Annotated in this window: 54 protein-coding genes and 1 pseudogene (2 of these 55 cut by a window edge); 48 read left to right on the top strand and 7 right to left on the bottom strand. The window is 30.4% G+C overall.

All coding sequences use genetic code 11. The annotated features are described in order from the left end of the window. The 26 genes and pseudogenes from FIA58_RS16485 to merA form a co-directional block, all read left to right on the top strand. On the top strand, window positions 1-1,603 hold the 3' portion of the coding sequence (locus FIA58_RS16485) for a heavy metal translocating P-type ATPase (protein WP_140963794.1). Its footprint begins 389 nt before the window's first position; the window shows 1,603 of its 1,992 coding nt (coding positions 390-1,992); its start codon lies off the left edge, out of view; the stop codon is at window positions 1,601-1,603. Between the two features lie 72 nt (window positions 1,604-1,675). Continuing rightward, on the top strand, window positions 1,676-2,029 hold the full coding sequence (locus FIA58_RS16480; RefSeq protein WP_140963793.1) for a hypothetical protein: 354 nt from the start codon (window positions 1,676-1,678) through the stop codon (window positions 2,027-2,029). A gap of 187 nt (window positions 2,030-2,216) precedes the next feature. Beyond that, window positions 2,217-2,552: pseudogene (locus FIA58_RS16475) on the top strand (heavy-metal-associated domain-containing protein); the annotation flags it as partial. A gap of 133 nt (window positions 2,553-2,685) precedes the next feature. Further along, on the top strand, window positions 2,686-6,510 hold the full coding sequence (locus FIA58_RS16470; RefSeq protein WP_140963791.1) for an efflux RND transporter permease subunit: 3,825 nt from the start codon (window positions 2,686-2,688) through the stop codon (window positions 6,508-6,510). Next, window positions 6,503-7,723 carry a TolC family protein gene (locus FIA58_RS16465; RefSeq protein ID WP_140963790.1) on the top strand — a complete coding sequence of 407 codons (1,221 nt, stop codon included), beginning with the start codon at window positions 6,503-6,505 and terminating at the stop codon, window positions 7,721-7,723. Before FIA58_RS16470 ends, FIA58_RS16465 begins: the two co-directional genes overlap by 8 nt. 2 nt (window positions 7,724-7,725) lie before the next feature. Continuing rightward, window positions 7,726-9,498: an efflux RND transporter periplasmic adaptor subunit gene (locus FIA58_RS16460; protein WP_140963789.1), complete on the top strand. Its 1,773-nt coding sequence runs from the start codon at window positions 7,726-7,728 to the stop codon at window positions 9,496-9,498. Between the two features lie 19 nt (window positions 9,499-9,517). Further along, window positions 9,518-9,778 carry a heavy metal-binding domain-containing protein gene (locus FIA58_RS16455; protein WP_140963788.1) on the top strand — a complete coding sequence of 87 codons (261 nt, stop codon included), beginning with the start codon at window positions 9,518-9,520 and terminating at the stop codon, window positions 9,776-9,778. A gap of 4 nt (window positions 9,779-9,782) precedes the next feature. Beyond that, window positions 9,783-10,346: a helix-turn-helix domain-containing protein gene (locus tag FIA58_RS16450; RefSeq protein WP_140963787.1), complete on the top strand. Its 564-nt coding sequence runs from the start codon at window positions 9,783-9,785 to the stop codon at window positions 10,344-10,346. Window positions 10,347-10,522: 176 nt separating this feature from the next. Further along, the gene (locus FIA58_RS16445; protein ID WP_140963786.1) at window positions 10,523-13,045 is read left to right on the top strand and encodes a heavy metal translocating P-type ATPase; all 2,523 of its coding nucleotides are present in this window, start codon (window positions 10,523-10,525) and stop codon (window positions 13,043-13,045) included. Window positions 13,046-13,146: 101 nt separating this feature from the next. Continuing rightward, complete coding sequence (locus FIA58_RS16440) at window positions 13,147-13,992, top strand: RteC domain-containing protein (protein ID WP_140963785.1); 846 nt, start codon at window positions 13,147-13,149, stop codon at window positions 13,990-13,992. A 416-nt stretch (window positions 13,993-14,408) separates the two neighbouring features. Then, window positions 14,409-14,696 carry a helix-turn-helix domain-containing protein gene (locus FIA58_RS16435; protein WP_140963784.1) on the top strand — a complete coding sequence of 96 codons (288 nt, stop codon included), beginning with the start codon at window positions 14,409-14,411 and terminating at the stop codon, window positions 14,694-14,696. Between the two features lie 79 nt (window positions 14,697-14,775). Continuing rightward, window positions 14,776-15,636, top strand: coding sequence for a transcriptional regulator (locus FIA58_RS16430; protein ID WP_140963783.1), 861 nt, complete (start codon window positions 14,776-14,778; stop codon window positions 15,634-15,636). A gap of 170 nt (window positions 15,637-15,806) precedes the next feature. Then, the gene (locus FIA58_RS16425; RefSeq protein WP_140963782.1) at window positions 15,807-16,430 is read left to right on the top strand and encodes a P-loop NTPase family protein; all 624 of its coding nucleotides are present in this window, start codon (window positions 15,807-15,809) and stop codon (window positions 16,428-16,430) included. A 60-nt stretch (window positions 16,431-16,490) separates the two neighbouring features. After that, on the top strand, window positions 16,491-17,111 hold the full coding sequence (locus tag FIA58_RS16420; RefSeq protein ID WP_140963781.1) for a hypothetical protein: 621 nt from the start codon (window positions 16,491-16,493) through the stop codon (window positions 17,109-17,111). Between the two features lie 323 nt (window positions 17,112-17,434). Beyond that, window positions 17,435-18,175 (top strand): hypothetical protein, encoded by a 741-nt coding sequence (locus FIA58_RS16415; protein WP_140963780.1) that lies wholly within the window; start codon window positions 17,435-17,437, stop codon window positions 18,173-18,175. 28 nt (window positions 18,176-18,203) lie between these two features. Then, window positions 18,204-20,231, top strand: a complete 2,028-nt coding sequence (locus tag FIA58_RS16410) for a DUF4365 domain-containing protein (RefSeq protein WP_140963779.1) — start codon at window positions 18,204-18,206, stop codon at window positions 20,229-20,231. A 27-nt stretch (window positions 20,232-20,258) separates the two neighbouring features. Beyond that, entirely contained in the window at window positions 20,259-21,110 is an 852-nt protein-coding gene (locus FIA58_RS16405; RefSeq protein WP_140963778.1) for a hypothetical protein, read from the top strand. Next, complete coding sequence (locus FIA58_RS16400; RefSeq protein ID WP_140963777.1) at window positions 21,107-22,489, top strand: hypothetical protein; 1,383 nt, start codon at window positions 21,107-21,109, stop codon at window positions 22,487-22,489. The genes FIA58_RS16405 and FIA58_RS16400 overlap by 4 nt, the downstream gene beginning before the upstream one ends. Window positions 22,490-22,625: 136 nt before the next feature. Then, window positions 22,626-23,147 (top strand): hypothetical protein, encoded by a 522-nt coding sequence (locus tag FIA58_RS16395; protein ID WP_140963776.1) that lies wholly within the window; start codon window positions 22,626-22,628, stop codon window positions 23,145-23,147. 12 nt (window positions 23,148-23,159) lie between these two features. Beyond that, on the top strand, window positions 23,160-23,552 hold the full coding sequence (locus tag FIA58_RS16390) for a helix-turn-helix domain-containing protein (RefSeq protein ID WP_140963775.1): 393 nt from the start codon (window positions 23,160-23,162) through the stop codon (window positions 23,550-23,552). Continuing rightward, on the top strand, window positions 23,542-23,985 hold the full coding sequence (locus FIA58_RS16385; protein ID WP_140963774.1) for a hypothetical protein: 444 nt from the start codon (window positions 23,542-23,544) through the stop codon (window positions 23,983-23,985). The genes FIA58_RS16390 and FIA58_RS16385 overlap by 11 nt, the downstream gene beginning before the upstream one ends. An 80-nt stretch (window positions 23,986-24,065) precedes the next feature. Continuing rightward, window positions 24,066-24,218, top strand: a complete 153-nt coding sequence (locus tag FIA58_RS16380; RefSeq protein WP_140963773.1) for a winged helix-turn-helix domain-containing protein — start codon at window positions 24,066-24,068, stop codon at window positions 24,216-24,218. 1,632 nt (window positions 24,219-25,850) lie between these two features. Then, window positions 25,851-26,273 carry a DUF6943 family protein gene (locus FIA58_RS16375; protein ID WP_140963772.1) on the top strand — a complete coding sequence of 141 codons (423 nt, stop codon included), beginning with the start codon at window positions 25,851-25,853 and terminating at the stop codon, window positions 26,271-26,273. Window positions 26,274-26,389: 116 nt separating this feature from the next. Then, on the top strand, window positions 26,390-26,761 hold the full coding sequence (locus FIA58_RS16370; protein ID WP_140963771.1) for an ArsR/SmtB family transcription factor: 372 nt from the start codon (window positions 26,390-26,392) through the stop codon (window positions 26,759-26,761). An 11-nt stretch (window positions 26,762-26,772) separates the two neighbouring features. Beyond that, complete coding sequence (gene merTP, locus FIA58_RS16365; RefSeq protein ID WP_140963770.1) at window positions 26,773-27,384, top strand: mercuric transport protein MerTP; 612 nt, start codon at window positions 26,773-26,775, stop codon at window positions 27,382-27,384. Continuing rightward, window positions 27,377-29,056 carry a mercury(II) reductase gene (gene merA / locus FIA58_RS16360; RefSeq protein WP_140963769.1) on the top strand — a complete coding sequence of 560 codons (1,680 nt, stop codon included), beginning with the start codon at window positions 27,377-27,379 and terminating at the stop codon, window positions 29,054-29,056. The genes merTP and merA overlap by 8 nt, the downstream gene beginning before the upstream one ends. Before the next feature lie 190 nt (window positions 29,057-29,246). Here the strand turns inward: merA and FIA58_RS16355 are convergent, their stop codons facing one another. The 6 genes from FIA58_RS16355 to FIA58_RS16330 all read right to left on the bottom strand — a co-directional run bounded on the left by FIA58_RS16355 (window position 29,247) and on the right by FIA58_RS16330 (window position 33,697). After that, window positions 29,247-29,426: a hypothetical protein gene (locus FIA58_RS16355; protein ID WP_140963768.1), complete on the bottom strand. Its 180-nt coding sequence runs from the start codon at window positions 29,424-29,426 to the stop codon at window positions 29,247-29,249. Continuing rightward, window positions 29,413-29,628, bottom strand: coding sequence for a hypothetical protein (locus FIA58_RS16350; protein WP_140963767.1), 216 nt, complete (start codon window positions 29,626-29,628; stop codon window positions 29,413-29,415). Before FIA58_RS16350 ends, FIA58_RS16355 begins: the two co-directional genes overlap by 14 nt. A gap of 35 nt (window positions 29,629-29,663) precedes the next feature. Next, complete coding sequence (locus tag FIA58_RS16345) at window positions 29,664-30,056, bottom strand: DUF5675 family protein (RefSeq protein ID WP_140963766.1); 393 nt, start codon at window positions 30,054-30,056, stop codon at window positions 29,664-29,666. Then, window positions 30,056-30,814, bottom strand: coding sequence for a hypothetical protein (locus tag FIA58_RS16340; RefSeq protein WP_140963765.1), 759 nt, complete (start codon window positions 30,812-30,814; stop codon window positions 30,056-30,058). Before FIA58_RS16340 ends, FIA58_RS16345 begins: the two co-directional genes overlap by 1 nt. 1,177 nt (window positions 30,815-31,991) lie before the next feature. Further along, window positions 31,992-32,684 carry a LytR/AlgR family response regulator transcription factor gene (locus FIA58_RS16335; RefSeq protein WP_140963763.1) on the bottom strand — a complete coding sequence of 231 codons (693 nt, stop codon included), beginning with the start codon at window positions 32,682-32,684 and terminating at the stop codon, window positions 31,992-31,994. Further along, window positions 32,681-33,697: a sensor histidine kinase gene (locus FIA58_RS16330; protein ID WP_140963762.1), complete on the bottom strand. Its 1,017-nt coding sequence runs from the start codon at window positions 33,695-33,697 to the stop codon at window positions 32,681-32,683. Before FIA58_RS16330 ends, FIA58_RS16335 begins: the two co-directional genes overlap by 4 nt. 142 nt (window positions 33,698-33,839) lie before the next feature. On the opposite strand from FIA58_RS16330, the gene FIA58_RS16325 reads away from it, so the two are divergent. The 7 genes from FIA58_RS16325 to FIA58_RS16295 all read left to right on the top strand — a co-directional run bounded on the left by FIA58_RS16325 (window position 33,840) and on the right by FIA58_RS16295 (window position 40,860). Further along, complete coding sequence (locus FIA58_RS16325; RefSeq protein WP_140963761.1) at window positions 33,840-34,745, top strand: DUF6268 family outer membrane beta-barrel protein; 906 nt, start codon at window positions 33,840-33,842, stop codon at window positions 34,743-34,745. Between the two features lie 418 nt (window positions 34,746-35,163). Then, the gene (locus tag FIA58_RS16320; RefSeq protein WP_140963760.1) at window positions 35,164-35,928 is read left to right on the top strand and encodes an SDR family oxidoreductase; all 765 of its coding nucleotides are present in this window, start codon (window positions 35,164-35,166) and stop codon (window positions 35,926-35,928) included. Between the two features lie 26 nt (window positions 35,929-35,954). Then, window positions 35,955-36,869 (top strand): helix-turn-helix domain-containing protein, encoded by a 915-nt coding sequence (locus FIA58_RS16315; RefSeq protein ID WP_140963759.1) that lies wholly within the window; start codon window positions 35,955-35,957, stop codon window positions 36,867-36,869. 122 nt (window positions 36,870-36,991) lie between these two features. Then, entirely contained in the window at window positions 36,992-37,714 is a 723-nt protein-coding gene (locus FIA58_RS16310) for a helix-turn-helix domain-containing protein (RefSeq protein ID WP_140963758.1), read from the top strand. 174 nt (window positions 37,715-37,888) lie between these two features. Beyond that, window positions 37,889-38,656, top strand: coding sequence for an SDR family NAD(P)-dependent oxidoreductase (locus FIA58_RS16305; protein ID WP_140963757.1), 768 nt, complete (start codon window positions 37,889-37,891; stop codon window positions 38,654-38,656). Between the two features lie 259 nt (window positions 38,657-38,915). Beyond that, window positions 38,916-39,974, top strand: a complete 1,059-nt coding sequence (locus FIA58_RS16300) for an NAD(P)-dependent alcohol dehydrogenase (RefSeq protein WP_140963756.1) — start codon at window positions 38,916-38,918, stop codon at window positions 39,972-39,974. 220 nt (window positions 39,975-40,194) lie between these two features. Beyond that, window positions 40,195-40,860, top strand: coding sequence for a hypothetical protein (locus tag FIA58_RS16295; protein ID WP_140963755.1), 666 nt, complete (start codon window positions 40,195-40,197; stop codon window positions 40,858-40,860). A gap of 279 nt (window positions 40,861-41,139) precedes the next feature. On the opposite strand, the gene mgrA is transcribed toward FIA58_RS16295, so the two are convergent. Next, complete coding sequence (gene mgrA, locus FIA58_RS16290) at window positions 41,140-42,132, bottom strand: L-glyceraldehyde 3-phosphate reductase (RefSeq protein ID WP_140963754.1); 993 nt, start codon at window positions 42,130-42,132, stop codon at window positions 41,140-41,142. 252 nt (window positions 42,133-42,384) lie between these two features. Between mgrA and FIA58_RS16285 the strand changes: the two genes are divergently transcribed. The 15 genes from FIA58_RS16285 to FIA58_RS16215 form a co-directional block, all read left to right on the top strand. After that, complete coding sequence (locus FIA58_RS16285; RefSeq protein WP_140963753.1) at window positions 42,385-42,951, top strand: hypothetical protein; 567 nt, start codon at window positions 42,385-42,387, stop codon at window positions 42,949-42,951. 121 nt (window positions 42,952-43,072) lie between these two features. Then, window positions 43,073-43,576 (top strand): rhodanese-like domain-containing protein, encoded by a 504-nt coding sequence (locus tag FIA58_RS16280; RefSeq protein ID WP_140963752.1) that lies wholly within the window; start codon window positions 43,073-43,075, stop codon window positions 43,574-43,576. A gap of 3 nt (window positions 43,577-43,579) precedes the next feature. Continuing rightward, window positions 43,580-43,915, top strand: a complete 336-nt coding sequence (locus FIA58_RS16275; protein WP_140963751.1) for an arsenosugar biosynthesis-associated peroxidase-like protein — start codon at window positions 43,580-43,582, stop codon at window positions 43,913-43,915. A gap of 92 nt (window positions 43,916-44,007) precedes the next feature. Beyond that, window positions 44,008-45,060 carry an arsenosugar biosynthesis radical SAM (seleno)protein ArsS gene (arsS, locus tag FIA58_RS16270; RefSeq protein WP_140963750.1) on the top strand — a complete coding sequence of 351 codons (1,053 nt, stop codon included), beginning with the start codon at window positions 44,008-44,010 and terminating at the stop codon, window positions 45,058-45,060. An 8-nt stretch (window positions 45,061-45,068) separates the two neighbouring features. Beyond that, complete coding sequence (locus FIA58_RS16265; protein WP_140963749.1) at window positions 45,069-45,743, top strand: TIGR04282 family arsenosugar biosynthesis glycosyltransferase; 675 nt, start codon at window positions 45,069-45,071, stop codon at window positions 45,741-45,743. Between the two features lie 60 nt (window positions 45,744-45,803). Then, window positions 45,804-48,995, top strand: a complete 3,192-nt coding sequence (locus FIA58_RS16260; protein WP_140963748.1) for a SusC/RagA family TonB-linked outer membrane protein — start codon at window positions 45,804-45,806, stop codon at window positions 48,993-48,995. 12 nt (window positions 48,996-49,007) lie between these two features. Continuing rightward, window positions 49,008-50,450: a SusD/RagB family nutrient-binding outer membrane lipoprotein gene (locus FIA58_RS16255; RefSeq protein ID WP_140963747.1), complete on the top strand. Its 1,443-nt coding sequence runs from the start codon at window positions 49,008-49,010 to the stop codon at window positions 50,448-50,450. Between the two features lie 7 nt (window positions 50,451-50,457). Next, a complete protein-coding gene (locus FIA58_RS16250) occupies window positions 50,458-51,792 on the top strand; it encodes an SLC5/6 family protein (protein WP_140963745.1) in 1,335 nt (444 codons plus the stop codon). Next, complete coding sequence (locus FIA58_RS16245) at window positions 51,777-52,604, top strand: metallophosphoesterase family protein (RefSeq protein ID WP_140963743.1); 828 nt, start codon at window positions 51,777-51,779, stop codon at window positions 52,602-52,604. The genes FIA58_RS16250 and FIA58_RS16245 overlap by 16 nt, the downstream gene beginning before the upstream one ends. A gap of 1 nt (window position 52,605) precedes the next feature. Continuing rightward, entirely contained in the window at window positions 52,606-53,211 is a 606-nt protein-coding gene (locus tag FIA58_RS16240) for a TIGR04282 family arsenosugar biosynthesis glycosyltransferase (RefSeq protein ID WP_140963742.1), read from the top strand. Continuing rightward, on the top strand, window positions 53,208-54,023 hold the full coding sequence (locus tag FIA58_RS16235; protein WP_140963740.1) for a purine-nucleoside phosphorylase: 816 nt from the start codon (window positions 53,208-53,210) through the stop codon (window positions 54,021-54,023). Before FIA58_RS16240 ends, FIA58_RS16235 begins: the two co-directional genes overlap by 4 nt. Window positions 54,024-54,052: 29 nt before the next feature. Beyond that, a complete protein-coding gene (gene arsM, locus FIA58_RS16230; protein WP_140963738.1) occupies window positions 54,053-55,021 on the top strand; it encodes an arsenosugar biosynthesis arsenite methyltransferase ArsM in 969 nt (322 codons plus the stop codon). Between the two features lie 94 nt (window positions 55,022-55,115). After that, window positions 55,116-55,934, top strand: a complete 819-nt coding sequence (locus FIA58_RS16225; protein WP_140963737.1) for a hypothetical protein — start codon at window positions 55,116-55,118, stop codon at window positions 55,932-55,934. A gap of 6 nt (window positions 55,935-55,940) precedes the next feature. After that, window positions 55,941-56,813, top strand: a complete 873-nt coding sequence (locus FIA58_RS16220; RefSeq protein ID WP_140963735.1) for a sterol desaturase family protein — start codon at window positions 55,941-55,943, stop codon at window positions 56,811-56,813. Window positions 56,814-56,817: 4 nt separating this feature from the next. Further along, a protein-coding gene (locus FIA58_RS16215) for a DUF547 domain-containing protein (RefSeq protein ID WP_243754694.1) crosses the window boundary here: on the top strand, window positions 56,818-57,671 show its 5' portion. The gene runs 115 nt beyond the window's last position; only the first 854 of its 969 coding nucleotides appear in the window; it begins with the start codon at window positions 56,818-56,820; the stop codon falls past the right edge of the window.

The following is a 57,671-nucleotide window of genomic DNA, read 5'->3' as shown; positions in this document are numbered from 1 at the left end:
AGGTGTAGCGGTAATGTTATTTTATGCTATTGGAGAAATCTTTCAATCATTAGCAGTACAACGAGCCAAAAGAAACATAAAATCCTTACTCGACCAACGACCAGATGAAGTTACTATTCTCGAAAATAATGTAGCTAAAACAATCAAAGCTTCAACGGCTAAAATTGGAGATATTATCCAACTTAAAGCTGGAGACAAATTAGGTTTAGATGGAGAATTACTATCAGATAAAGCTTCCTTCAATACAGCAGCTCTTACTGGAGAAAGTAAACCAGATTCAAAACTAAAAGGAGAAACAGTTTTAGCAGGAATGATAAACTTAAATGCTGTTTCGCAAGTTAAAGTAACAACAGCTTATACAGATAGTAAATTATCTAAAATTCTTGAAATGGTGCAAGAAGCAACATCTAAAAAAGCACCAACAGAATTGTTCATTAGAAAATTTGCTAAAATCTACACACCTATAGTAGTGTTTTTAGCAATCGGAATATGTATAGTACCAATGCTTTTTGTGGAAAATTATGTTTTTAACGATTGGTTGTATAGAGCGTTAATCTTCTTGGTAATTTCATGTCCTTGTGCATTAGTGATAAGTATTCCATTAGGGTATTTTGGTGGAATTGGTGCAGCTTCTAAAAACGGAATCCTTTTCAAAGGAAGTAATTTTTTAGATGTAATGGCTTCTATTCAAAACGTTGTGATGGACAAAACAGGAACGATGACTGAAGGTGTTTTTAAAGTACAAGAAGTCGTTTTTAAAGCTGATTTCGCCCAAAATAAAATACTTCAATTAGTAAACGCTTTAGAAAGTCAAAGTACGCATCCAGTAGCAACAGCAATACATGATTTTGTTGGAGAAATAGATAGTAAAATCAGTCTTAACGAAGTTGAAGAAATAGCAGGACACGGTTTAAAAGCTAGTGTAAATGGAAAAGAACTTTTAGTTGGAAACTTTAAATTAATGGATAAATTTTCTATTAAATATGATATTGATCCATCAAGTATTGTTTATACTTTAATTGCAGTAGCGTATGACAATAATTTTGTGGGTTATTTAACCATTGCAGATAGTATAAAAGAAGATGCACAACTAACAATTGATAAATTAAAAGCATTAGGAATCAAAACTACTATGTTAAGTGGAGATAAAAACAATGTAGTACAATTTGTGGCTCAAAAATTAGGAATTACAAATGCGTTTGGCGATTTATTACCAGAAGATAAAGTAAATAAAGTCAAAGAAATTATAGCCAAAAACGAAACGGTTGCTTTTGTGGGCGATGGTGTTAATGATGCTCCAGTAGTAGCTTTAAGTAATGTGGGTGTTGCAATGGGAGGTTTAGGAAGTGATGCAACAATAGAAACTGCTGATGTAGTAATTCAAGACGATAAACCTTCAAAAATTCCAATGGCAATAAATATCGGAAAACAAACCAAGAAAATTGTTTGGCAAAATATCACTTTAGCTTTTACAGTTAAGGCAGTTGTTTTAGTTTTAGGAGCTGGTGGTTTAGCAACTATGTGGGAAGCCGTTTTTGCCGATGTTGGAGTCGCTTTATTAGCAATATTAAACGCAGTAAGAATCCAAAGGATGAAGTTTTGAGCTTGATTTTTAACATTTTTTTTAAAATATTTAATTTGTTTTGATTAACTTTGGTATGTTTTAGAACAATAAATGAAAAAATCATACATCATAATAATTTTGTTTTTAGGAATATTTTTTATTCCTAATAATACTTTTGCTTGTGGTAGTGAAAAGCAATCTTGTAAAAAAGAACTTTCCACTACTAAAACAAAAGAAAAAAGCTGTTGTGATAATAACAATGATAATAAAGGATGTAATGGAAGTTGTGGTCACTCAAACTGTACTACTGTTTCTTCTGTTGGTTTTAGTTTATTTATTTATAATGAAATAGAATTTACAAATAATAATTTTGATTTTTCTACAAGTAAATCAAAATTTTACCATTCTGAAAACTTACTTTCAGATGGTTTTCCTTCTATATGGCTTATACCTAAAATAAGCTAAATTTAAAATTTGACAGCCATACTTATGTCAAATCTATAGCATTTGCTATTTTTTTTATAACAGTCTTTTGAATCTTAAATTCTCATGTTAAACATGCTTATTTAATTCATTATAGCTGCTATTCAATCTAAATTTATTTCAAAACTTTATTCAAAAAAAAACTTTTTGAATACTAAAATCATATAAAATGAAAAAATCATTATTAAAAATAATGATAGCAATCACTGTATTGTTATCAACCACAATGAACGCACAAACAAAAAACACAAAAACAGAGGAAGTGAAAGTCTCAGGTAATTGTGGAATGTGTAAAAAAACGATAGAAAAAGCAGGAAACATCAAAGATATTGCTACAGTAGTATGGAACAAAGAAACTAAAATAGCAACAGTAACTTATGATGAATCTAAAACAAATAAAGAAGAAATAGCAAAGCGTATAGCTTTAGCTGGATATGATTCAGAGCTTGTTAAAGCAAAAGATGAAGATTACGACAACCTTCCGGGATGTTGTCAATATGACCGCGAGTAATTGTACTTTAATAAGTTGTAATTAACCTATTCCTCTAAAGTAGAAAAAACTTTAGGGGAATATTGAAAAATTGTTTGACAAAATATTTGCTAAATAGTATTTCCATGGTTATAAATTTTATATTCAGATGTTAAATAAAATAATAAAATATTTCCTAGAAAATAGATTAGTAACTGTACTTATTCTGATGGTGCTGATTTTATGGGGTATTTCTACAGCTCCATTTAACTGGAAAATACCTTTCCTGCCTTCTGATTCAGTTGCTGTTGATGCTATTCCTGATATTGGTGAAAATCAACAAATTGTTTTTACACAATGGCCAGGTAGATCACCCCAAGATATTGAAGACCAAATTTCTTATCCATTAACTACTTATTTATTAGGTATTCCAGGTGTAAAATCGATTAGAAGTAATTCCATTTTTGGTTTTTCAAGTATTTACATAATCTTCGATGATGATATCGAATTTTACTGGTCTAGATCCAGAATACTTGAAAAATTAAATTCATTACCTAATAGTTTATTACCCGAAAATGTAAAACCATCACTTGGTCCAGATGCAACAGCATTAGGGCAAGTATATTGGTACACAGTTGAAGGAAGAGATAAAGATGGAAACCCTACAGGTGGTTGGGATTTACAAGAAATAAGAACAGCACAAGACTTCTATATTAAGTACGGTTTAAATGCTGTGCAAGGAGTTTCAGAAGTAGCATCGATTGGTGGATTTGTCAAAGAATATCAAATTGATGTCAATCCAGATGCATTGAAAGCTTACAATATTAGTTTGATGCAGGTAATGACTGCGGTACAAAAATCAAACAAAGATGTTGGTGCAAAAACCATAGAAATCAACCAGGCCGAATATTTAGTTAGAGGTCTTGGTTATGTGAAAAAAGTGGAAGATATTGAATTAGCAGTTGTTGCTGTTAAAGATAATGTACCTATTCGTGTAAAAGATATTGGTGTAGTCGCTTTAGGTCCAGAAACTAGAAGGGGTATTTTAGATAAAGGTGGTGCTGAAGCTGTTGGTGGTGTTGTCATTGCCCGCTATGGTTCTAATCCATTAGAAGTAATTAACGGAGTAAAGGCTAAAATTAGTGAAATTGCATCTGGTTTACCTAAAAAAACATTGGCTAATGGTGTAGAAAGTCAATTAACCATTATTCCTTTTTATGACCGTACAGAATTAATACAAGAGACTATTGGAACTTTAGAAACAGCTCTTTCTCATGAAGTATTAATTAGTATTATTGTTGTTTTACTTTTGGTTTTAAATTTAAGAGCCTCTTTAATTATTTCCAGTTTACTTCCTGTTGGGGTATTAATGACTTTTATTGTCATGCGATATGCTGGAGTAGATGCTAACGTTGTGGCTTTATCAGGAATTGCTATTGCTATTGGAGTAATGGTGGATGTAGGTGTCGTTTTTGTCGAAAATATTATTCGACATCTCGAAATGCCAGAAAACCATGGAGCAAAAGGTGCAAAATTAATGCAAGTAATTTACGAGGCAACCACAGAAGTAGTTTCTGCAATTACAACTGCTTTAGCAACTACAGTTGTTAGTTTCATTCCAGTTTTTGCTATGGAATCAGCTGAGGGAAAACTATTCAGACCTTTAGCATTTACTAAAACATTCGCTTTATTAGGTGCTTTTATTTTAGGGTTAGTTATCCTACCATCTTTAGCTCACTATATTTTCGGTATTGATTATGATAAAAAAAGAGTAAAACGTTTTTGGGGATATGTGTTTATTTCGGGAGGTATTTTACTAAGTGTTTATTTCAAAATTTGGCTTCCGTTGGGATTAACCTTAATGGGTTTATATGACCTGTTTAATCATAAAATTCCTTTGAAATTTCAGTCCTATACAAAGCATTTCAATTTAATATTGGTATTATTTATTATTTCTTTTTTCTTAACTGAAGAATGGATGCCATTAGGCCCACAAATTAGCGTTATTGGTAATTATCTATTTGTAATTGTGCTTTTAGGAATTATATTATCTGCTCTATTAAGTATAGTAAAATACTATGAAAAAGTATTGCGTTGGTGTCTAGCTAACAAAGGTAAATTTATGTTATTACCAATAATTACTTTGTTTTTTGGACTCTTAGTTTGGTTAGGATTTGATAGTACTTTTGGCTTTGTAGCTAATGGATTGGATAAAGTAGGCTGGAATATTAGAGCTTCAAAAGTTTGGTCAGTTCCAGCACATACTTTTCCAGGCATTGGTTCCGAATTTATGCCAACGCTTAATGAAGGTAGTTATTTATTAATGCCAACATCTATGCCGCATGCAGGTGTACAACAAAACAGAAAAGTGGTGGGTCAATTGGATATGATTCTAAATCACATTCCAGAAGTCGATATGGCTGTGGGTAAATTGGGGCGTGTAGAAAGTGCTTTAGACCCTGCTCCTATTTCTATGTATGAAAACATTATCAATTATAAACCAGAATTTATTTTGGATGCTAAAGGGCATCGAATGCGATTTAAGACCGACAATAAAGGTCGTTTTATAACTAAATCTGGCGATAGCCTTTCACATGATGATGCTTTAAAACAGGCCATTTCTATTAAGAATCTTATTCCAGATGATGATGGTTCTTTCTATAGAAATTGGCGTGATATAATTCAATCTCCTAATGATATTTGGAATGAAATTGTAAAAGCATCAAAAATACCAGGTGTTACTTCTGCTCCAAAATTACAGCCTATAGAAACACGTTTGGTAATGCTTCAAACAGGAATGAGAGCTCCTATGGGTATAAAAGTTTTTGGACCCGACTTAAAAACGATTGAAGAATTTGGTTTAGAACTAGAAGGAATAATTAAAGAAGTACCTTCTGTAAAACGTGAAGCAGTTTTTGCCGATAGAATTGTAGGAAAACCTTATTTACATTTAAACATTGACAGAGAAAAAATTGCTCGATATGGCTTAAATGTAGAGGATATCCAACAAACAATAGAAACAGCAATTGGTGGTATGAAAATTTCTTCAACGGTTGAAGGAAGAGAACGCTATCCTATTCGAGTTCGTTATCCAAGAGAATTGAGAGACAGTCCTGAAGCATTGGGTAAAATATTAGTTGCAACTCCTACAGGAGCACAAATTCCATTAGGTCAATTAGTTCAATTTGAATATAAAAAAGGCCCTCAAGCTATTAAAAGTGAAGATACTTTTTTGGTTGGTTTTGTTTTATTCGATAAAAATGATGGTTATGCAGAAGTCGATGTAGTAAATGATGCACAGAAAGCAATTCAAAGTAAAATTGATTCTGGGGAATTAAAAGTTCCTCAAGGAGTTAATTATAAGTTTTCAGGAAGTTATGAGAATCAAATTAGAGCTATGAAAAGGCTTTCTATTGTAATTCCAATCTGTTTGATAGTTATTTTCTTATTACTATACTTTCAATTTAAAACTGTTATTGCATCATCAATCCATTTTTCTGGAGTTTTTGTTGCTTTTGCAGGTGGTTTTATAATGCTATGGTTATACGGACAAGATTGGTTCATGAATTTTGCTGTTGCCGATGTTAATATGCGCGATTTATTTCAAATGCATCCTATTAATTTAAGCGTTGCCGTTTGGGTAGGTTTTATTGCATTATTTGGTATCGCTACCGATGATGGAGTAATCATGGGCTCTTATATTCATCAAGTTTTTGAAGAGAAAAATCCTCAAACCATTACTGAAGTTCGTGATGCAGTAGTTGAAGCCGGTAAAATGAGAGTTAGACCTGCTGTTATGACAGCAGCAACAACAATTATTGCTTTACTTCCTGTTTTAACCTCAACAGGGAAAGGTTCAGATATTATGATCCCAATGGCTATTCCAACTTTTGGAGGTATGACCATTCAAATTATGACCATGTTTGTAGTGCCAGTATTACAAGCATATTGGAGAGAAACTGTAATTAAAAATAAAGAAAAGAGAAATGCGTAAACTAATAATTATATCACTTTTATTTTTTGCTTATAATGTTGAAGGACAATCTATAAACGATTACTATACTATTGCAGCAGAAAATAATCCTGAATTAAAAGCAAAGTATAAAGAGTTTGAAGCAGCCATGCAAAAAATACCACAAGTGAGTTCTTTACCAGATCCTAATCTTTCTATGGGGTATTTTATTTCACCCGTAGAAACAAGACTTGGCCCTCAAAACATGAGGTTTTCACTAACTCAAATGTTTCCTTGGTTTGGTACTTTAAAAGCTCAAAAAAATGCAGCAACTTTAATGGCAGAAAGTAAATACCAAGCCTTTTTAAATGCTAAAAATCAATTGTATTCTCAAGTTGCTACTGCTTATTATCCTTTGTATGAGCTATTAAAACTAAAAGATATTGAACAAGAAAACATCAAAATTCTAGAATCATACAAAAACATTGCCAATGCGAAATTTGAAAATGGTAAAGGAAGTTTAGTAGATGTCTTGCGTGTGGATATTATGATAAAAGATGCACAAACTAATTTAGATATTTTAACTAAAAAAGAACCTGCATTAACATCTTGGTTGAATAGTATATTAAATAGAAAGTACAATGAAAAAATTGTAATTTCTAAAGATTTGCAAATTATGGAATTACCAATGGAATACCGCAAAGATTCTATAACCACTAACCCAATACTACAAGAGCTTGAATTAAAAAAACAAGCTTCAGAAGTAGCTATTGAAGTAGCCAGAAAGCAAGGTTTACCTAAATTAGGTCTTGGTTTAGATTATGTTTTGGTAGGGAAAGGAATGAATAACTTTCCAGATTCAGGAAAAGATATTATCATGCCAATGGTTTCGGTTAGTTTGCCAATCTTTAGAAAAAAATACAATGCAGCAACGAAAGAAGCAAAACTAATGCAAGAAAGTTTTTCTTTTCAAAAAGAAGCGTATGAAAACAAACTAAACGGTACATATTATAAACTTGTTTTTGAATTAGAAAAGGAAAGAGATTTATTAAAATTATATGAAGGTCAAGTACTAACACTCTCCAAAAGTTTGAATCTATTATTTGCTTATTACAGTAATGCGAATAAAGATTTTGAAGAAGTATTACGCATGCAACAAGAGCTTTTAAAGTATCAAAAAATGCAATTGTCAAGCACCAGTACTTTTTATATAAAACTAGCTGAATTGGATTATTTAACAGCAAAACAATTTTAATTATGAACTTAGATAAAAAAACAAAAATACTATTAGCAATAACTTTATTAGTTGGGCTATTATTAGGTGCTCTATTCTTTGGTGGAAGCACTAAAGAAGAAGATAATAAAACTGAAGTCAAATCAAAAGCAGAAGTTTGGACGTGTTCCATGCACCCACAAATTAGACAACCAGAACCAGGAGATTGTCCTATTTGTGGAATGGATTTAATCCCGTTAGAAGCTGGTAATGAAGATATTGACCCAGACGCAATTAGTATGTCGGAATCAGCCATGATTATTGCAGGAATTTCTACTTATAAAGTAGGAAATACGGATGGTATCAAAGAAATAGCACTGAATGGAAAAATTGAAGTAAATGAGAAAACAGTTTACAGCCAATCCTCACACATACCAGGTCGTATTGAAAAAATTCAAGTTTCTTTTGTAGGCGAATATGTAAAAAAAGGTCAAGTAGTAGCTTATGTGTATTCTCCAGAGCTAGCTAGTGCACAACAAGAACTTATTGAAGCTTATAGTGTAAAAGAAATTCAGCCACAATTATTTGAATCGGTAAAAATGAAATTGAAAAACTGGAAAGTTTCAGACGCTACCATAAACAGTATTATTTCTTCAGGAAAAACACAAGATAGATTTCCTATTTATGCTGATGTTTCAGGATATATTATTAAGAAAAATGTAGAGCTTGGCGATTATCTTCAAAAAGGGCAAACCTTATATGATGTTGCTGATTTGTCAACCGTTTGGGTACTTTTTGAAATTTACGAATCGGATATGAGTTGGGTTAAAAAAGGAAATAAAATTAACTATACAGTAGCATCTTTTCCAGGAGAAACATTTTCAGGAACAATTGCATTTATTGACCCATTTATAAACCCAATGACACGAATCGCGAAGGCAAGAGTTGAGGTAGCTAATTCTGGATTAAAATTCAAACCGGAAATGTTTGCAACGGGTACTTTAAAAACTAAAGTAGTTGGCAATGAAGCGACATTAAGTGTTCCTAAATCAGCTGTAATGTGGACAGGAAAACGCTCTATTGTTTATATTAAAAATGAAACCGATAAGGGAATAACATTCAAACTACGTGAAGTGACATTAGGACCTCTTTTAGGGAATGATTATATAATTGAACAAGGTTTAGAAGTTGGTGAAGAAATTGTAGCTAATGGTACTTTTAATGTAGATGCAGCTGCACAATTAGCCGGTAAACCTAGCATGATGAATCTTGAGGGCGGAAAAGTAAATACAGGTCACAATCATGGGGATTCTTCTATGCCAATGAATGAAGATAAAAAAGCAGCATTAAAAGCAGACAAAACAACGATTAGTGCTGAAGCTAAAAAGAGTTTACAACCATTATATAAAGATTATTTTGAATTTAAAGATGCCTTAACAAAAGACGATTTTAATTCAGCTAAAAAAGCTTTGTTAGCATTTGAAAAATCTTTTAATAAAATAAACATGAGCGTATTTAAAGGAGAATCTCATAAAGTATGGATGAATTATCAAACAGAGCTGAAAAAACAGACACTTCATGCTACACATATTAAAAACATTAAAGAATTAAGAATGACTTTTGAACCTATATCAAATGTTATGATAGCAATGACAAAAACTTTTAAACCTTTAAACGAGAGTGCATACGTTCAGTTTTGTCCTATGGCTAATAGTGATAAAGGTGCCAATTGGTTAAGTAAAGAGAATAAAGTAGTTAACCCATATTTTGGAGTTTCAATGATAAAATGTGGAGAAGTAAAAGAAACAATTAAATAAATTAATAAATTTTAAAATCATGAAAAAAGTAATCGGAATTTTAGCAGTAGCTTTAGTAAGCGTAACAATCTCTTGTAAAGACAATAAAGAACAAGAAGAAGGAACAATGCATAACAAAGAAATGCAAACAGAATCACATGAAGGGCACGATCATTCTAAAATGGAAGAAACAGCTACAATGTATTATTGCCCTATGAAATGTGAAGGAGAGAAAACCTACGACAAAGCGGGTGAATGTCCAAAATGTGGAATGGATTTAGTAGTTGTAGAAAAGGAATAAGTTTATGATAAAGTTGTACATCAAAAACATGGTTTGTAATAGATGTATTATAGTGGTTAAGTCTGAGTTAGAAAAACTTGGGCTTAACTATCTATCTGTTGAGTTAGGTGAAGTTTCCTTTAAAAACGAAATATCTCAAGAAGATAAAATAGAAATTTCCAAACAGCTTGAAATTTTAGGATTTGAAATTTTAAACGATACCAATAGTAAAACAATTGAAAAAATTAAAAGTACTCTCATTGATTTAATTCAAAATAAAAACAACAACATAAAAGATAATTTTTCCGATTATCTAAAAGAAAAACTACAGCAAGATTATAGTAAATTAAGCAATTTATTTTCTCAAATTGAAGGAATTAGTATTGAAAAATATTTTATCAATTTAAAAATCGAAAAAGTAAAAGAATTAATTTTTTATGATGAATTATCATTATCAGAAATAGCCTACTCTTTAAATTATAGTAGTGTTTCGCATTTAAGCCATCAGTTTAAAAAAGTTACAGGCTTTAGTCCTACCTATTTCAAAAAATTAAAAGGAAATAAACGAAAAGAAATAGACCTTTTATAAAATTGTACAAATCATATCCATAATTATACAAACAGAAGTGGCTTTAGTTTTCGAAATTTGTACTAATAAAATAACAAAATTATGAAATCGCTATTATAAGACAGTTTATGTAAACAAACACCATTGATTAAAAAAGCGACTCCATATGTACTAGTTAAAAAATAAAATTTAAACAGATGAAACACACATATACAATTACAGGAATGACCTGTTCAGGTTGTGAAGCTAAAGTTAAAAAAGATTTGTTGAATGTTGAGCATATCACAGAAGTTGCAGTTTCTAAAGAAGACAAAGTAGCAACCATTATCATGTCTAAACATGTTGAAATAGAAGTTTTACAAAATGCTTTAGGAGGAAAAGATAGTAAATATCAAATTACTTTATCAGATAATTCTAGTAAAGAAGTAGTTCAAAAAAGTTGTTGTTCTACTGGAAAAAAAGAGCACAAACATGAAGAAATAAAGCACACCCATCAAGCAGGTAAATATTATTGTCCCATGCATTGTGAAGGTGACAAAGTGTATGATAAGGCGGGTGACTGTCCTGTTTGTGGAATGGATTTAGTACAACAACCAACGGTAATTCAAAACACACAATATACTTGTCCCATGCATCCTGAAATCATTCAAGACAAACCAGGAAGTTGTCCTATTTGTGGAATGGATTTAGTGCTAATGGAACCAACCGAATCTGAAGAAGATAAAACCTATCAAAAGTTAGCGCATAAAATGAAAATTGCTACAATTTTCACCTTGCCTATTTTTATTATTACCATGTCTGATATGATTCCAAATAACCCATTATACAAAATTATGGAGTTACAATATTGGAATTGGATTCAATTTATATTAACGATTCCTGTTGTTTTTTATGCTTGTTGGATGTTTTTTGAAAGAGCGTGGAAATCCATTATCAACTGGAATTTAAACATGTTTACCTTAATTGGTATTGGAACTGGAGTTGCTTTTGTTTTTAGTATTATCGGATTATTATTTCCAACTGTTTTTCCAGACCAATTCAAAACTTCAGAAGGGACAGTCCATTTATATTTTGAAGCTACAACTGTAGTTTTAACCTTGGTATTGTTAGGGCAATTGTTAGAAGCCAAAGCACACAGTAGAACTAGTGGAGCTATTAAAGAGCTATTAAAATTAGCACCAACCGAAGCTACGTTAGTGATTGATGGTGAAGAAAAAGTAATTTCAATACACGACATTAAAAAGGGAGATATAGTTAGAGTAAAACCTGGAGAAAAAATTCCTGTAGATGGAATCATTACAGAAGGAAACAGCACCATTGATGAATCAATGATTACTGGAGAACCTATTCCAGTAGATAAAAAAATGGGCGATAAAGTAAGTTCTGGAACCATAAACGGAACTAAATCCTTTTTAATGTTAGCTGAGAAAGTAGGTTCTGAAACTTTATTATCGCAAATCGTTCAAATGGTTTCTGACGCAAGTCGTTCAAGAGCACCCATTCAAAATTTAGTAGATAAAATTTCAAAATATTTTGTACCCATTGTAGTTTTAATATCAGTTATTACCTTTTTTGTTTGGTGGATTTTTGGACCAGAACCTAAATTGGTTTATGGATTTATTAATGCAATTGCGGTCTTAATAATTGCTTGTCCGTGTGCATTAGGTCTAGCAACACCTATGTCAGTTATGGTTGGAGTTGGCAAAGGAGCAAAATCAGGTGTATTAATTAAAAATGCAGAAGCCATTGAGAAAATGGATAAAATTGATGTTTTAATAACCGATAAAACAGGAACACTAACTGAAGGAAAACCATCAGTTGAAAAAATTATTACAAAAGATGTAGATGAAAATACCACTTTAGGAAAAATTGCATCTCTAAATCAAAATAGCGAACATCCATTGGCAACAGCAGTTGTAAATTTTGCTAAATCTAAAAACAGTACTTTTTTTAAAGTAGAAAAATTTGACTCTATAACAGGAAAAGGAGTAATAGGATTTATTGACAATGAAAAAGTCAGTTTAGGCAACAAAAAACTTTTAGAGCAAGAAGGTATTCAAGATTTTTCAAGTATAGAACAAGAAGTTATTGAAGAACAAAAGTTAGGTAAAACAGTTTCTTACATCGCTTTCGATAAAAAAGTAGTAGGATATATAACCATTACAGATGCTATAAAAAAATCAAGTTTAGAAGCTATTAACGAGTTAAAGCGACAAGGAGTTCAAGTTATTATGCTAACTGGTGATAATGAAAATACAGCAAGAGCTGTTGCCTCTGAACTTAATTTAACGGATTTCAGAGCAAGTTGCTTACCACAAGATAAATTAGAATACATCAAAGAGTTACAAGCCAAAGGTAAAATAGTAGCAATGGCAGGTGATGGTATAAACGATGCTCCAGCATTAGCACAATCTGATATTGGAATCGCAATGGGAACAGGAACCGATGTTGCCATTGAAAGTGCAAAAATTACTTTGGTAAAAGGAGATTTAAAAGGAATTGTAAAAGCAAAAAACCTAAGTAATGCTGTAATGAAAAACATCAAACAAAACTTATTTTTTGCTTTTATATATAACGTTTTAGGAGTTCCAATTGCAGCAGGTGTTTTATTTCCAGTTTTTGGTTTGTTACTTTCTCCAATGATTGCAGCTTTAGCAATGAGCTTTAGTTCTGTATCAGTTATTGCTAATGCATTACGATTAAGAACTATAAAAATTTAAAACACAAATTTATTTATTCAAACAACTAAAAATAATTAGCTATTTTAACAATATTTTTAACACAATGAAGTTTTATACAAACTAACCCAAATTGTATTAAAATGAATGAGTATTGTCTGAATTTTTTTAGTGAATTTGAAAAGGAGTATCAAAACATTAAAACTACAAATTCAGACAGTATTGTTATTGCAAATAAAGTCACTGAATTAATTGAAACTAGAAGTAAGGAACTATTCAAATGGCTAAAAAAACATAAATTTAGTTCTCCAGAAGAAGAAATATATTTTTTCAAAGACTTGAAACCTATATTTATATCTAAACTTATCTACTACAAAACGGTTTTAAGTATAGAAACGAACTTACCAACTTCAAAAAAGAATAAGATTAAATTTTATGAAGATGCTTTAAACTCAATTCAAGAAAACACCAATAAAAACAGAAAGTTCTATGAATATTATAGAGTAAGAGCTTCACATAAAGACAATATTTATTTCTTGAGAAATTGTGATGCTAATATTTTAAAAAGAGATTGTTCTCTAATCAATTACGATATAAAATTATGTACTACGCATGATTACAATATGGCTGTGATGATTGCTAATGATATATTGACCAATTATCTAGAAAATAAAATAGAACAGTTAGAAAACAATAGTTCTATAGTTCATCCGTCCATACAACAAACAATTAATTGGACTGGTAATAAAATTGATTTAATCGAATTAATTTATGCCTTACACCATTCCAAAAAAATTAACAACGGCAGCACTGATATTAAGGAATTAGCTTTATTCTTTGGTAAAATTTTCAATCAAGATATTGAAGAAAATATTTATCGTTTTTACATTGATATCAAAAACAGAAAAACAGGTCGTTCCAAATTCATCAATCAACTTTCAGAAGTGCTAGAAAAGCAAATTCTAGCAGAAGAAAATGAAAGTAAATAACCTTTTTTACAGATAAATATTTTCCAAAAACACACAACTTGTGTTCAGGTTGTGAATCAGCTTAAAAACCCATGATTTTCACCTAATTTCCCAAATTGAATTTTAAAGCTGAAAGGCATTCAATTCAATAAAGCTAGAAAACAAAGTGCTTTGTACTATTTTAATAAAAAATCGTACACAACTTGTGTTTAGGTTGTGAAATAAAATCAATCAAACTTCACAAATTTGTATTACCGATTAATATTCAAAATTGCCTTAAAGAAATTGAGGCTATTTTTCTTTATTCAATAAAGAAAAATCAAGCATAACCATTGTTACGTTTTATTTTTATTTTGAAGAAGAAAGGAAAAAAGACCGATTTATTAAGGTCATTTTGGGTGTTAATCGGTAAAATATAACAATTTAAAACACAAGTTATGGCAATCGAAGTTATCACACGCGAAGACTTAAACGAATTTCGTAGTCTTCTTCTAAATGATTTAAAAGAAATCATTCATTCAAAACCGCAACAAGCAAAACAGTGGCTCAAATCCAAAGAAGTCAGAAAACTGTTAAACATTTCTCCAGGAACATTACAAAACCTTCGCATCAACGGAACACTAACATATACTAAAGTTGGTGGCATCATGTATTATGACAATTCAGACATCGAAAAACTCCTAAACGGAAATAAAGTAAATGCAGTTCCAACCCTGTTCAAGTAATGTCATTGCGAGGAACGAAGCAATCTTTTCTACTCACTCTTCACTACTCACTCTTCACTAATTACTAATCACTAGCAAAATGAACTACATAAAACACCTAACCGGCTTTTTCGAAAAAGTAGCAATAGACAAAACACTTAATCCAACACACGTGAGTTTATACATTGCTTTATTCCAATTCTGGAATTGCAATCGCTTTAAAAATCCAATCAGTATTTCTCGTGATGAGGTAATGCGAATAAGTAAAATCAGTTCCAAAGCAACCTATCATAAATGTCTGAAGAACTTGCATAGTTTGGGTTATATCAACTACGAACCATCCTATAATCCATTCAAAGGAAGTCATGTGTATTTATTCAATTTTTCAGACGATTTAAAACCCATTCAAAAAAGCGAAAGAAAACCAAAAATTGAACCTCTTTTTGAACAAGTTGATGAACAAGCTCTAAACAAGTCTTGTACTAGTGATGAAACAAGTAGTGAACAAGCACTAGTACCTTCTATAAACTATATAAACAATACAAACAATTTAAACATTGAAAACGTTTCAAACTTGAACGAGCAAGCAAAAAAATTTGAAGAAATAAATAATTTTCAATTAAAAAATGAAAATTTAAAAGAAGAAAAAAGTTCCGCTAAAAAAGAAGAAAAAGAGTTTGTCGTCACTTCGAGCATAGTCGAGAAGCCAATATTAGAAGAAGTCAAATCCTACTTCCAAGAAAACAACTTTCCAGAACTAGAAGCACAAAAGTTTTTCAATTACTTCTCAAGTAATGGATGGTTAGTTGGTGGAAAAACACCAATGGTCGATTGGCAAGCAGCAGCACAAAATTGGATATTAAACAGCATTAATTTTAATCACAACACCGACACAACACCAACAAATCGACCAAAACACCTCAACACAACAACCGATAAAGATTATTCAGAACCTCTTTAAACTTCCCTTCCTTTGGATAGCTTGTCGCGAATTATTTTCAGGAGGTGCCCAAAGGGCGGGGTGGCTAATCCGTTCTAATCCGTTAAATCTGTCACCCGAGGCTTTAGCCGAACTGGCGAAGCACATTAGTGTTCCAAAAACTTCGCTTTAGCGAACAAAAAATCAGGCAAATGAATGAAAATATAAAATCCCACTACAACTACCCAGAAATAATAATAAAGCTCGAAGCAAAAGGCGTAGAACTATACGGCAATCATTTCAAAATAATAGAAACAGATTACCCAATCGTGTACAAATTAATCGCATATTTTTTAAAAGACGAGCCAACTTGTTTTCAATACGGAATAAACCTCAACAAAGGAATTCTATTAACCGGACCAATCGGCTGCGGAAAAACATCATTGATGAACTTAATGAAATACCTAACAGCCACAGAACATAAATTCTTCGTAAAACCCTGCAGAGATATAAGTTTTGAATTTATCCAGGACGGATACCAAATAATCCATAAATACAGCATAGGTAAACTATACCAATCAGAACCAAGAACCTATTGCTTTGACGATTTAGGAACAGAAAATAACTTAAAATACTTCGGAAACGAATGCAATGTAATGGCAGAAATTCTATTAAGCCGATATGATCTATTCATCTCTAAAAAACTAAAAACACACATCACCACAAACTTATCAGCCACAGAAATAGAAACCCACTACGGCAACCGAGTTCGCTCCAGATTACGAGAGATGGTAAATTTAATTGCCTATGATAAATCAACATCCGACAAGAGATAATAAAGCTTTGCGAACATTGCGTAAACCTTTGTGTTCTTAGGGTTTAAAAAAAGTAACAACATGAAAACAATAACCAACTTCTGGAACTACTTCCAACAAAACAACTTCGTTTTCCTACTCTTAAACGAAATCCCAAAAGACGAACTAAAAACCCATTTCGACAAGCTAATCGAAATACTACATCAATACAACAAAGACCTGGACATCATCATCAAAAACAAAACAAACGGTGCAGAGATAATCATTACAGCAAACGGAAACCCCTATCTTTTCAAAGAAGTAGAATTACTAGTTCATCATGCTCGAGTTGTAGAGCGTTGGAAAATAACAGCGTTCCTTCAACCAGAGATGAATATTGAAAAATACGAAAACGGCACCGACAAACCACTAGAGTATTACGGCATCACTTTACGAATAAGCGAAATGTATTTCATACCACTAGAAAACCCAAACAAACCAACCGATTTAGGAATTAAAGTACTATTCAAAAATTACATAGTCCATAAAGAAAACCCTAAACTTAGAGAAGCAGTTTATACACATTTAGAACATTTAATTGGAGAAAAGTCTTTTGCTAATGATATTGCATTTATTCAAATAGCCCAATTACAAGGAGACCAAGAGGATATAATCGAATTATACAATTTAAAATCATACATAGATACGGAATTGAATAATTAAGTTTCGGCAACAAAACCAATTTACTGCCAAAGCTTAACTAATATTCTATTAGCGAAACACTACACATTCTGTAGTAAATCGCAAATGAAATATAAAATAATGTTTCATAGTAAAATAGTGAGTTTTAAACGCATGAACGCACTACAAATCATAAATTATAAAACTGTTAAAAACTCAATTCAGTATTCCTACAATATCCATAAATTTTTACTAATTTGGTAATCTAAACTTTAAGGTTACCACATGGCATTATTGTAAACATCTGTACTCAATAAATATTTGAGCAAACATGAAGCCGATAATAATTAAAAAATAGTTAAAAAATGTTTGGACATATTTTTTTTAAAAAGAAGTATTTGCATTTAGATAAATTGATTGATAAAAGAAATCAAATTTTATGGTATGAAATTAATAAAAACTATAAAGTCAGTTTCAAAAAATCATTGCAATCTGAATATGCAGCATATCAACAATCAAGAAAAGTAACCTTTTATATAGACGAGAACAATTTGTGTGCTTCATCATTTACTCATGAATTACTTCATGTTTACTTAAGTTTGAACGGTCTGCATATTAGTGGTGGCTTAAAAAACAGAATAATGTCTGATGAGTTTTTAAATTTTATATTTAGCTACAATCTTTTAGAACATATGAGCAACTGTTTAGACCATGCAAAAATGTTACCAATATACTTGAAACTAGGATTTGAAAGAGAAAAATTCATTACTGATTTTGATGTTTTTAAATGCACTGAAACTGAATTAAATGAACTAGAAAGGTATTATAGAGTTTTCAACAAGATTAACTCTAATGCCGTTGATACATACATTGGTAGACTAGTTTCGATTATTGCCGACCCGAATGAAAACTTTAATTATGATAAATATCTACTTAGGTTAAAAAATATTGATAGTAAATTATTTTTGACAGTTTATAATTTATTTGACAATTGGAAAAAAGTAAAGATTGAAAATAGAACAATCTTAGATGAAGATTATATTTCTGTTTTAAATGTTTTTATTGATGAGTTGAATGCATGGAAGCGAACTAATACTTTTTCTTAAAGTACAAAATTTATAATATTAAATTAAAATGAATCACAATTTAGATGAAATGGCACTGCCACAAAGTTCAAGAAATCAAGAATTAGAAGTAATTTCTCAAAGAATTTTTGAACCATTATTTGATGTAGAAAGATTTGTTTTAGATGGAAAAGTTATTGATAATGGAATTGACTATCATTGTGAATTAAAGTATAAGGGCAATGTAACAGGTTTTGGCTTCAATTTTCAGTTAAAAAGTAAAGAAAAAAACGAACCTCTAAAAAATGGCACATATTCAAAATCATTTGAATTATTAAATATTCAATATCTTATAAACAATACTCATCCAGCTTTTTATGGTTTTTATATAGTAGAAAGTGATACGTTTTATTATGAGTATTTAAATGATTTTATTGCTAATCTGAAAACTAACAACACAAATTGGGAAAAGCAACAGAATCACACATTAAATTTTTATAAAAAGTTAGACAAACAAGCTGTAGATAAAATATATGATGTTGTATTAGCAAGAGGAATGTTATTTAGAAAAATCAATAGTTCATTAGTCGATAGATTAGCTCATAGTCATTTATCATCAAATATAATTATTGATTTCAATGATAATGTAACTAGTGAAATCGAAATTATAAAAATTGTAGAAAAATATGGATTCGAACTAATTAATCAATCTAACTGGAATAAAGTAATTGAACTACATAGTAAAACACTTCATAGTAGTACATTTTCTGCAAAATACAATATGATAGTAGGTTTAGCTTATTATTATAAAAGTGATTATTTAACTTCCTTAAAATATTTGAAAAATGCAATAAGAGAAAAAGCGAATCTTGTGATTGAATTACAAAATCACTTAATATTTATTATTTCATCTATTAAACTTCTACTCTTAATGATAACTAAAGAAGAGTATGATAGTACTATTTCAAACCTGGAACCTGATAAACATATTACCTTTCATGTCAAAATAGATAGTGCAATTGAAATTGCTAAGGAGAAACTTTTTCAAACTGAAAATTTAAGAGTTGAAGAATTTGAAGATTGTATAAATTCAATAATATCAAATATTGAAGCTTCATTACAAGTAAAATTGAGAGCAAAATCAGAACTTCTAATTTATGAAGGTAATATTGCTATCCAGCAATATAGTAAACATATATGCAGAATTAATGCTTTTGAAGTAAGTCTATTTGTTAATTATGAATATAGAAAAAAAATCAATGATGAACTTCAATTATTATTTACTAACATTGAACAAGAATACTTTGGGCTTTTTGAAGAAATAAAGACTACAAACAATTACTTTGCTTTTTATTATCTTCTAATGCACAAACAAAAATATGATTTCCTTAAGTATTCAACTTTCGAAATTTTAAAACTAGCTAAAGAGTCTATAATTATTGACTACTCTGATAATTATGAAAAAATACTTATTAATTTAGATTCTTGTTTTGATTATTTTAATAAAATAGGGCATATTGAAAATCAGATTTTTGCAAAATCAATAAAATATGAAATTTTACACTATCTCAAGAGATATGAACTTGCTAAAACATTAATTGCTGAATTAGAGGATACAGTTGTATTAATAGATATTAAAAGTTTAAAAGAACAATTAGAATTTATAAAAAATGGAGGTACAAATCATCAAATGTTACAAGAACTATTGGATGATAAAATAAATAATCCAAAAGAAAAGATTGAGCAGTTAAGAAACGAGTTAATAAAACTTGATGAGATTGAAAAAAATATCAATGTAAATAAAGTAGATCATTATCAGGTGACATTATTTCCGATTGGTAATTTTATTGTTCCAAAAAATAATTTAGAGAAATTTTATAAAATATTTGAAATTAAAAAAGGTAAACTGAAAGAACAATTTAAATATATGTTTGAATTAGGAGTAGTACCTGTAGTTAATACATATGTTTATCCTATAAGACAAGAAGGGCCGCTAGAAGGTAATTTAGAATATAAAGGATTTGAAAGTTTTTTAAATATGTATAATGCGCGAAAAAAGTTTTTTGAAAATAAATTTTATAGATTGAACAACAAATAATTAATAATCTTATTATTGAAAAATTTAATGATATTAAATTCAAAAACTCTCGAAAAATTAAGACTTCTAATCAATGAAGAAACTGAATACCGTTCAGGTCCTCAACTAGTAAGTTTTTTTAATAGTTTAGGTTCAAAGGATATTTATAGTCAAGGATTTCCTTCACGTTGGATCTATACTGATAACAAGTTAAATTTAATCAATGGTACTCCAGATTTAGATAAATGTATTAAATTACTCTTTGCTCCTGTAAACTTCATTGGTAGATATGAAATACTTGATGAACATATAAATTCTTTTAATGAATATCTGGCTTTTGATGATTGGAAAGTGGTTAGAACTGGCAAAGAAATTTCATTCACTAAAGCTGATAAAATAAATTTTGAAACTAAAAAAGAAGTAAACGAAGAAGATTTCATTAATCAAGAGTTTGATGAAATCTCAATTTTCGAATTAAATTTAGATGGAATAATAAGTGATATCTTAAACAAAAGAATTCTTGAAATAAAAGCTAATATCAAAGCAAATGCACCATTATCAGCTATTGTTATTATAGGTAGCACTTTAGAAGGAATTTTACTGGGTTTTGCTTCTAAAAATCCAAAAGATTTTAATCAAGCTAAAGCAGCTCCAAAGGATAAAGAAGGTAAATCTAGGTTATATCAAGATTGGTCATTGAGTAATTTTATCGATGTAGCATACGAACTAAGATTCATTCAAGAAGATGTAAAAAAATTTAGCCATAGTCTAAGAGATTTTAGAAACTACATCCATCCGTTCGAACAAATGAGTACTGGTTTCAATCCTGATATTAATACTGCGAAATTGTGTTGGAATGTTTTAAAAGTAGCGATGATACAATTATCAAAGAAAAAATGAAAGAAACAAAAATTAAAAATTTCACTCCAGAATTATTTTGTATAGAAAAATTTGAAAGTTTTAAAAAACACAAGATCATTATTGAAAATTGTGAAGGTCTAGCACACATTTCAAAATCAAAAAAAGAATTTAAACTAGTTTATGATGGAGTTTTCAAGTACAATCCAGACAATAAAATAAAAGTCACAATTGATGATTTAGTATATACATTCCAATCAATAGATTTTAAAGAACCTAGTAATGATATCTTTGCCAATGTTTCAGCACAACATACTTTTGATATAGACAAGGTTTACAAAGGAAATATCAACAAAGTTGCATTATTTAGAATGTTCTTTTTTGACAATTCAAAAAGAACCAACGTTTTCCACAGAAAACTAGAAACAGTTAAAAATGATGGCGTAAATACTTGGGCATTTGATTGTGTTAGAACGAGTGTAAATCAAAACAGATACGACATAACACAATATAAAAGTAAAGAGAAAAGCTATTTTGTAATAGAGAACTTAGAACCTTCATCGCTACAAGTATTTGAAAAGGATGCTTATGCCATTCAAAAAGGAATTGGCTTTTTAATTGGATACATGCCCGGTGGTCAAAACTATATTTTTTCGGGAGAAAATTTCATCTATCAAAGACTAGCTAGAAAACCATTAAAATCTATTTTTCATCCAGTAACTTCAAACCCATATTCAAAACTGTACAAGGAAAAGAACATTGCAGACAGTTATTACGGAAAATTAAAAGTCATACCCATAGAAGTAATTTCAAATTTCATAACACAAATTAGAAACAATGAAGATTTTTCGGTAGCCATAATTTTTTTAATGGAAGTAAGCCATCTAAAATCGGTCGTTTCAATGCCTGGTGTCTTTTCAGTTATTTTAGAATCACTGGCAAATATCATTACAATAAAACAGGATACTATTGAAAAAGTAATAAAAGACGAAACAATATTTGAAAATATAAAAAGTGACTTTAACACGGTCATAGATAAATATGCTAATGAAATAGGTGAAAAAGCAGAAATAAAATTCCGAAGAAAAATAAAGGGATTAAGTAACTCAATAAATCACAAACGTTTAACAAATGCTGAAAAATTACGACAACCTTTTGATCAATTAAAAATCAAACTCTCTTGTGAAGATGAAGCAGCAATTGATTTTAGAAACGATTTATTACACGGTAATATTTTAATGAACAATGAGACAACTAGAACTAGCAAAGAGATAGATAATAAAATGCTTTATGCAAGTGCTAAATTATATACTTTATTAAGCAAACTGATTTTAAAAAATAGTGGATATAACGGCTATGTAATAAATCATGCTAAATTCTACAATAAAAATTCTAAAGCAGAGTATTTTGAAATTATCTAACTAATTTAAGACATATTAAAAATAGTTTTAAAGTAACAAATAGTATTCTTACATTTGAAAAAATAAACTAAATAGTATATTAAATAATCATAAAATACACTTAAAAGTGTATTTTTGTTTGCAAAATAATAATAAAGTGAATATATTTGCTATAGAAATATGGGATGATGAAGCTGCTAAATGCACTTTTTACACCGTAAAATATGATGATGTTGAGACAAATGAAACTGATTTATTCTTTGAAAAGTATGATGCATTAGCAGAATATAAAGAAGCAAATCAAGAATTGTTGTCTTTTATATTGTTATCAATTGGTAATAATCACGGAGCAATAGATGAATTATTCAATAGAGATGAAAACGAAGTCAAAGGATTACCTGTACAAGGAAAAAGAACAGTCGAAAATATTACCTATCATTTTCCTGAATTCCCATTACGATTATATGCCTTAAAAATCACAAATAATATAGTTATTCTTTTCAATGGAGGCATCAAAGATGGTCCAACAAATCAAACAAGTTCATTGCATTTAGAATGGAGAGCAGCATGTGAATTCGCAAAACGAATTAATGAAGCTTTACAAGATGGAACAATAATTGTAAATGAAAAACATAGAAAACTTACTAATTATGATGGTTCAGATGAAATCATCCTCTAAAAATCCAAAACAATGAGAAGCAAAGTAGCACAAAGAATTTTAGCAGAAACACCGGAAGAAACAAAAATCTTCGCGAGATTGTATGCTGATATCGTGGTTCGAGTAAATCAATTGTTAAAAGCAAAAGGATTTAGCCAAAAAGACTTAGCAGATAAGCTAGAGAAAAGACCTTCCGAAGTGAACAAATGGTTAGTAGGAGAACATAACTTTACGTTGCGTTCTTTAGCTAAACTTGAAGCAGAACTTGGGGAAACAATTATTAACGTTCCACAACGCAAGCCAATGGGAACAACTGGATATGTAACATTGTATAAAAACAATGTTATAAATACCGATGTAACATATACCAGTGCATGGAAAAAATCAAAAACAAACAATAAAACAACATTAGCAAATGTCAGCTAATTTATTACAACCTGAAAAAATTGAAATTGTTGATTTTAAAATCATAAAAGGACAAATTAATAGTCCATTCGATTTTGAAGATGAAAAAGTGCAAGGACACAATTTCAATGTGAACTTTGAATTGGGATTTAATATTCCAGATAAATTAGTTAAAGCTGATTTTTCTGTAAATGTGGAAACCAAAAGTGAAAAAGAAGATAGCGAAGAAGCAATCGGAGCGTTCAGTTTTGTTTATGTTTTTCATGTCGATAATATTGAAGAATTAACCAAGTTAGAAGAAGACAATACAGTTACAATTAGTCCTGCATTAGGAAATGCTTTAGCTGCAATTACATATTCAACGTCAAGAGGAATATTAATGACTCGTTTTCAAGGTACAGCTTTAAGTAATTTTATATTACCTGTTATTAATCCAAATAAGTTAATAGAATAATATTTTGTTCTTCAAAGAGTATATTATGTCCCATTTATAGTAAATATTTGGGACATTTTTTTTAACCAAATAATTCGAAAATGAAAAATTTCGAAAAGTGGGTAGAAAACCTAACGGAAAATAGAGTTGATATTCTAAAAAATATTCATAAAAACAGTAAAATCACCATTCGTGAGCTATCAGAGAATATTGGCTTAAGCCTTTCTGTTATTGACAAAACTTGCTTTTCTTAAAAGATTTAGGCATACTAGAAAGAATGAAAGGTGCTAAAGGTGGATACTGGGTTATTCATTTTAAATTACCATAAGTGGGTAGAAAAGGTGGGTAGAAAAGGTTAAAATAAATGAATTAAAATCTCTTTCCAATTGACACTCCTTTGCCAACACTCCTAAAAAAATTACTGTCATGGTTTTTGTCCTAACGTACATCAAGCACTTTGCCTGTTGGCTTTAACGTTTTGTATATTAATGAAAATCCAATAAGCCATCAGTCAAAGAGCTTGCCCAACGCTCAAAACAAAAACACGTACGCTACGCAACTCATGCCAGTAATTTTTTCTCCCAAGCTTAGTTACATAATGTGGCATTATAGTGCATAATCAAAATCCCATTCCAAAAGAAACCAACGGATGCACTATAATAACATTATGTAAAAAAGCCGCATACCCAACGCTCGTGTGGTTTGTTCCAGGACAACATTTTTTGCAGCTAGAGCGTTGGGTTGTCATCCTGAGCTTGCCGAAGGACAGCTACAAAAAATACCGTCCTTCACAAACCACTTTCAATAGTCCGTAGAATATTTGTAGTAGTTAGATAATTTTTATATCGCATGAAAAGTAGAACTGTTTTTATCAACTAACCGCAGACATAGGTAGTATTTTCATTGTTTTTGTGCGTGCTACAATTCCATAACAACACTATTCATAATTCATAATTCTCCATTCATAATTACTTTCGGGCACCCACAAATACAAAAAAGGACAGCAAGAGTATGATTTTTCATTTGCCAGAAACTACAAACTCCATTGCTTTCACGTTGGCCAGATGCCTTAATCCTTTCCACAAGAGCTATTCACTAATCACTAGTTACTAATCACTCACAAAAAGGCATCTATCCAACATAAAAGCAATCACAACAATCCCATAAACAAATAAAAAAGCACACACTTGCCTGCGCTACTGCCCCATCGCACTAGGTTAGTTAATGCATTGTTTTTTGAAGATGCTTCCCATTTTCATAAGAAAGTAAACTCACAATTCATAATTAAAAAAAGCATCCTCAAAAATCAAATCCACAAAAGAGTATTAAATTTTAAAACAGGATAAAAGATAATTATTGTTTTGCCTATGGTCATTTATCCTGTTTTAAAATTCAATACCCTTTAAACAACTTCCACATTCCAAAACACAATCACGTTAGATAGAACGATACCAAAATCACATCCGATTTCAAAACAACAATTGATTTGAAATTCAAAAAAAATAAATAAAAAAAAGGAAGCAAAGATAAGTTCCAGGTTTACAAAAAAGCAAGTTCAAGCCCTGCGGGTTTCGGATAAAATCTCCACCCATACCATTTCGCTTTGAAATATATCCTATACTTCACAAGTCCTTTCCCAATGACAATTCGGGTAGTATTTTATCCGAAAAACTTGCTTTTTTGAAACCTTCCACTTCAAATGACGGCTTTCTTTTTTTTCTTTTTTTCTTTTGAAAAAATTTATTGGGTGAAATGGAGCGAAGCGGAATTCACGAACACAAAAAAAACAAACTAAATCCGTGAGTAAACGTAGCGAGGCACACCTGCATTTCATAAGAAACACCGTAGAAAATTGAAAATCTAACCAATTTTTAAAAGCCGATGTTATGCTAAAATTTGTCATTAAAACGTACACTAAAGGAACGATTTACAAAAATCCACACCTATTCATTTTGAACAAAGGATTAAACAGTGGAAAGCCTTCAAATGAGCCATTCACAAATAGTTTTGTTATCATCTTCGAGAATAAAGAAGATTTTGACAACATCAATTTAACAGCTTATGCACTTTGGAAAACTAAATTCTGGCATCAGTTTCTTTGTGGTTCTGTAATTCCATTTTTACGTCTACATGATATTAGAAAAGAATTTCCAAACAAAGTCAACCAAGAGATAAAAGACCACGAAGAACACCTCAAAAACGTCCAAACTTTAAAGCTTTTAGAACAATCTGAAAAACGATTCAATGAAAATCTAAATCTTATCAATGATATGAGAAAAGTGATTTTATATAGATATTGTAATAAGTAACTGAATACGTAAGAAATCCAAAAGTGCTAAACTTTTCATAAAATTCAAAATTACGTATTTAAGTATTTGCTTAAATACGTAATTAGTTATATGTTTGCATCTGTAAATTATAACTTATGAAATTAGAAATAACTTGTACAAGAGCAGAAGCCAACCATAATCAGCTACAAACTTGTATGGAAACTTTGGATAAAATGGAAGGAAGTTTTCAAAAAATGACAAAACTTTTATCAATTGCCGGAAGCGATGTAAGATTAAAAATTCTCTATTTATTAAATATAGAAAATGAACTATGTCCTTGTGATTTAGCAGATATTCTAAAAATGAGTGTGCCTGCAATCTCTCAACAGATACGTAAAATTAAGGATGCAGGAATTATAACTTCAAGGCGTGATGGTCAAACGCTTTACTATTCATTAAATAGAGATGAAACAGAGATATTTAATAGCATTTTTAAGTCTATAGAATTAATTAGAAAAACAGCATAATTTATAAAGAAATGAAAACAGAAAAAACGTCAAAAAATGCAGCATACACAGGTATATTTGCTGCTGTCGCAGCATCATCTTGTTGCATACCACCTGTTATAGCATTAATAGCTGGTGTTGGAGGAAGCGCATCTGCGCTATCTTGGATGGAACCTTTTAGACCCTATTTAATTGGTTTGGCCATAGTAGCAATTGGCTATGCTTGGTATAATTATTTAAAACCGAAAAATGCTGATGATTGTGGTTGTGAAGTTGATGCAAAACCGAAATGGTTTCAAACCAAAGGTTTTTTAATTGGTATTACATTGTTTGCAGCAGTTTCAATTGCTTTCCCTTATTATGCTCCTATTTTTTATCCTGATAATAAGAAAGAAGTGGTTATAGTCAAACAATCCAATATTCAAACATTAAATTTTGATGTTAAAGGAATGACTTGTGCATCTTGTGAAGAACACGTTAAACACGCAGTTAATGAGTTAGAAGGTATTGTAAATATCAATGCTTCCTATGAAAAGGCAAACGCAGAAGTGGAGTTTGATAATACAAAAACGACTAAAGAGGATATAGAAAAAGCAATAAACTCAACAGGATATAAAGTAATTAATAAAGAAAAAGATGAGTAATAAAATAATAAATTTAAACATCAACGGAATGACTTGTTCTGGGTGTTCATCACATATCGAAAAAGATTTAAATAGTAAAGACGGAATTGTAAATAGTACTGTAAATCACGAAACAGGAAAAGGGGAATTTGTATATGACACCAATAAGTTAAGCAATCAAGATGTTATTAATGCAGTAAACAATGTCGGTAATTATTCAGTTATTGAGGATATTGAAAAGGAAAATTGCTGTGTTACAAATGCCAAAGATTATGATGGAAAGAATAAATTCGATTTAATTGTAATTGGTGGTGGTTCAGCAGCATTTTCAGCAGCCATAAAAGCGGAAAGCATTGGTTTAACTACTTTAATGGTAAATGATGGATTAGATTTTGGAGGAACCTGTGTCAATGTTGGCTGTGTACCTTCTAAAAATTTGATTAGAGCTGCCGAAACAGCATATCACGCAACACATTCTAATTTTAAAGGAATTAAACCAAAAGGTGTTGAAATAGATTTTACTCAAATAATAAAAGACAAAAAAACATTAGTATCCACATTACAACAACATAAGTATATGGATGTGGTAAGTGATTTCAAAAACTTAACAATGCTTAAAGGTTGGGCAGAATTTGTAGATAATAAAACAATTTTTGTAGATGGAAAAAATATATACACCGCAACTAACATCATTATAGCAACAGGAGCGACAACAAATATTCCAAACATTGAAGGACTAAATAAAGTAGGCTACTTAACAAATGTATCTTTATTCGATTTAGAAGAAAAACCAAAAAGCTTAACCATAATGGGAGCTGGATATATTGGATTGGAAATTGCAATGGCATATAACCGTTTGGGAGTAAAGGTTCGTATCATAGAATTTACAGATAGACCGTTACGTAGTCAAACCAACGATATTACAGATGTTTTAGAAGCACAAATGAAAAGTGAAGGGATTGAAATCCTTCCAAATTTTAGAGCTATTAAATTTGAAAAAGATAGTGATAAAACGATTATTCATTGCAAATGTCCTGATGGTTCTATTACTCAAATTATTGAAGAAGGACATATTGTTGTAGCTACAGGTACAAAGCCAAATACGTCTAAATTAGGTCTAATAAATATTGACTTAAAACTGACTGATAAAGGACATATTTTAGTTAACGAAAAAATGGAAACTAATATTTCCAATATTTATGCAGCTGGTGACGTAGCAAACACACCACCTTTTGTTTATACAGCAGCAAAAGAAGGAAGTACAGCAGTAAATAATGCTTTTTCATTAGCGAAAAACAGTGTAGATTATACATCGTTACCATGGGTAGTTTTTACTGATCCACAAATTGCAGGAGCAGGAATGGATGAAGTAGAAGCAGAAAAAGCAGGCTTACCTTTTGAAGTTTCTAAATTAGATTTAGTTCTTGTACCAAGAGCATTAGCTGCACAAGACACTCGAGGTTTTATAAAGTTAATTCGCAATACGGAAACAGATAAATTAATTGGAGCAAGAGTAATAGCAACAGAAGGAGGTGAACTCATCCAACAATTAAGTATGGCTATCAAGTTCGGAATTACTGTGAAAGATTTGGCTGATAGTTTTTATCCATATTTAACACTTGGTGAAGGAATAAAATTAGCAGCTATTACTTTTGGAAAAGATGTTTCTAAATTGAGTTGTTGTGCAAGTTAATTTTTACTATGAAATTTTCTGTGAAAACAAAAAAAAAAAAAAACAAGTAATTTAAGTTTTGTAAATAAATGTAAAGGTAATTTTAGAAAACCACTATATTTTAATATTTATAAGAAAGAGAAAGCCTAGTTCAAAATTAACTAGGCTTTCATTTTGTTTAACCCAAAGGTCACCACAACAAGGGCTAAACTTATTTTCTGTGCTTCTTTTTTTGTAGACTTTTAAGCAGTAAAGAAATAGTAAAACTGACAATTGCTCCAACAGTAGCTAAAATAACTGTTCTTGCAATGTCTTCAGAATGAATATTCGGTACTATACTTAAAAATGTGCCTCCAGCAGTTCCCATCAATGTGGGATTATTGGCTGTCATCAGTTGTAGTAAGCTGACTAGTTGCTGTCAAAACTCCTCCAGCAATTGCCATATAACCTCCAATAGTTGTAACTAATACTGGCAAGGCAATTGGAGCAGCTAAAATCGTTCCACCAACAGCAGCCAAAACCAAACCAACATTTCGAAGCACTTTAAAAAACTTTGGAGTAGGAGCTGTAGCTCTATTTACAATTTTTTTCATAATTTATATCTTTTCATTCCCATGAAAATAGGAATCTATTCAACAATCAATTCAACACTTTCTTTATTATCCAAAGCTTGATAAACTAACGTTTTTAGCTTTTCAAATGCTTTTCGTGACATCAATCCTAAACCTGGACCAGAAAGTTTTGTTACGGGAGCAATACAACCATTCAATTCTCTTAATGCATTATTAGCAGGATGAAATAAAATAAAACTTCTATTTGCTACATCTAAAACTTCTAAATGCCATTTGAATTTCTGACTATATCGCTTTCTAATAAAATATTTCCCCTCAGGAATGCAGGAAACTCTCTTTTCATTATTCTTCCAAGGTAATTCAATCGTATAACAAATAAATTTACCTTCACATTCGAGTTTTCCGTTTGTTCCGTCAGGGAAATAAGTTCTAGTTAAATGAATAACCATTACACACCACCATCAACTTTAGCAAGTGATAATGGATTAAACGCACCATTTTTCAACGGATACATTTGCCCATTAATTTCTTGATAAAATTCAACTCCAACTGCCAAAAACAATGGTTTTGTACTTGCTGGAGTAACAGCATTCACTTGATTTATTGCAGCAGTAGCTGTATTGTCCCAAGGCAAAATCGCAGTTTCAGAACTAGAAACTACAAAAGTTTCAGTTTCAAAATCAACTTCTGCACCTCCAGAAATAATTTTAAAGTGAGTAGTTCCACTTGGAGCTGCAATCATGTTTGCAGGAATAAATGGTAACAAATCAACTTTAATTTCTCCAGCTGCACGGTCAATAGTAGCCACATAAGGAGCAAATAAAGAAGTTCCAAGCTTACCTCGAATATTGAATTCAAAACCAAATAACAATTCAGCTTCTCCATCAATAACGTTTCTCAAACCTCTATCACTCACTAAATCCGCTTGAATAACTTTTACCATTCTTTGAGTTAAACGACTCACCATTCTACCATCAGCAGAGTTCAATAGTAATGGTCTAAAAGCTGTTCTTAAAAGCTTTCCAGCTTTTCCAGCTCTACCAAACTCAGAACCATTCTCACGTGTTCTTTGAAACGCAGGATCACTTGCAATTCTGCTAGCATCAATTCCACCTTTCTCACGAGCCAAATGTCCGTCTTGGGTTTTGTAAAAAGTAATATCTCCGATAGTACCTTTTAATTTAATTATGCCTTTCTGTCTAGCCATAACTTAAAAATTTAATTAAACAATCATTTAAAATCTCCTTCATTCTATCAACAGGTTGCAACCACTTTCCGAATGATTTAAACAAAGTTTACATAACATTTAGCTAAAGAAAAAGACATGAGTGTACCATATGTCCAAAAACGACACAAGTGTCTTAAATAAACATAATAACACAATAAATACGTTTAATAAAAAAGGATTAAATTGCAGATGAATTTCTGCAAGTCAGAAGTAAGTCAAAGCCTAATCAAAGGTATAGATAAAGTATGAAAATTGAAAAACAGAGGGTATGCATCTATCCAAAGGACATACAACGAATAACAGGTAAAAGTTATCGTCAAAGTACTAGATTGATGCAAAAGGTAAAAAAGGACCTTAACAAGCACGAAAATGAGTTTCTTACAATTGAAGAATTTTGTTCATATGCTGGCATAAAATATGAACAAGTAACTCACCTGATTTTTGGTTAATATTCTTGAAAATATTTCAAAATTATTAACTTAAAAACAGGGTCATTATATACTTAAATAACTAGTTCAAATTTTAGTATTCTTTTTAAATAAATTCTTTGTTTTCATCCAATTAAGTAGTATTTTTACACTTCACAAGTTAATGAAATTCATTACGATTGTAAAAGGGGGTAAAATCGGTTACCCTAATTTAATTCAAGATATTAACCTTTGTTTTTCAATAGTTTAGAATGATGGTTTAAATCCCTCTTTCTCCGCGACCCGAAAGGTAAATGGTAACAAAACCCACTATATTCAACAATTTAGTGGGTTTTTTGTTTTTGAGCTATATCAAATTACCCATTATATCTAAAAGTTTAGGTGTCTTTTGAGGTGTCACTAAAATATAAAAAAATAAGTGACTCCTCTCAATGAAAAACACCGCTACATCAAGGTGTTCAACAACATATTCAAAAAATGTACATCTTGTGTGTAGTTATTAAATCAAATAAATTTAATACTAACTTTAAGGTCACCAACTATGAACACATCTGTATCAATTCTCTTTTACATCAAGAGAGCAAAAGCCAATTAATAAATCACTAAAATGTAAATTTAAATTATTTGTTATGGAGTTCTTAAAATTCCATGCACTTGTATTAGAAAATACATTTCGAAAGCAAACTAGTTATAATAAATATTAAAATCCACATGAGTATTTATTTAGTTTACTTTGATAGAAATATCCTTAATAATCCTTCTTTCCTATTTCTTGCAATTGGTAAGTTAATATCCTTTAAATACAATGTTAGACCATCAATTTGAGTGATGTATTTTGTATTAACAATATAAGATTTATGAATTTGTAAAAAAAAATCTTTTGGTAATTGATTTAAAATGTTTTTCAATGTATAATGAACAATAACACGTTTGCGATTTTCCAAATATATTTCGATATAATTTTGCATACTTTGAATATACAGAATTTGAGTTAAATGAACTTTTACTAAAACTCCGTTTTCTTTAAAAAATAATGGTTTCATGATGTGCTCTTGTTGCAACATCAAATCGTACATTTTTTTAGCTTTAAAAACAGAAGCTTGAAAATCATCAAAAAAAATAGGTTTCAATAAATAATCTACAGAATTTACTTTATACCCTTTCAAAGCAAACTCAGAATAAGCGGTTGTAAAAATAATCATGGATGGTTTATCTGTTATCATTTTGGCAAACTCCAGCCCATTAAGAAAAGGCATTTGTATGTCCAGAAATATTAAATCAATGGTTTCTGTTTTTAATTTTTCTAATGCAAGATACGCATTAGAAAAAGAGCCCATGTTTTCCAAAAAATCAAATTCCTGGATAAATTGATTAAGACCTTCTCTTGCAATTCTTTCATCATCTATAACAATACATTTCATCTCTTCAAATTTAATTGTAATTGGACTATGTATTTGTTTTCTTGAGGCTCAATGTATAATTTGTAATTCTTTAGATAAGAAAGGTTCAATCTTTTCTGAACATATGTCAATCCAACACCTTGTTTTTTTGTTCTATTTAATACAGTATCTGTTGAGTTTTCTATTTTCATAATAAGTTGACTTTCATTTTTTAAAAATACATGTAGATTAATATAATTAGTTTTGTCAGTAAATGCAGATACATGTTTGAAAGCATTTTCTACAAACGTTGACAACAGAAATGGAATAATCAGTAATTGATTTTCAGGAATATTCCATTGACAAGAAATTTGTAAACCTTCACCAGATCTATCTGTTTCTAATTGAAAATAATGCTTTAAAAATGAAATTTCATCATCAAGTTTTATCCACTTATTTTGCGATTCATATACATAATAACGTAATATTTTACTATATCTCGAGAGCAATTCAAGAGCTTCTTCTTTATCTTTTCTAATCAAAAAATGGAGATTATTCAAAATATTAAACGTAAAATGGGGGCTCAATTGTGTTCTCAAATGCTCTATTTCTGATTCTAAAACACTGTTTTTTAATTCTTCATGTCGTTTTTCTGATTCAACATTCTGTTTAAATAATTCTATCGAATAACTCCCTCCAGAAATCAAAACGCTCACCATCAGCATTCCGAAAAACAAAGATACCATTTCGTTTGAATTTCCCATTTTTTCTGACAAAATCAAATTTACTATAATGTATCCTTCTAATGATAAAATCAAAGCTGTGAAAATGCATGCTAATGAGGTATAGATTATAAATTTTGGAGATTTGTTTATTGTTAAATGCCATTTTGCTAACTTATTAATCACATAAATTACATGTATTCTTAAAGTTAATGTAATAGCTATTGAAAAAATTAAAGCTCCAAAAAAAGTTAAATCATCTGACAATTGTAACAAAGTCATTAGAAACATAAAAGTCCAAAATAGGTAATCTGCTTTTTTGATAGTAAACATATCTTATTTTTTACAAAAATACTTCTTTCTAATTGGTAATAGATAACCATTCATCAACAAAAAATAACCAATGGTCAAAAGTGAAAAATTGCCTTGAAGTAAAAATATAGCTTTGTCTCATATTATTAATAAATCAATAACAATGAAAACAATATCATTTATTACTCTATTGCTTTTACTTATTATGACAGTAAAAACAATTGCACAAGTGTCTATCAAAACCGAATATTTTGGTTTGTCAAGTTATAAAGATAACGACGGAAATAAGGTCGGAAATAGCAAAGGTTCAGCAATGATTTATAAAGGAAGTATTAAAATTCCGATTTCTGTGAAATTTAGCAAAGACAGTCTAGCTACAATTTGGGGTGTAGATGCATCGGGTGTTTATGCAGCGCTTAACAACAAAAACTTCTCTCAGAATTTGGTTGTGTCCGATATAACTAATGTTCAGTTGTCAGTATTTAACGTACGTCAGTTAAATAAAAGATGGTCGTTAATTGCCTTTGCAGGTGCTGGAATCTATACGAGCGAAACTCAGTTTTCTAAAATAAAGAGCAACAATTTTTTGGGAAATGGAGGTGCTATTTTTGTTAAAAAAATAAATCCAAAATTAGAACTTGGTGGAGGTCTAGCACTTACAAATACTTTGGGATACCCTATGCTTTTTCCAGCAATCTATGTAAATTATAACTATGAAGAACAATATATTTTCCGAGTTTCTATGCTTAACGGTTTTCAAGGATCTGCGGGATATAGTTTTAACAAAACAGTTTCTTTAAGTCTAATTGCAGAGATGAATGGACAATTAGCCTTACTTAAAAAAGATGGCAAGGATGCTATGTTTACACATCAATATCTTGTGTCTGGCTTGAGACCAGAAATAAAAATAACTGATAATATCTCTTTACCAATTACTCTTGGAGTCAATGCAATACGTTCAGTATATTTTAATGACAGAACTCTAAAAAGTATTTTTGACGAAAGCATAACTAATTCAAAATTTGATTTTTCACCTTACCTGTCTGCTGAAATAAATTATAAGTTTTAAGGATGTAAAATATTCTAATCCTTTCTCATAAAAATTTAACACTTATAAAATGGACAAAATCCTTATAGTTTTTTTTTTGCAGTTCCTTTGTACAAGAAACCATTATAGACATTATAATAATACAGAAAAGTTATAACCTAGAAGAAGTTGTTGTTTTTAACAAAACGCAAGAATACTTCAAAATAACAGTAAATAAAACCACGATTAATGTAAAAAACGCACTACTTGTTAGTGATTATGTAAAAGTGCTGGATAGAAAAGTGAGTGACGATATGAAGATATTAAAAGAAAAGTTCGTGCTTCCTCTACAGAAAAATATAATCAACAGCTAAATTTTGACTACAACAACCCATATTTTGACTACATCACTTAAAATTAACTGATCGAAATTTGCAGTATAAATTTAAAACAAATAAATATGTCAACTAAAAGTAAAATCGCATTAGTAACTGGTGGAAGCCGAGGTTTAGGCAGAGATATGGCTATCAATTTAGCTAAAAAAGGAAATAATATTATTTTTACTTATCACAGCAATAAAAAAGCAGCAGACAAAGTGATAGAAGAAATTCTTTCTTTAGGTCAAAAAGCAATTGCTTATCAATTGGATACGGGTAATGTCAAATCATTTGATGCATTTGTTGAAAAAGTAACACAACATTTACAAGAAAACGAAGGCTCACCAAATATTGATTTCTTGCTTAATAATGCAGGTTTAGGGCATTATGGTTCTGTCACAGACACTTCTGAAGAAATATTTGATACATTAATGAATGTCCATTTTAAAGGAGTATATTTTTTAACTCAAAAACTACTACCTTTTATTAATAATGGAGGAAGAATTATTAATATTTCATCAGGTTTAACTCGAGTAACTTTTCCAAATGTTTCGGCTTATGCTAGTATGAAGGGAGCCATAGAGACTTATACAAGGTGTTTAGCAAAAGAATTAGGAAACAGACAAATTACGGTAAATGTTGTAGCACCAGGAGCAATTGCAACTGATTTTGGTGGAGGATCTAATAAATCAGATGAATCTAAGAGGTCAGTAATTGCTGGCATGACAGCTCTTGGTAGAGTTGGAGAACCTGAAGATATTGGTGGGGTTGTTGCGTTAATTTGCTCTTCAGAAGCTGGTTGGATGAACGGTCAACGTATTGAACTTTCCGGAGGTATGTTATTATAAATAGATAATTTATGTAATTTTACAATATGATTCAAAATCAAGTACATAGAGTTAAATCAATTGGTGAATTTCATAAAATGAAAGGCTTACCTTCTCCTCAACATCCATTAATCAGCTTATTTGATTATGGAAGCTTTAATTGTTCTAAAGAGATACATCACAAACACTTTGTATTTGATTTTTATCATATTTCAATTAAACGAATTAATGGAGTTAAATATAAATATGGTCAAAACCATTATGATTTTGAAAATGGAGTTATGTTTTTTATTGCTCCTAATCAAGTTTTTAGCATAGAAGTTATTGAAGAATTGGCATCACCAAAAACCGGTTGGGTGCTAATGGTTCATCCTGATTTCTTTTGGAATACTTCTTTGGCTAAAACTATTAAGAATTATAATTTTTTTGATTATTCAGTACATGAAGCGTTGTTTCTTTCAGAAAAAGAAGAATCAACACTAAATACTATTGTTAGACATATTGAACAAGAATATAACAACAATTTAGATAGTTTTAGTCAAAACATCATTGTATCTCAAATTGAAACCTTGCTTAATTATTCTGACCGTTACTATCAGAGACAATTCATTACAAGAAAAACCAATAACCATAATACTTTAGAGAAACTGGAGCTTGTTTTGGAAGAATATTTTAATGATCAAAATTTTAGTGGTTTACCTAGTGTACAATTTCTTGCTGATTCATTGAATCTGTCTCCAATGTATTTGAGCAGTTTATTAAAATCTTTAACAGGATTAACAACACAACAACATATTCACGAAAAACTTATTGAAAAGGCAAAAGAAAAATTGTCAACAACTGAATTAACGGTTTCAGAAATAGCCTTTGAATTAGGTTTTGAGCATAGCCAAAGCTTTTCCAAATTATTTAAAGTAAAAACTAGTTTGTCTCCTTTAGAGTTTAGAAACTCATTTAACTAATAATCAACAGATAATACTAATTGAGATAGAATTACACAACAATTAATGTATTGATTATGAATTCAGTATTATGTGATTAGTAAATAAACATTTTTTAATATGTTTGTAAATTAAACCTAATTATGAATCCATTTATTTTAGGACTTCAGGCACGTAATCTTACTGTAGAAATCCATCATCATTCGGCTTATCAGATTGTTTTATCAAATGATACACCTTTTAATTCAACCATAAGCGGTAAACTTCACGAACGTATTCATGGTTTTTTGATTAAACCTCATGTTAATCATTTTTGTGTTGCAGAAAAAGGCACATTGAATGTTTTAAATATCGAGCCGTACTCCAATATTGGCTTAGAACTGGCGAGCCGGTTTAAAGAAAATGAAGCATCTATCGTTTTTGACTCTCCAGTAGAGACAAACGTTTTCTTTCAAACACCAAAAGATGGCTTGGACATTAGCAAGATAATAGATGCTTTGCTATCCAAATTACCCTCTAATGATTATGATGAAAGAGTTAAAAAAATAGTAGAATATATCAAGGAAAATTACTTTAAATCTGATATCACACCACAAACTTTTGCTGATATAGTTTTCCTTTCTCCATCACGATTAGCGGCACTATTTAAGGAGCAAACAGGTAGTAGCCTGTCTAAATATTTATTATGGACAAGGTTGCGTCAAGCAATTTATCTTACACTTTCTGAAAAAGACCGAAGTCTAACGGATATTGCTTATGATACAGGATTCTATGACCTTCCGCAATTAAACAAATATATGTACGAAATGTTTGGAATGCCTCCTAAAGCATTAAAATTTAGTAGTGATTTAATACAGGTCTACTAGCATAACACTTTTAAAGCAATAACATATTACTTAAGGTATCGGCATTGTATGTTGGTACCTTTTTTCTTTTCCATAATATAAATTTTAATGTTATCAATATACAATAGTGATTTGATACAAGTTTGAAAATGTGATTGTTCGCAACTTTGCATTGTAATTTTAAAACATATAAAAATGGTAAACAATGCAAACAAAATAGTCTTAGTAACAGGTGGAAGTCGTGGACTTGGAAAAGATGCAGCTTTACAATTAGCAAAAAAAGGATTTGATGTAATCATTACTTATCAAACCAAAAAAGAAGATGCTGAAAAAGTCGTTCATGAAATTAAAGATTTGGGACAAAAAGCATTTACGGTACAATTAGACCTTTCAAAAATAGCAGGTTTTGAAACCTTTAAAAACGAAATTGAAACTATTTTAACTTCTAATTTTGATGGGAACAAATTAGATGCCTTAGTTAATAATGCAGGTGTAGGAGTAAATGCAAGTTTTGAATTGACAACAGAAGAGCAATTGGATGCAATGACTAATATTCATTTTAAAGGACCTTATTTTTTAACTCAAAAAATATTATCTTTATTAAATGACGGCAGCAGTATTGTAAATACATCTTCTGGATTAGCTCGTTTCTCTTTTGAAGGATATTCAGCATATGGAGCAATGAAAGCCGCAATTGACACTTTGTCAAGATACCAAGCCTTAGAGTTAGGAAATAGAAGGATTAGAGTAAACTCGGTAGCTCCAGGAGCTATTGCAACCGATTTTGGTGGTGGATTTGTTAGAGATAATTCAGATTTTAATCAAGCTTTGGCTTCTCAAACTGCACTAGGAAGAGTTGGTTTGCCAGACGACATTGGTTCTGTAGTAGCTTTTCTTTGTTCAGAGGATTCTAAATGGGTTAATGCGCAAAGAATTGAAGTTTCTGGTGGATTCAAAATGTAAGTATTCAGCATTCAATAAAAATCAAATATCCCTTAAAGATTATTTTAAGGGATGTTTTTGTTAATTAAAATTTCTTTATTGTACTAAAAAAATAATCTCTACTTTTTATAAACACAACAATCAAAATTTTTATGCAACCTAATATTTTATTACCTTTAGAAAACTAGTAAATTCAACTTTAGAAATCATAATGAAGGATGATGTGTCGTTAAAAGAAAAGAATAATTGAGAACGATTTTATCAAATAAATAACAAAAATATGAACACTACACAAGTAAAAGCATTTGGAACAGAATCAGCTGAAGCTGACTTAAAAGAAGTAAACATAAACAGAAGAGAAGTATTAGCCAAAGATATTGAAATTGAGATTCTATACTGCGGTGTTTGTCATTCTGATTTACACACGGCTCGTAATGATTGGGGAGGAACCATGTATCCAGCAGTTCCTGGTCATGAAATTGTAGGTAGAATTTCAAAAATTGGAAGCGATGTGACCAAATTTAAAGTAGGTGATTTGGCTGGTGTCGGTTGTTTGGTTGATTCTTGCCAAACTTGCGATAGTTGTAAAAATGATTTAGAACAATATTGTTCAAACGGTTGGGTTGGAACATATAACGGACAAGATAAACACTTAGGAGGACACACTTTTGGAGGATATTCTGAAAAAGTAGTGGTTGATGAAAACTTTGTATTAAAAGTACCAACAAATTTAGATTTAGCAGCTGTGGCTCCATTATTATGTGCAGGAATTACAACTTGGTCACCATTAAGACACTGGAAAGTGGGAAAAGGTAGTAAAGTAGCAGTTGTAGGTTTAGGAGGATTAGGTCACATGGCTTTAAAGCTAGCCAATGCTTTAGGAGCAGAAGTAACGTTATTCTCAAGAACTCCTGATAAAATTCAAGATGCAAAAGATTTAGGAGCTCACAATGTAGTGATTTCTACAGATCAAGACCAAATGAAAGCTGCTACTGGAAAGTTTGATTTAATAATTGATACAGTACCTAGTATTCATGACATTAATCCTTACATTAACACATTAAATTACAGCGGAACTTTAGTTTTAGTAGGATATCTTGGTCCTTTAGATCCTTTCTTAAATACCGTTCCAATGATTATGGGAAGAAAATCTGTAGCAGGTTCACTAATTGGTGGAATTGCCGAAACGCAAGAAATGTTGGATTTCTGCGGAGAACACAATATTGTTTCAGAAATCGAGATCATTAGAATGCACAATATCAACGAATCATATGAAAGAATGCTAAAAAGCGATGTTAAATATCGTTTTGTAATTGATATGGAATCTTTGAAATCATAATATATATTTAAATTAGTCTTTATTAAGAACTATGATAAACCTGTAAGTGTTTTATTTACAGGTTTTTTTATTGATAAATCATAGAATAAATAATTAGCAAAGTTAAAAGGCAAATATTTAGAACATTATACTTATAAGTTTGTTAAACTAGTTTCATTTCAATATTATTTATGGTAAATTAGAAAAATTGACACTATTTAATTTTACATAAATTCAAAATATGAAAGCAATATTTACAATAGAAAAAGTAAGTTCGTTAACAGAAATTCCAAATTATTGGTCAAAAGAAGATTATTTTGCACTGCTAAAAGCCTTCGACGTTCCTGTAGCAGATACTTTGTCAAATGATGAATGTATTGAATATCTTCAAATGGCCGTTAGCGAATTAGAACCAAATCAAGCTGCTCAAATACTACTAACATATAAATTAAGTGCGTTTTTAAACGAAAATCAAATTGAACAAATTTCTAATGATATGCTAATTGATAAAATATCAGAAGAGTATCCAGAAATTGGTCTTCACCTTGATTTGTTTTCTATAAATCAACTTTTGTTTAAATTATATAATGGTAAATTTCCAAATACAAAAGCGATTTTAATTGAGGTTTTAGTAGAAATAGAAGATTATTCTGAGGTTTTAACCAAAGAAGAAATAATTAAATATATAATGGAAATGACTTCTGAAAGAAATGTAATTAAAAGGCTTTTTTCTGAAAAATTGGAACATAATACTCCTTTTGAAGAAGCAAATGATATTATTTGGAAATTAGAACATAGTAATGATCATTATAAAATATATACTTCAGAATATTGGATTGCAGATGAAGAAATTGAAAAAAGCAAAATAGAAACTGAGTTTATTTCAATAGATGTTTTAGGAGAATAATTTAATTTATTGCAATAGAGATAAAAGCTTTGGAATTGATAAAATATTGATAAGTAGGAAAATGTATCAATATTTTTTCAATTCCAAAATTTCCTCCATTAAATTTGACACATAGTTTCGTTAGTTTTCTATATTTAGAATGCTCTGTGTACTGTTTTAATTATCATTGCATATTTTATTCTTAGACGAACTTCTGAAAAAAATCAACAAGTTGGTTTTTACAAATGAAGCAATGTATCTGGATATTACCCTAGTTTATAGAAAAAAAACTTTATACAATTATCCTTTTAATATTTTTTCAATAGCTTCTAATTCTTCCGATGAGAAAGTAAGATTGCTTTGTATTCCAACAGCATCTTCAATATGAGAAACTTTACTTGCACCAATAATTACAGAGGTAACTCTCTCGTCTCTTAAGACCCAAGATAATGCTAATTGAGACATTTTTTGTCCTCTTTTTTTGGCTATTTCATTTAGTGCTTTAACTTTTTCAATGTTTTTTTCGTTAATGTCTCTACTAGATAAAAAACTATCTGGTTTTGATGCTCTAGAGCCTTGAGGAATTCCATTTAGGTATTTATCTGTTAATAAGCCTTGAAATAAAGGACTAAAAACAACCGAACCTACACCTGTTTCTTCTAACACATTTAATAATCCATCTTCTATCCAACGGTTAAACATACTGTAAGATGGTTGATGAACTAAACATGGTGTGCCTAAAGATTTTAAAACAGCAATGGCTTCTCTTGATTCTTCAGGATTGTATGAAGAAATACCTGCATACAAAGCCTTTCCTGATTTTACAATTTGATCTAAAGCCATCATAGTTTCTTCGATTGGTGTATTTGGATCAGGTCTATGACTATAGAAAATATCTACATATTCTAATCCCATTCGTTTTAAACTTTGATTACAACTGGCAATCAAATATTTTCGAGAACCAAAATTACCATAAGGACCAGGCCACATATCCCAACCAGCTTTTGAAGTAATTATCATTTCATCTCGGTATGATTTTAAATCAGTTTTAAGGATTTTTCCAAAATTTTCTTCGGCAGACCCTGCTGGTGGGCCATAATTATTTGCTAGATCGAAATGGGTAATACCCAAATCAAAGGCACGCAAAACCATTTTTCTTCCGTTTTCAAAAATATCTACGCCTCCAAAGTTATGCCATAGGCCTAGTGAAATAAGGGGTAATTCAATTCCACTTTTGCCACATCGCTTGTACTGCATGTTGTCATAGCGTTTTTTGTCTGCTAAGTAACTCATTTTATTTTTTTTAAATTTAATCAATTATATAATTATACCAAATTAGCTAGTTAAAGAATGACTATTATTAGATTTGAAAGAGCGAATTAAAAAGGTGAAAAAACAAGAACAACTTTAATTCTATTTGTAAGCTACAGCGGTGTGAATTAAATAATCCGCTAAGATCTAGTTTAATATATTCTATGTTTATCTTATGTTGATTAATTAATTTATTTCTAATTCCATATTTTTGTTTGTATAAAATTTTAACAAATGAAAAAAATATTTTTAATACTAGTAGTTTTTTTTACTATTTCATGTGAAACTTCAGAAGAATTACAAACTATAAATGTGAGTAATTACTCTATTCAATTGCCTTCCTATCTTTCAGAATCAAAAGAACTTAATGATGAAGCTTCTCTTCAATATCAGAACATTTTTAAAGAATTATATATTATTGTAATTCATGAGAATAAAGGAGAATTAGAAAATGCTTTGACAGAAAATGGAATAGATGAGATTTATTCTAATGATTTTGATGGTTATGTGGATCTTTTGTCTACTGGTTTAGCTAGTAATATAGAAATGAAAAATAAAATTGAAAAAGATACAGTAATAAATTCTTTAGAAACAAGAGTAATGAAATTTGAGGGTAAAGTAGAAGATTTTAATGTTTTTTATGAAGTGGCATATGTAAATGGAATTGATAATTACTACCAAATTATGACATGGACATTATTAAAAAAGAAATCAGATTATGAAGACATAATGGATAAAATGATACATTCTTTTAAAGTTAAAAAGAATAGTAAAAAGGGATTTAAAGGAGCAAAAAAGTAAGAATAAATATTTTTTTTAACTTTTGTCTAGCCAAAAAAGATTTCTTTTTTTGTAGCTTCACTAAAAGTTACAATTAAATATAAGCTATTTGTATAGCTTTTCAGAATTATATAATCAAGCAATGAAAAAAGGAATAGTATTTTTATTTTTAATTTTATTAAATGTAACTTTTTCGCAAAAAACGATATCAGACGTTATACAGCGCTATAATAAAAACTCGGTATCTTATATCACAGCAGAAGAATTGCATAAACTTAATGATTTTCTACTATTGGATACTAGAGAGGCTGAAGAATATCAAGTAAGTCATTTAGAAAAAGCTGTTTTTGTTGGGTATAAAAAATTTGATGCAGAAAATTTTCAAAGTCAATATCCAAATAAAGATATTGAAATCGTAGTGTATTGTTCTTTAGGAGTAAGAAGTGAGAACATTGGAGAAAAACTGTTGAAATTAGGCTATAAAAATGTACAAAATCTTTATGGAGGTCTTTTTGAGTGGAAAAATAAAGGCTATTCAATAGTTGACAATAAAGGGAAAGTAACCGAAAAAGTACATGCTTTTTCTAAAATGTGGGGTAAATATTTACAAAAGGGAATTAAAGTGTATAAAAATAATAAAAAATAGAAAATGGAAAAGACGTATTATGATCCAGCAGATTTAAAGAAATTTGGAAAAATTGTAGAATGGAGTGAAGAATTAGGTAAAAGTTTTTTTGAATATTATGGAAAAGTTTTTGAAGAAGGAAGCCTGTCTGCTAGAGAAAAATCACTAATCGCTTTGGCTGTTTCTCATGCAGTGCAATGTCCTTATTGTATTGATGCTTATACAGGTGACGGTTTAAAAAGAGGGATAACAAAAGAAGAGATGATGGAAGCTGTTCATGTTACAGCAGCCATAAAAAGTGGAGCAGCATTAGTACATGGTGTTCAAATGATGAATAAATATAAAAAACTATCTATGTAGTTTTCTCGTATATATGTAAAATAGCTAACATTTTGTAAGAAGTGATTGCATTATTTTTGTTAAGATTACCAAATTTGATTAAACTATAAACTATGTTAAAATCGCTTCAAGCTAAAGATAGTCCATTGTCTAAAACGGAGAAACAATTAGAAATACTTTCTAACGGAATCTTTAATGACGGTTCTTTACCAACATTTGCTGATCAAATAAAAAAATCCAATCAGTATCCTTTAAAACCTAAGAAAATTGAAATTTTACAGATAAATGTAGGATACATGTGCAACCAAGTTTGTGCGCATTGTCATGTCGATGCAGGTCCTGATAGAAAAGAAATTATGACTGTTGAAACCATGCAACAAATCTTGGAGGTTTTAAAAACTACTGAAGTCAATACACTTGATTTAACAGGTGGTGCTCCTGAAATGAACCCTAATTTTAGATGGTTTGTAGAAGAAGCTTCAAAAATAGGAGTGAAAGACTTTATTGTTCGTTCTAACTTAACTATTATAAGAGCCAATGAAAAATATTATGATTTACCTGATTTTTTCAAAAAACATAATGTTCATGTAGTAAGTTCAATGCCTCACTGGACCAAAGGAAAGACTGATGTGCAACGAGGTGACGGTGTTTTTGATAAATCAATAAAAGCATTACAAGAACTAAATGCGGTGGGTTATGGAATATCAGGAAGTGATTTGAAATTAGATTTAGTTTACAATCCATCTGGAGCTTTTTTACCAAGCGACCAATTTTCAATGGAAAAAGACTTTAAAAAAGCATTGAAAGAAGACTATAATATTGATTTTAATAATTTATTTGCTATTACAAATTTACCAATCTCTCGATTTTTAGATTACTTAATTGCCTCAGATAATTATGAAGATTACATGTATACCTTGGTAGAAGCTTATAATCCTGCTGCAGTAGCTAATGTGATGTGTACTAATACTGTATCTGTAAGTTGGAATGGTTGGTTATATGATTGCGATTTCAATCAAATGTTAGGTTTAAAAGTAGCCTCAAAGTCAAAGCATATATCTGATTTTAATGAAGAAGAATTAAGTAATAGAAACATTATTATTTCACAGCATTGTTATGGCTGTACTGCTGGAGCGGGTAGTAGTTGTCAAGGAGTTGTAGCTTAATTTGTAATATGAAAGATTTAAAAACTGCTATTTTAATTTTTGCAAATTCTGCTGAATATGAAGCAACGCGTAAGCCATTCCTATATTCGAAAGAAGTCTTTGAATCTCTCAATGAACATACATTACAGCTAGTTAAAAAAACTAATTTGCCTTATTTTTTAGTAACAGAAAAAGAACAAAGAGGTTCGTCATTTGGTGAAAGGTTTATCAATGCCATTCAATCTGTTTATGATGTAGGATTTGACTCACTTATTATTATTGGTAATGATACTCCTCACTTAACAACTAGTAAGTTAGTAAAAGTAAATCAGGAATTATATAATACGGATATTGTATTAGGAAGTGCTACTGATGGAGGTTTTTACCTTTTAGGAATAAAAAAAGAGCATTTTGATGCCAATTTATTTTTAAAATTACCTTGGCAAAAACAAAATTTAGCAACAGTCTTAACGAAACTTTTTATTAGTAACTCAATTAGTGTTTCTTCCTTGGAAGTACTTTCAGATATTGATAATCTAAAGGATGTCAATGCTTTTATTAATTGCTTTAAAAAGGTATACGCTAATTTGTATCACTTGTTATTACAAATTAGAATAAGAAATGCCATTATTTCAACTTCAGTATTTGAAAAATTCTTTTTTCTTTACCAATCCACCGCTTATAATAAAGGCTCACCTATTTAGTATATAATTTTTTTATTCTGATTTTTCAGAACAATATTAATGATATACTAATAAATAAAAATGAAGCAAATTTATATTTTCTTGCTACTCGTATTTTCATGTGTTGGCTATGCACAAATAACAATTAAAGGAAAGGTAACTAGTAAAATTGATGGAGTTGCCTTACCATACGTAAACATAACATCAAATCAATCAAAAGGGACTACTTCTGATGAAAGCGGGATGTATGTTATGTCCGTTTCTTCTATAAATGATAAAATTACCTTTTCCTATTTAGGGTATAAAAAACAAACAATACTTGTTGGAAACCAAACTATTATTAATGTTAGTCTTGAAGAAGATGCCGAAAACTTAAAAGAGGTTGTAGTCACGGCATTAGGTTTAAAAAGAGAATCTAAAGAGTTAGGGTATACGGTTCAAACCCTTCAAACAAAAGATCTAGAAGAAGTTAAAACAGTAAATTTTTTGGATAATTTAGCAGGTAAAGTTGCAGGTGTTGCTATAACTCAAGGAGCAACAGGAGTGGGTTCATCTTCAAAAATAACAATTCGTGGGGAAGCTTCTTTTTCAAATAATAACCCTCTATTTGTTGTGGATGGAATTCCTATTAACAATGAAACGGTTTTTAATTTTACCAATGAAGCAGCTGCAGGTTTCCAAGAAATTGATTATGGTAATGGTGCTATGGAAGTCAATCCTGATGACATTGAATCAGTTTCTGTTTTAAAAGGACCAAGTGCCGCTGCTTTATATGGAACAAGAGCTTCAAATGGTGTTATCGTCATTAAAACAAAAGATGGAAATAAGAAAAAAGGATTTAGTGTAAGTTTCAATACATCGCTAACCGTTGATTCTGCTTTTCAATTACCTGAATTTCAAAATGAGTATGGTCAAGGAAATTCAGGACAGTTTGCTTTTGTTGATGGTTTAGGTGGTGGAACAAATGACTTAATTAGTTATTCTTGGGGACCAAGATTGGATGTAGGAATATTAGTACCGCAATTTGATAGCCCAGTGCAATTACCAGACGGTACTTTCGTTCGTGGTGGTGATACTTCTCTTTATAATGGATTAGCGATTACACCAACCCTTTTTGAATCGCACCCAAATAATTTAAAAAATTTTTATAGAACGGGCACAACTACTATTAATAATATAGCTATAGCTAACGGATTTGAAAACGGAAATTATCGTTTGTCTTTTACTGATTTGAGAAGTGATGGGATTATTCCAGGAGTGAATTTAGACAGACAAACTATTGCCGCTAAACTGAACTTCAATCCTTCAGATAAAACGACCATTTCTTCTTCAATTAATTATGTAAATTCTAATAGTGATAATAGGCCATCAAATGGATATGGTAGTGAAAATGTGAATTATTCTTTAGTTGGTTGGGGACCTCGTTCTCTAGATATTGGAAGCCTAAGAAATTATTGGCAACCTGGTTTGGAAGGGATTCAGCAATTTTCGTTTAATTATACTTATTTTGATAATCCTTATTTTACTTTATTGGAAAATAGAAATTCATTTGAAAGAGATAGAGTTTTTGGGAATTTACAACTAAAACAAGAAATTGCTAAGAATCTTACTTTTACAGTTAGAACAGGTATGGATTACAGTACTGAAACGAGAAAAATGAGACGTAATTTCAGTAGCAATCGTTTTAAAAATGGAGGTTATGCAGAACATGATGTAAAATATAGAGAGGTAAATACTGATTTTTTGTTGAACTATTCTAATACTCTTAATGACTTTTCTTACGACGTTTCTTTCGGAGGCAATAGAATGGATAGAATGGCATCAACAAAACAATCGCAAACGGTTAATTTGGCTCAACCAGGTATCTTTAATTTAAATAATGCAGCTTCTCCCGTTGAGGTTTTTCAGTTTGAAAGCAAAAAAAGAATCAATTCTTTATATGGGTTACTAAAATTAGGATACAAAGATTACTTATACCTAGATATTACTGCAAGAAATGATTCGTCAAGTGCATTGGCTACACCTTTTTCAGTGGATGGAACTTCCTTTTTCTATCCTTCCGTATCTTCAAGTTTTATTGTTTCTAATGTCACTAAATTACCAACTGTAATTTCTTTCGCAAAATTAAGAGCTAGTATTGCACAAGTTGGAAATGATACAGGACCTTATCAAACTTCAGGAGCATTTGTATCACAAACACCATTCAATAGTCAGCCTACTTTTAGCAATCAAAATTTTATTCCAAACGCAAATTTAAAACCAGAACAAACTACTTCTTATGAGGTTGGAACAGATATTCGTTTTTTTAAGGATAGATTAAACTTAGATTTTACATATTATAATGCAAATACGGTAGATCAGATTATTTCATTGCCAATTGCTATTTCTTCGGGATATAATCAACAAGTAGTAAATGGAGGAAAAGTTAATACGCAAGGTGTTGAGATTATTTTAGGAGTAACTCCTATTAAAACAGAACATTTTAAATGGAATACTACTTTTAATTTTGCAAAAAATCGCTCCATAATTAAAGATTTGCCTCAAGAAGGAGGACGTTTAACATTAGCTTACAGCAGAATTTACGATAGTGCTAACCAAACGGTTTGGTTTCAAGTAGAAGAAGGAGGAAGAGTTGGTGATATTTATGGAACAGGATATTTAAAAAATGATCAAGGACAGTTTATTATTGATGACCAAGGACGTTATATTGCGGATAATAATCTACAAAAAATAGGCAATTATAATCCAGATTTTACTTTAGGTTGGTCCAATAATTTTACTTACAAAAACTGGAATGTAAGCTTTCTTTTTGATTGGAGACAAGGTGGCGAAATAGTGTCAAGAACAAAAGCATTAGGAAATGTAGGAGGACAATTAGCAGAAACCGCATACAGACCAACAGAAGGAATCATTGCTCAAGGAGTAACCGTAACTGAGGAACCAAATACAGTTGCTGTTTCAGCAGAAAGTTATTACCGTCAATATTATGATAGAAATCATGAAGAAAATAACATCTATGATGCTTCTTTCTTAAAATTAAGACAGTTTTCTGTGAGCTATTCTTTTGCAATTAAAGAAGGATTTTTAGGGTTAAAAGATGGTGGTCAAATAAACATGTCTGTTATAGGAAATAATTTATTGGCTTTCACCGAAAACCCACATTTTGATCCAGAACAATTAGCAGTTCAAGGAAATGGGTTTGTCAGTGGAGTAGAGGATATGAGTTATGCAATAACAAGAAGTATCGGTTTTAAACTAGGTTTTAACTTCTAAAAAAAGAATAAGATGAAAAATATACTATATACAATAGCAACACTTTTGTTTATTTCTTTAAGTAGTTGTACGAAAGATTTTGAAGAAATAAATACCAATCCAAATGCTCCAAATTCGGTGCAACCAAGTTTATTGCTACGTCAAGTCATTTATGATTTTGGAGAAAATATGAGTTATGAGGGTTTTGTTGCAGGCGATTTACTTTCTCAACATAGAACCGCATTGGATTTTAATTTATTTGACCGTCATGCTTTAAAATCACCACAATTAGGAGGAAATCCATGGCCAGTTTTTTATAAGAATTTGAGAGATAATGAAATTATTTTAAAACAAGCAAGACAAACAAGTACTTTAAAAGTGTATGAAGGCCCAGCATTAATATTGAAAGCATATATGGCAGCAGGTTTAACGGATTTGTTTGGTGATGTTCCTTATTTTGAAGCTTTCAATGGGACAAATGGAGAAGTAACTCCAGCATATAATACACAAGAAAGTATCTATTTAGATCCAAAAGGGATATTAGACAATTTGGATAAAGGAATTGCTGCCATAGAAAACTATTCAGATGCTATTCCGTTACAAGGAGATATCTTATACAATGGTAATTTGCAATCTTGGATTCGTTTTGCAAAATCATTAAAAATTAAATATTTATTACGCATTTCTTCAAAAGTGGATGTTTCATCGCAATTGCAAGCGCTATATGATGAGGGTGACTTTATGCTAACAAACGGACAAAATGCTATTTATAATTTTACAAATACTGCTCCTAATAGTTTTAGATTAGCACAATTACGTATTGGTGACTTTAATAATTTCGTTTTATCTGAAACTATGGAAGTCATTTTAACAGATTTAAACGATACACGGATTAGTAAACTCTTTAGGCCTTTTTCTAACTCTACTTCGGGAGAATTTAATGGTTTGTTAAATGGAATTGACGCTTCAAGTACTTCAGTAGCACTATCAAATTATTCGTTAGCTGGAACTATTTTTAGAGAAGATACGTCAACTTTAGATGCTAATTTTATTACTGCTTGGGAAGTGCAATTCGCTTTAGCGGAAGCTGCAGAGAGAGGATTGATAAATGCTGATGGGCAAACTTTATATGAAAATGGAGTAGCATTGGCATTCGAATATTGGAATACTCCTTTACCAACAAATTATTTAACAGGAGCAGCTGCTTATAATGCTGTTGGATCAAGTCCAATACAACAAATTGTAACGCAAAAATGGATAGCTAACATTATTAATGGTTATGAAGGTTGGGTAGAATATAGAAGAACGGGTTTCCCAGAATTACGTGCTATTTCAGCTAGTTTAAATAACAATCTTATTCCAATAAGAATGCCTTATCCAGCGGAAGAGGAAGCTTTGAATAGAGAAAATTACATCCAAGCGGCAAACGCAACAAACGATAACAGTATCAATTTCCCAGTTTGGTGGGATGAATAAAAACTAAATGGAAATAATAAATTGGCAATGGGCAGTAATGATTGTATCTAGTTTGATACTGTTTTTTCTGTCTCCATTAGCGAAAACAAAGGATCAATTTTTTAAAGCAATAAACGACAGCAAAGCACCCAATACAATGGTGCTTACAGGTAGTTTAATTATCTCTTGGATTTTTGCCAAAAGCATTACTAATGCAGCAAATCTAGGTTTAGAATTTGGTATTGTTGGTGGTCTAGCTTATGCAGGTTATTATTTGTCTTTTGCCATTGCTGGAATTTTAATTTATCAATTGCGTACAAAAGGAAATTTCAGTAGTATTCATGAATTTTTGACTACTAAATTTGGCAAAAAAGCGATGTTACTATTTTCCATTTTAATTGCTATCCGACTTTTTAATGAAGTTTGGAGCAATACAATGGTGATTGGTAATTATTTTGGAGTGCCAGGAAGTTCGGGATATTATACAGCAATTCTTGTTTTTACAGGTTTAATATTGGCTTATTCTATAAAAGGAGGCTTAAGCAGTTCCATTTTTACTGATGTTATTCAAATGATATTGTTCTCGGTTTTATTAGTAATCATTTTATGGAAAGTTTTCTCTATGGAAAGTTTTTCTGTAAAAGAAGTAGCCACATCAAGTACGTGGAGCTTCGAATTGGGTTTAAATCTATTTTTTGTAGCTATTATTCAGTCTTTTAGTTATCCTTTTCATGATCCTGTTTTAACAGATAGAGCTTTTATTAGTTCACCAAAAGTAACTCGAAAAAGTTTTTTATGGGCAAGCTTTTTAGGAGGTTTATGTATCCTTTTATTCAGTGTAATTGGTGTATATGCCAAGACAAAAGGAATGACTGGTGATGCTGCCTTTGAAGTGGGAAAAGCTTTTGGAATTGTCATTTTACTCGTAATCAATTTCATAATGATTACTTCAGCGGCCTCAACTATAGATTCTACGTTTTCTTCTTTTTCAAAATTAACAGCAATCGACTTAAAACTGGGTAAATCTGTTACTTTTGGAAGACTTGCAATGTTGGTTTTAGCACTTTTAGGAACTATTCCTGTTTTTCTAAATGCTGAAATTTTATCGGCAACTACAATTTCAGGAACTATGGTTATTGGGTTAACACCTGTTTTTTTGTTTTGGAATATGAAAGCGCCAAAAATAAGTTTCTATCTGAGTGTAATAGGAGGTTTAGTATTCGGTTTTCTCCTAGTTTTTAAATGGTTTCCAAAAGAGCTCATTTTTACAGAAGGAAAATATGCGGATTTACTTTGGGTAAATATATGGGGAATTCTAACATGTGTCATTTTATATAGTGTACCAAAATGGATAAAAAAATAAAAAATATAGGTCGATTAAAAGGTAAAGTTTTATTGTTTGGAGGCGTTTATAGTAACCTTCAAGCTTTGGAAGCTTTAGCAGAGGTGGCCAAAAATGAGAATATTAATCCTGAAAATTGTATTTGTACAGGAGATATTATTGGCTATTGTGCCCAACCTGAAGAAACCATTCAGTTTTTCAAAAAATGGAATGCAAGAAGTATTGCTGGAAACGTAGAAATTCAACTTAGTGAGAATGCAGAAGATTGTGGTTGCGACTTCATAAAAGGTTCTCGTTGCGATGGTTTTTCCCAACTTTGGTATCCTTATGCTAAAAGTAAATTAACAAATGATTCTTTGAATTTTATAAGTAGTTTACCTGAATACATCCAATTTGAGTTTGCCAATAAAAAGTGTACCTTGGTTCACGGTTCTTATTTCAATACCTCTGAATTTATTTTTAAATCAACTCCTTGGGAAAAGAAAATTTCTAATTTTGAAGGAACTAAAAGTGATGTGATTATTGCTGGTCATTGTGGCTTGCCTTTTCATGATGAGTATAACGATTTATTGTGGTTAAACCCTGGTGTGATTGGCATGCCTGCAAATGATGGAAATCCAAGTGTTTGGTATGTTATTTTAGAAGAAAAGAATAATTCGTTAACTTTCAAACATAAAAGTTTAACTTATAATCATAGTTTAGCCAATAGTTTAATGTTAGATAATGGTTTACCCAATGAGTATGCCAAAACGATTCTAACCGGAATTTGGGATAATACCGAAATTTTACCAGAGCAAGAAACGAAATTACAAGGACAACCAATCCAATTTTAAAATGAACGAAAATTTAATTTTAATATTTACCAGAAACCCTGAACTAGGAAAAGTAAAGACCCGTTTGGCAGCAACTATTGGTAATCAAAATGCACTAGAAGTGTACATTCATTTGTTAGAACATACTCGGGAAGTAGCTTTAGAAACCGATTTTGACAAACGAGTGCTGTATTCAGAGGAAATCAATACGAATGACATGTGGGACAATCATTTGTTTCAAAAGAAGTTGCAATTAGGAAAGGATTTAGGAATAAGAATGTATAATGCTTTTAAAGAAGGATTTGAAGAAGGCTATAAGAAAATAGTAATTATTGGCTCAGATTTAATTGCATTAGAAAGTAATGACATAAAAGAAGCTGTTAGTAAGTTGGATGAAAATGATGTTGTTATTGGTCCAGCTGAAGACGGAGGCTATTATTTATTGGGAATGAAATCCATTCCAGAAAATATATTTCAAAACAAACAATGGGGAACGAATACTGTTTTAAAAGATACTTTAAAAGATATTGAAATGGTAACCTATCATTTACTACAAGAAAAAAATGATATCGATACTTTTGAAGATATAAAAGATATTCCCTTTTTTAAAAAATATACAAAACAATGACACAAGAAATTTTAAACACAACAACAGCATTTTTAAAAGAGAAAGGATTTCAAAATCCGCAAATTGGAGTCGTATTAGGAACGGGTTTAGGACAATTAGTAAATCACTTGCAAGTTGAGGTTGAAATCAATTACACTGATATTCCGAATTTTCCAGTTTCAACAGTAGAATTTCACTCTGGAAAATTGTTATTTGGAACTTTAGAAGGGAAAAAAGTAATAGTGATGCAAGGTCGCTTTCATTTGTACGAAGGTTACTCTTTACAAGAAATCACTTTTCCAGTTAGAGTGATGAAAGCGTTAGGTGTTTCCAGTTTGTTAGTTTCAAATGCTGCTGGTGCCATTAATTTAAGCTACAAAAAAGGAGACTTAATGTTGTTAGACGATCATATCAACTTACAAGGGGGTTCACCGTTAGCCTTTAAAAATGTATCCAATTTTGGAGAACGATTTACAGACATGTGTGCTCCATATGATGCTAATTTGAACAAAAAAATGTTGGCTATAGCCAAAGAAAATGAAATAACACTTCATAAAGGAGTCTATGCAGCAGTTGTTGGCCCACAATTAGAAACAAGAGCAGAATATCGTTATTTAAAGATAATTGGAGCCGATGCAGTTGGGATGAGTACAGTACCTGAAGTAATCGTTGCTAATCATTTAAATTTACCTGTAATTGCAGTTTCTGTTTTAACGGATGAATGTAATCCAGATGATTTAAAACCAGTAAATATTCCTGAAATTATAGCAGTTGCTGGTGAAGCAGAACCAAAAATGATAACACTTTTTAAAGGATTAATTCAACAGATTTAATATTTCAAAAAACAACTAAAAAAATAAAGATGAGCTATTTAAACGCAACCAATGATTTATATAAAAATGCAGCTTTAACTCCTGATGTAGGGTTATGCTGTACTACAACACCTATTTGGAAATTTCCAGGCCTTGAGATTCCAATGATTATGCAAGAAATGAATTATGGTTGTGGTAGTACGATTTCTGCACAGGATTTAATCAACAACCCAAAAATTCTATATGTTGGTGTTGGTGGAGGAATGGAATTATTGCAATTTTCTTATTTTTCTCGTCAAAATGGTGGTGTTATTGGTGTAGATGTTGTAGATGAAATGTTAGTAGCCTCTCGCAAAAATTTTAAAATTGCTGAAGAACAAAATGATTGGTTTAAAAGTGAGTTTGTAACTTTAAAAAAAGGAGATGCACTTAATCTACCAATAGAAGATGAAAGTATCGATGTTGCAGCTCAAAATTGCCTTTTTAATATTTTTAAGACGGAAGATTTAAAAAAAGCGCTTCAAGAAATGTATCGTGTATTGAAACCAAATGGAAGATTAGTAATGAGTGATCCTACTTGTGAACAAGAAATGAATGAAACTTTAAGAAATGATGATCATCTTAGAGCATTATGTTTAAGTGGAAGTATTCCTATAAAAGATTATATAAAAGCATTAACTGATGTAGGTTTTGGCACAATTGAAATCCGTGGAAGACGTCCTTATCGTATATTAGATACAGAGAATTATCCAACAGACGAATTAATTTACATTGAAAGTATTGAAGTTTGTGCTATAAAAGACCCAATGCCTGCTGACGGACCTTGCGTTTTTACTGGAAAGGCAGCTATTTATTTTGGTAAAGAGGATTGTTTTGATGACAAAAAAGGACATGTTTTAATGAAAAATCAACCTTTAGCTGTTTGTGATAAAACAGCAAATGCTTTAGCAAGTTTAAATAGAAGTGATATTTTTATTAGTGAAAGTACGTTCCATTATAACGGAGGAGGATGTTGTTAAATAAAAACGAGGATTGTTTTTTTATCTTGTGTAACATAGCTAACTTTTGTTTTTTTTCAAACCTAGTACATTTGTAAAATAAAAAAACTAAAACATGAAAAAAAACGTAATTGTATGTATCATTACTTTGCTTGGGTTACAGTATTCAAATGCACAAAGTCCATGGACAAGGGAAAAAGGAAAAGCGTATGTTCAGTTAGGTGTTACGAGTTTGGTATATGATGCCGTTCAATTTGATGGAGAAAAAATTGAAAATATTGGTGATTATACAGATATAACAGTTCAGGTTTATTCTGAATATGGTATTTCTGATAAATTAGAAGCTCAACTGATATTACCTTATAAGAAAGCAAATTATGATGGTACAGGTATTTCTCAAAGTATTTCTGGATTGGGGAATATCTCTTTAGGTTTAAAATATAAACTGTCAGATAAAAATTGGAAAATTAGCTCTGGACTTTTGTTTTCGGCTAATTCTATTAAAAAAGACGAAAGTTTAGTAGTAAGTTCAACAGGAATCAATGCTTTTACTTTTTTGCCATATATTAGTATTGGATCAAGCCATGATAAATGGTATTATTTTGGAAATCTGGGTTATGCTTACATGGATAATGAGTATTCAGATTATTTGAAAGCCACCATTGAAGTTGGTTATAACATTATTCCAAGAGGCTATTTAATGCTAGTTTTAGACACTAGAAATCCAGTCACTAAAGAAGACGCTTATTATAATGATAATTTGCAATGGGCATCTCATTTAGACAGGCAAACATATAATGCTTTTGGAATTAAAGTGAATTACGAATTTATTCAAGATAAATTGGGAGCAAATTTCTCCACTTTTGGGGCTTTTGGAATAGATAACGCTCCTTTAGCACCAACGATTAATATTGGAGTTTATACCAAATTATAGAAACATATGAACAAGTACAAAGAAATAATTATTGATTCATACTCAAATCATTTTAATTATTTGAAAAACGAATTGATGTCACTCCATATAGAAAATTATTTTTATGGATTGATCATTATTTCTTTACTAGTTTTTTTACTGGAAATCATATTTCCTTGGAGAAAGAATCAGTCTGTTTTTAGGAAAGATTTTTGGTTGGATACCTTTTATATGTTTTTTAATTTCTTTTTGTTAAACTTGATTGTTTTAATGGCTATGAATAATGTAACTGCTGAGTTGCTTAATGATTTTTTAAGTCTTTTTGATTTAGAATTGACATCGATACAATTAGTCGATTTGTCTAAATTACCTAAAGGAATAGCTTTATTTATATTTTTTATTGTATCTGATTTTGTGCAATGGAATACCCATCGATTATTACATCGATTTGAATTCTTTTGGAATTTTCACAAGGTGCATCATTCCGTAACAGAAATGGGTTTTGCAGCACATTTACGTTATCATTGGATGGAACCAGTTGTATATAAAACCTTGTTATATGTTCCATTGGCTTTAATAGGAGGGTTTTCAGTTCAAGATGTGTTTATAGTTCATTTTATCACAATTACAATAGGTCATTTAAATCATGCTAATATTGGTTGGGATTACGGACCGTTAAAATACATTTTAAACAATCCTAAAATGCATATTTGGCATCATAGTAAAGAAATGCCAAGAAAATATGGAGCTAATTTTGGAATTTCATTAAGTTTATGGGATTATTTATTCAAAAGTAACTATATTCCAAAAGAAGGAAGGGATATTGAATTAGGTTTTGATGATGTTCAAAATTTTCCAAGTAGTTTTATAAATCAAGAGCTTTACCCCTTTAAAAAGTAAAAATATGAAACAATTATTCTTTTTGTCTTTATTGCTAATAATGGTTAGCTCCTGTCGTTTCAATAAAAAAGATGAATCTAGCACTATTGATAAAAATGAATTAGACTCAATAGATATTCAAGTAGAAACCAATGAAGAAATAGGTGGTGATACAAAAATGGGTAGTTCTAAAACTAATACCATTCCTGAGGGTGTGAAAAATGTAGATTCTAAAGAAAGTTTAGAGAATTCTAAAAAAGAGAAAGTAGGTAAGAGTCAAACAACAGAAGAAATAATAAACGAACCTGAAGTTGTTAAGGAAATTATAGAGGAAAAAGTTGAATCAGTTGATATAGATCATTCAGAATGGAATGCATTATTAAAGAAAAATGTATCAAATACAGGTAATGTAAATTATAGGGGATTTATAAGAGACAAAGCCATGTTAGAAAATTATTTAAATACATTAGCAACTAAAATTCCAGATGAGACTTGGTCAAAAAACGCAAAATTAGCCTATTGGATAAATGTTTATAATGCATTTACTGTGAAGTTAATTGTTGACAATTATCCTATAAAAAGCATTAAAGATATTTCAAATCCTTGGGAAAAAAAGTTTTTTACATTAGAAGGCTCTAATTATAGCTTGGAACAAGTTGAAAACGAAATTCTAAGAAAAATGAATGAACCAAGAATTCATTTTGCAATTAATTGTGCATCTTATTCTTGCCCTAATTTAGCGAATCAAGCATATACTTCAAATACAATGGAAAGACAGTTGACAGATGCTTCTAAAAAATTCATCAATGATTCTTCTAAAAATAATATATCAGAAAATGAGATTAAAATATCAGAAATTTTCAATTGGTTTTCTAAAGA

It is taken from the genome of Flavobacterium jejuense, assembly GCF_006491595.2.
Lineage (GTDB): Bacteria > Bacteroidota > Bacteroidia > Flavobacteriales > Flavobacteriaceae > Flavobacterium > Flavobacterium jejuense.
Note: the sequence above shows the minus strand (reverse complement) of the source record. Positions and strands in the feature narration are given on the sequence as shown.

Excerpts from the sequence above, each read along its gene's own strand:
- FIA58_RS16480 (WP_140963793.1), top strand. The coding sequence starts at position 1,676 with ATGAAAAAATCATACATCATAATAATTTTGTTTTTAGGAATATTTTTT.
- FIA58_RS16470 (WP_140963791.1), top strand. The coding sequence starts at position 2,686 with ATGTTAAATAAAATAATAAAATATTTCCTAGAAAATAGATTAGTAACT.
- FIA58_RS16465 (WP_140963790.1), top strand. The coding sequence starts at position 6,503 with ATGCGTAAACTAATAATTATATCACTTTTATTTTTTGCTTATAATGTT.
- FIA58_RS16460 (WP_140963789.1), top strand. The coding sequence starts at position 7,726 with ATGAACTTAGATAAAAAAACAAAAATACTATTAGCAATAACTTTATTA.
- FIA58_RS16455 (WP_140963788.1), top strand. The coding sequence starts at position 9,518 with ATGAAAAAAGTAATCGGAATTTTAGCAGTAGCTTTAGTAAGCGTAACA.
- FIA58_RS16450 (WP_140963787.1), top strand. The coding sequence starts at position 9,783 with ATGATAAAGTTGTACATCAAAAACATGGTTTGTAATAGATGTATTATA.
- FIA58_RS16445 (WP_140963786.1), top strand. The coding sequence starts at position 10,523 with ATGAAACACACATATACAATTACAGGAATGACCTGTTCAGGTTGTGAA.
- FIA58_RS16440 (WP_140963785.1), top strand. The coding sequence starts at position 13,147 with ATGAATGAGTATTGTCTGAATTTTTTTAGTGAATTTGAAAAGGAGTAT.
- FIA58_RS16435 (WP_140963784.1), top strand. The coding sequence starts at position 14,409 with ATGGCAATCGAAGTTATCACACGCGAAGACTTAAACGAATTTCGTAGT.
- FIA58_RS16430 (WP_140963783.1), top strand. The coding sequence starts at position 14,776 with ATGAACTACATAAAACACCTAACCGGCTTTTTCGAAAAAGTAGCAATA.
- FIA58_RS16425 (WP_140963782.1), top strand. The coding sequence starts at position 15,807 with ATGAATGAAAATATAAAATCCCACTACAACTACCCAGAAATAATAATA.
- FIA58_RS16420 (WP_140963781.1), top strand. The coding sequence starts at position 16,491 with ATGAAAACAATAACCAACTTCTGGAACTACTTCCAACAAAACAACTTC.
- FIA58_RS16415 (WP_140963780.1), top strand. The coding sequence starts at position 17,435 with ATGTTTGGACATATTTTTTTTAAAAAGAAGTATTTGCATTTAGATAAA.
- FIA58_RS16410 (WP_140963779.1), top strand. The coding sequence starts at position 18,204 with ATGAATCACAATTTAGATGAAATGGCACTGCCACAAAGTTCAAGAAAT.
- FIA58_RS16405 (WP_140963778.1), top strand. The coding sequence starts at position 20,259 with ATGATATTAAATTCAAAAACTCTCGAAAAATTAAGACTTCTAATCAAT.
- FIA58_RS16400 (WP_140963777.1), top strand. The coding sequence starts at position 21,107 with ATGAAAGAAACAAAAATTAAAAATTTCACTCCAGAATTATTTTGTATA.
- FIA58_RS16390 (WP_140963775.1), top strand. The coding sequence starts at position 23,160 with ATGAGAAGCAAAGTAGCACAAAGAATTTTAGCAGAAACACCGGAAGAA.
- FIA58_RS16385 (WP_140963774.1), top strand. The coding sequence starts at position 23,542 with ATGTCAGCTAATTTATTACAACCTGAAAAAATTGAAATTGTTGATTTT.
- FIA58_RS16380 (WP_140963773.1), top strand. The coding sequence starts at position 24,066 with ATGAAAAATTTCGAAAAGTGGGTAGAAAACCTAACGGAAAATAGAGTT.
- FIA58_RS16375 (WP_140963772.1), top strand. The coding sequence starts at position 25,851 with ATGCTAAAATTTGTCATTAAAACGTACACTAAAGGAACGATTTACAAA.
- FIA58_RS16370 (WP_140963771.1), top strand. The coding sequence starts at position 26,390 with ATGAAATTAGAAATAACTTGTACAAGAGCAGAAGCCAACCATAATCAG.
- merTP (WP_140963770.1), top strand. The coding sequence starts at position 26,773 with ATGAAAACAGAAAAAACGTCAAAAAATGCAGCATACACAGGTATATTT.
- merA (WP_140963769.1), top strand. The coding sequence starts at position 27,377 with ATGAGTAATAAAATAATAAATTTAAACATCAACGGAATGACTTGTTCT.
- FIA58_RS16355 (WP_140963768.1), bottom strand. The coding sequence starts at position 29,426 with ATGACAGCCAATAATCCCACATTGATGGGAACTGCTGGAGGCACATTT.
- FIA58_RS16350 (WP_140963767.1), bottom strand. The coding sequence starts at position 29,628 with ATGAAAAAAATTGTAAATAGAGCTACAGCTCCTACTCCAAAGTTTTTT.
- FIA58_RS16345 (WP_140963766.1), bottom strand. The coding sequence starts at position 30,056 with ATGGTTATTCATTTAACTAGAACTTATTTCCCTGACGGAACAAACGGA.
- FIA58_RS16340 (WP_140963765.1), bottom strand. The coding sequence starts at position 30,814 with ATGGCTAGACAGAAAGGCATAATTAAATTAAAAGGTACTATCGGAGAT.
- FIA58_RS16335 (WP_140963763.1), bottom strand. The coding sequence starts at position 32,684 with ATGAAATGTATTGTTATAGATGATGAAAGAATTGCAAGAGAAGGTCTT.
- FIA58_RS16330 (WP_140963762.1), bottom strand. The coding sequence starts at position 33,697 with ATGTTTACTATCAAAAAAGCAGATTACCTATTTTGGACTTTTATGTTT.
- FIA58_RS16325 (WP_140963761.1), top strand. The coding sequence starts at position 33,840 with ATGAAAACAATATCATTTATTACTCTATTGCTTTTACTTATTATGACA.
- FIA58_RS16320 (WP_140963760.1), top strand. The coding sequence starts at position 35,164 with ATGTCAACTAAAAGTAAAATCGCATTAGTAACTGGTGGAAGCCGAGGT.
- FIA58_RS16315 (WP_140963759.1), top strand. The coding sequence starts at position 35,955 with ATGATTCAAAATCAAGTACATAGAGTTAAATCAATTGGTGAATTTCAT.
- FIA58_RS16310 (WP_140963758.1), top strand. The coding sequence starts at position 36,992 with ATGAATCCATTTATTTTAGGACTTCAGGCACGTAATCTTACTGTAGAA.
- FIA58_RS16305 (WP_140963757.1), top strand. The coding sequence starts at position 37,889 with ATGGTAAACAATGCAAACAAAATAGTCTTAGTAACAGGTGGAAGTCGT.
- FIA58_RS16300 (WP_140963756.1), top strand. The coding sequence starts at position 38,916 with ATGAACACTACACAAGTAAAAGCATTTGGAACAGAATCAGCTGAAGCT.
- FIA58_RS16295 (WP_140963755.1), top strand. The coding sequence starts at position 40,195 with ATGAAAGCAATATTTACAATAGAAAAAGTAAGTTCGTTAACAGAAATT.
- mgrA (WP_140963754.1), bottom strand. The coding sequence starts at position 42,132 with ATGAGTTACTTAGCAGACAAAAAACGCTATGACAACATGCAGTACAAG.
- FIA58_RS16285 (WP_140963753.1), top strand. The coding sequence starts at position 42,385 with ATGAAAAAAATATTTTTAATACTAGTAGTTTTTTTTACTATTTCATGT.
- FIA58_RS16280 (WP_140963752.1), top strand. The coding sequence starts at position 43,073 with ATGAAAAAAGGAATAGTATTTTTATTTTTAATTTTATTAAATGTAACT.
- FIA58_RS16275 (WP_140963751.1), top strand. The coding sequence starts at position 43,580 with ATGGAAAAGACGTATTATGATCCAGCAGATTTAAAGAAATTTGGAAAA.
- arsS (WP_140963750.1), top strand. The coding sequence starts at position 44,008 with ATGTTAAAATCGCTTCAAGCTAAAGATAGTCCATTGTCTAAAACGGAG.
- FIA58_RS16265 (WP_140963749.1), top strand. The coding sequence starts at position 45,069 with ATGAAAGATTTAAAAACTGCTATTTTAATTTTTGCAAATTCTGCTGAA.
- FIA58_RS16260 (WP_140963748.1), top strand. The coding sequence starts at position 45,804 with ATGAAGCAAATTTATATTTTCTTGCTACTCGTATTTTCATGTGTTGGC.
- FIA58_RS16255 (WP_140963747.1), top strand. The coding sequence starts at position 49,008 with ATGAAAAATATACTATATACAATAGCAACACTTTTGTTTATTTCTTTA.
- FIA58_RS16250 (WP_140963745.1), top strand. The coding sequence starts at position 50,458 with ATGGAAATAATAAATTGGCAATGGGCAGTAATGATTGTATCTAGTTTG.
- FIA58_RS16245 (WP_140963743.1), top strand. The coding sequence starts at position 51,777 with ATGGATAAAAAAATAAAAAATATAGGTCGATTAAAAGGTAAAGTTTTA.
- FIA58_RS16240 (WP_140963742.1), top strand. The coding sequence starts at position 52,606 with ATGAACGAAAATTTAATTTTAATATTTACCAGAAACCCTGAACTAGGA.
- FIA58_RS16235 (WP_140963740.1), top strand. The coding sequence starts at position 53,208 with ATGACACAAGAAATTTTAAACACAACAACAGCATTTTTAAAAGAGAAA.
- arsM (WP_140963738.1), top strand. The coding sequence starts at position 54,053 with ATGAGCTATTTAAACGCAACCAATGATTTATATAAAAATGCAGCTTTA.
- FIA58_RS16225 (WP_140963737.1), top strand. The coding sequence starts at position 55,116 with ATGAAAAAAAACGTAATTGTATGTATCATTACTTTGCTTGGGTTACAG.
- FIA58_RS16220 (WP_140963735.1), top strand. The coding sequence starts at position 55,941 with ATGAACAAGTACAAAGAAATAATTATTGATTCATACTCAAATCATTTT.